The following is a 57,671-nucleotide window of genomic DNA, read 5'->3' as shown; positions in this document are numbered from 1 at the left end:
CCAACTACCCATACGGTGTACTCGGTGGCACGGCTATCCTGGGTGTTCGGCCGCTTTATACGCCACTGCGGCTGGTACCCGGATCGGGTGCTGCGGCTCTATCCCAAGGCACTCACCGGCTATAACGACGCCTTGGTACACGAAAAAGTCACACTGAAAAAAGGCATTAAAACCAAAAAACTCAAAGGCGACTTGCTGCACTATACCTATCGGGATCTGGAGCATTATCTGGTGAAGTCGGCGGGTTATGCCGCCGCCTGGGCCGACCAACGCCAGCAAAGAGGCAAAAAAGGCTCACTGGCTCAGGGCCTGCTGCACGGCGTGGGCTGTTTTCTAAAAATGTATCTGCTCAAGGCCGGTTTTCTCGATGGCAAACAAGGCCTGCTGCTCAGCCTGCTGTCGGCACATTCCACCTTCGTCAAATATGCCGATCTGTGGATCAGGACAAATACTCGCGGGCCCAGGGAGTAACGGCCGCGGCAACCTCGGCCACATTCACCTGACTCATGTCTTCTACCTCGGCGTCGGCGGGGGGATGAAAGGCCAGATGGCGCCCCTCGCTGTTGAGCGGGCGCCATCGCAGCGGCGTGGCCGAACGACGTAGCGGAAAAAAGCCCACCGTCGGCACGTCCAGCGCGGCGGCAATGTGCAGCGGGCCGGTACTGCCGGCCACGAAGAGGTTGCCGCAGGCAATAAGACGACAAAAGTCCGGCAACGGTAAGTCCCCGGCCAGCACGGCGCCGTCACCCGCCAGCTCCACTACCTGACGGGCCAGAGCCTGCTCGCCGGGGCCGGCGGTCAGTACCGGCTGCGCACTCGGAAACGAGTGTCGTAACTGGCGTACCAGCTTGGCATACTGCTCGGGAGACAGATTATTGGCCGAGCCGCCGCTGCCCGCATGTACCAGCAGCCAGGGCCGGGCGGCATCGATGCCCAGCTGGCTGGCCTGCTGCAGCCTGAAGCCTGCCAGTTCTGCCTCTTCAAAACGCAGATAGGGTGGCGCCGGCTCGATGGCGGGTATGCCGTTGTGCTGCAAAAAGGCCCGCACCAGATCCAGGTTGTACTCATATTCCGGCTTGGCCGACTGGGAGCGACGCTGGGTGACCCTATGGTTATACAGCAGTTGGGCCAGCTTGGTGGCCGGCGCCCAGCGCTGCCGAACACCCGCCTGCCACATCAGTTTGGCGTTACGAAATGTGGAGAACAGACAGATAACGGCGTCGAAGTTTCCTTCTTTAAGCTGTTTCAGCAAGGTACGCTGGGCGGCGGGCTCGGCCGCCTTACCCGGGTCCAAAATGACCCGGTCGATGCTGGGGCACAGTTCAGCCAGCGGCTGGGTATAACCCGGCACCAGGGCGGTAATGTCACAGTCGAGCGATGCCCGCAGCATGGCCAGTGCTGGCCAGGCCAGCATAAAGTCGCCGATTTTATCGTTGCGCACCACCAATACCCGTTTCATCTCGCTCTCCCGCTGACTGTTATGCTGCGGTATTCTACCCTAAACCGTCTGACTTTCGTTTTGTTAATAAGGAACCTACATGAGCATCAGGGTCATTTATCCCGGTACCTTCGATCCCATTACCAACGGCCATCTGGATTTGATCGAGCGCGCCTCACAGCTGTTCAACGAGGTGATTGTCGGGGTGGCATTCAGCCCCAGCAAACGACCCATGTTCGAGCTGGAAGAACGAGTGGCCCTGGTGCAGGAGGTCACGCGCAGCCTGGGCAACGTCAAGGTGGTGGGATTTTCCGGCCTGCTGGTGGATTTTGCCAAGACGCACCAGGCCAACGTGCTGATCCGGGGCCTGCGGGCGGTGTCCGACTTCGAGTACGAATTTCAGCTCGCCAACATGAACCGGCGTCTGATGCCGGAGCTGGAAAGCGTCTTTCTCACCCCGGCGGAAGAGAATTCTTTTATCTCTTCCACCCTGGTGAAGGAAGTGGCCATTCACGGCGGCGATATCAGCCAGTTTGTGCCGGCGGCCGTGGCCGAGGCCATCGCCCAAAAGCTGGCGTAAACTCTGTGAGGGGTGAGGCGAAAGGGGAGAAGTATAAAATCCTCACTCCTCACTCCTCACCCCTTACCCCTTACGTTTCAGGCTGGCACAGCGGGCAGAACACAGTACTGCGACCGCCCATCCGTATCTCCCGCAGCTCGGCGCCGCAATTCCCGCAAGGCTGGCCGGCCTTGCCATACACCTGCAGCTCCTGCACGAAATAACCGGGCTTGCCGTCGCTGCCGGTAAAGTCTTTCAGTGTGGTACCGCCTTGGCCTATCGCTCGGGCCAGCACGCTCTTTATCTCGGCCGCCAGCAGCAAATAGCGATCACGGTCGATCTCGCCGGCCGGGTGTCGGGGATGAATGCCGGCAGTAAACAGCGATTCGTTGGCGTAGATGTTGCCGACCCCCACCACCACATGGTTATCCATGATGAACTGCTTGATGGCGGTTTTACGCTTGCGGCTACGCTGGTACAGGTAGTCACCGTCAAAGACATCGGTCAGTGGCTCCGGTCCCAGTTTAACCAGCAGTGCATGCTGCTCTGCCGGCTCCCGGGTCCACAGCAAACAGCCGAAACGGCGCGGATCGTTGAGTCGCAGCAGCTTGCCGTTGCCCAGCTCTATGTCCACGTGATCGTGCTTGCCCGCCGGCGTGCCGTGAGGCAGCACCCGCAGGTTGCCGGACATGCCCAGATGCAGGATCGCGGTGCCCCAGTCGGTCTCCAGTAGCAGATACTTGGCCCGGCGTCGAATGCCGGTAATGGTCAGCCCCACCAGTTCCTGAATTTCGGCCGGTATCGGCCAGCGCAGGCTGGCATTACGCACCACCACCCGCATCACCGTCTCGCCCAGCATAAAGGGCGAAATCCCCTGGCGACTGACTTCCACTTCCGGTAACTCTGGCATTTACACTCTCCTCATCGGCTCCGCGTTATTATACCCCCAGCTTGCGGGCATAAAAAAACCCGGCCGGAGCCGGGTTTTTTGAGAACACAAAATCTTACTTGATTTTGCCTTCTTTGTAGATCACATGCTGACGAACAACGGGATCAAACTTTTTGATTTCCATTTTCTCGGGCATGTTGCGCTTGTTCTTGGTAGTGGTGTAGAAGTGACCAGTACCAGCGCTGGAGTTCAGGCGGATCTTCTCGCGAATACCTTTAGCCATTGGTTATCTCCTTAAACCTTTTCGCCACGGGCGCGCAGGTCAGCTAAGACACTGTCGATACCCTTTTTGTCGATAATACGCATACCCTTGGTGGTGATACGCAGTTTTACAAAACGCTTCTCGCTTTCAACCCAGAAACGATGAGTTTGCAGGTTGGGCAGGAAACGACGCTTGGTAGCGTTGTTGGCGTGAGAGCGGTTGTTACCAACAGCTGGCCGCTTACCAGTTACTTGGCATACTTTAGACATGTCAGTCTTCTCCAAAACTTACTTTTGCTCGAGCAATTAATCACCCCGTTGGCCGTCTATCGGGGCAAAATAAGGCGGCAATTTATACAGCATACCGAGCTCAAGATCAACAAAAAGCCAAACGCCCGGCATTAAAGCCAGCCACGTTCGGCAAAAGAAACGGTTTCGCCATCACCGACAACCAGATGATCCAGCACGCGGATATCCAGCAAGCCCAAAGCGGACTGAATACGTTCGGTGATCATGCGATCGGCCCGGCTGGGCTCGGCTACCCCGGATGGATGATTATGCACCAAAATCACCGCAGCAGCACCCCGTTTGAGCGCCAGCGAGACGATTTCCCGCGGATACACCGCCGCCGCATCCAGGGTGCCAGTAAACAATTCATGAAATTCGATCACCCTATGCTGGTTATCGAGCAACAGCAGCGCAAACACTTCCCGCTCCCTGTCCCTGAGCCGAGCCTGCAAAAACTGCCGGGTCAGCTCCGGGCTGGTCAGCGCATGCTCGCGTACCAGTTTTTGATCCAGAAAACGTCGCATCAGCTCCAGGCTGGCCTGCAGTTGCACAAACTTGGCCTGGCCCAGACCGGGGCCTTCGCAAAAACGCTGTTGATCCGCCAGCAACAGCTGACGCAAGGAGCCAAACTGGCGGATCAGGGTATGAGCCAGGGTCACCGCATCCATGCCCTTGGCACCGGTACGCAAAAAAATCGCCAGCAGCTCCGCATCCGACAGGCTGTGCGGCCCCCGACTCAATAATTTTTCCCGCGGGCGCTCTCCCGGCGGCCAGTCCTTGATGCTCATTGCTCTCTCCTTGCCCCATGCCCTGCTTGTCCCGTTAAAGCCTAGTTCAGCCCCCTCCTGCCGCCGCACAATTCGCTCATTTATGGTAATCTTGCCGCCCTGTCAGCCTGTGGAATAGAGTGATGCCATTAACGGGAAAACGTATTTTAATTGGCCTCAGCGGCGGTATTGCGGCCTATAAAAGCGCCGAGCTGGTGCGCCGACTCAAGGAGCGCCAAGCCGAAGTGCGGGTGGTCATGACCGAATCGGCCAAGTCGTTTATTACGCCGCTCACCCTGCAGGCGGTGTCGGGCGAGCCGGTATCCGATGCCCTGCTCGATCCGGCGGCCGAAGCCGGCATGGGCCATATAGAACTGGCCAAATGGGCCGATTTGGTGCTGATCGCGCCCGCCAGTGCCAACACTCTTGGCCGGCTGGCTGCCGGTCTGGCCGACGATCTGCTCACCACCCTGTGTCTGGCCACACCGGCACCGCTGGCGGTGGCCCCGGCCATGAACCAGCAGATGTATCGTCACCCGGCCACCCAAGACAACCTGGCCACCCTGGCTCGACGTCACACCCTGATATGGGGTCCGGCTCAGGGCGCCCAGGCCTGTGGCGATGTCGGCCCGGGTCGCATGCTGGAGCCGATGGCGCTGGTTGAGCTGATAGAGCAGCACTTTGCGCCGGCATATCAGCCAAAGACGCAGCCATTGGCCGGTATCAAACTGATGCTGACCGCCGGCCCCACCCGCGAGGCGCTGGATCCGGTGCGGTTTATCTCCAACCACAGCTCCGGCAAGATGGGCTTCGCCCTGGCCCAGGCCGCCGCCGAACTGGGCGCCGAGGTGACCCTGGTCAGCGGCCCGGTGTCATTGGCGACCCCGGCAGGCGTGCAGCGGATTGATGTGGAGAGCGCGGCCCAGATGCACGCCGCGGTGATGGCCGGTATCGACGCCCAGCAGATTTTTATCGCCTGCGCCGCCGTCGCCGACTACGCCCCCAAAACGGTGGCCAGCCATAAAATAAAGAAGACCGCTGCCGATACCATGGTCATCGAACTGACCAGAAATCCGGATATCGTCGCCAATGTGGCCGCGTTGCCGAACAAACCGTTTACCGTGGGATTTGCCGCCGAAACCCGGGATGTGGAAAAATACGCCCGGGACAAGCTCAGCCGTAAAAAGCTGGATATGATTGCGGCCAACAATGTGGCCATGGCCGGCCAGGGCTTTAACAGCGATGACAACGCGCTAACCGTCTTCTGGCCCACGGGGCAGACCGATTTACCTCTGGCCGGTAAAACCGAACTGGCCGGACACCTTCTCACCTTAATTGCAGAAAAATATCATGACACCCATTGAGCTGAAAATTCTCGACCCCCGCGTGGGCACCGACTTCCCGCTGCCCGCCTACGCCACACCAGGCTCTGCCGGGCTGGATCTGCGCGCCTGCCTGGATGCACCGCTCGAGCTGGCACCGGGAGAAACCCAACTGCTGCCCACCGGCATCGCCATTCATATCGGCGATCCCGGCCTGTGTGCCACCATACTGCCTCGTTCCGGCCTGGGCCATAAGCACGGCATCGTATTGGGCAATCTGGTGGGGCTGATCGACTCTGACTACCAGGGACAGTTGATGGTATCCTGCTGGAACCGTGGTACTGAACACTTTACCGTTCAGCCGGGTGAGCGCATCGCGCAACTGATGATCCTGCCGGTCGTGCAGGCTCAATTTACGCTCGTTGACGAGTTTGACCAAAGCGAACGGGGAGAAGGCGGTTTTGGCTCTTCCGGTCGCCACTAACCGAGTTGAGTTCGCCCATGGCCAATATTCAAAATAAAAAAAATCGTCGGGAACAGATACTGCAGTCGCTGGCCCACATGCTGGAAACCAGCCCGGGACAACGCATCACCACCGCCAAGCTGGCGGCCGAGGTCGGCGTGTCGGAGGCGGCGCTGTACCGCCATTTTCCGAGCAAGGCCCGCATGTTCGAGGGACTCATCGACTTTATCGAGGAGACCCTGTTTTCGCGCATCAACCTGATCCTGCAGGATGAAAAAGACAGCACCCTGCGTCTGCGTTACATCATGCAGCTGGTGCTGGGTTTTTGCGAGCGTAATCCGGGCATTACCCGGCTGTTGAACGGAGATGCCCTGCAAGGCGAACACGAGCGGCTGCTGGCCCGTATCAACCAGCTGTTCGAACGACTGGAAACCCAACTCAAGCAGGTGATGCGCGAACGTCGCCTGTATGAAGGTGAAGGCTTCGCCGAAGATGAAAAGGTACTGGCCAACCTGCTGCTGGCGTATGTAGAAGGACGTATCAACCAGTACGTACGCAGCCAGTTCCGTACCAAACCGACCCAGCACTTCGACAGTCACTGGCAGTTGTTGCAGCCGCAACTGGCATCAATGGCTGTCTGATCCCTGTAGCGCGTTAAGCACTCGCGCTGCCCGCTGCAACACCCAGAGGTAAACTGATGGACACAGAGATTCTCAACGCCGATCTACTGAACCAGGCTCATAGCTGGATCAGCAACAATCAGGAGCTACTGATCAAGTATGCGGTCAACATTACCGCCGCTCTGCTGACCCTGATCATCGGTTTTATGGCCGTCGGCATGCTCACCGGCGGCATGAACCGGGTGATGAAGGCACGCAAGGTAGACAACACCATCTCCGATTTTGTCACCAGCATGCTCAAGTACGGCCTGCTGGCCTTCGTGATCATCGCCGCCCTCGGTCGGGTCGGCGTGCAAACCGCCTCTTTCGTGGCCATTGTGGGTGCCGCCGGTCTGGCCGTGGGCCTGGCATTGCAGGGCTCGCTGTCCAACTTTGCCGCCGGCGTGCTGCTGATCGGCTTTCGTTTCTTCAAGGCCGGTGATTACGTGGAAGCGGGCGGCACCGCCGGTACCGTGCACTCGGTACAGATCTTCACCACCATACTGATGACCCCGGACAACCGCATGATAGTGGTGCCCAACTCCAAGATTCTGAACGACAACATCATCAACTATTCCAAGGAAAAGACCCGCAGGCTCGATCTGGTGATTGGTGTGTCTTACAGTGCCGATCTGAAGCTGACCAAAGAGGTGCTGACTCGCATCATCGGCGAAGACCCCCGGGTACTGAAAGAGCCCGACTGTCGCATCGCGGTCAGCGAGCTGGGCGCCTCGTCGGTCGATTTCGTGGTACGCCCCTGGGTCAAGGCCGAAGACTACTGGAACCTGAAGTTCGATCTGCTGGAGAAAATCAAGAACGAGCTGGACGCCAACAACATCGGCATCCCCTTCCCGCAGATGGACGTGCACCTGTTCAAGCAAGACACCGCCTGAACGTCGCATTTACCCACAAAAAAGCCGCTTTCAGCGGCTTTTTTATTTCATGCTCCATACTGTGCAATCCGACATAGGCAGTTCCATCGCCGGTTCAGGAGGGCAAAGGGAGCGACTTCTCGACCGATCAAATGCCATGGATGGCATTTGTCGAGCGTCACAAGGAGGTGCTTGAAGCGTGTTGAGAAGCCGTCGCTTTGGCCGACGCTCACCGCACGTTCAGCCAGCCTTGTCAGATTCCGTACTGTTCCCGGTAGGCTCGCACCCGTTCCAGATGCTCGCTCATACCCGGCTGCTCGGCGAGGTATTCAATCAGATCGGCCAGGGTAATGATGGCGGTCACCTCGGCGTTATAGTCCCGCTCTACCTCCTGAATAGCCGACAGCTCGCCCTTGCCTTTTTCCTGACGATCCAGGGCAATCAGCACTCCGGCCAGTTCGGCGCCGTTGGCCTGAATGATGTCCATCGACTCGCGAATGGCGGTACCGGCGGTGATCACGTCGTCCACCAGCATGATACGGCCGGCCAGCGGGCTGCCCACCAGGTTGCCGCCTTCGCCGTGATCCTTGGCTTCCTTGCGGTTGAAGCAATAAGGCACATCCTGATCGTGTACTTCGGCCAGCTGTACCGCGGTGGCACTGGCGATGGGAATGCCCTTGTAGGCCGGGCCAAACAGCACATCGTACTGGGTATTCGCGTCCACCAGGGCAGCGGCATAAAAACGCCCCAGACGAGCCAGATCACGGCCGCTGTTGAACAGGCCGGCATTGAAGAAATAAGGGCTCTTGCGCCCGGACTTCAGGGTGAACTCGCCAAATTTAAGTACCTCTTTGGCCATGGCAAATTCGATAAAATCACGCTGATAGGCTTTCATTTCTTGTTCCACTCCACATTTTAAGCTTGGTAACAGGGCTGATTGTAAAGCTGCAGAAGGCTGCCGGGAACAGATGTCAGGATCCGAGTAAGCAGACCATCGACGCCAGGGACGGCGTCGTTGAGCCTACATGGATGTATTTACGGCGTGTCTGCGTTCGGACCTGATATCTGTTTTGTGCCAGGATTCAAATCGCCCGACGCTGGTGCCCCACCAGCTCGTCAATGGACTTGCTGGCCAGTGCCAGCATGGCCAGCAGCTGCTCGTGGCTGAAGGGTTCGCCTTCGGCGGTGCCCTGCACTTCGATCATGTTGCCTTCGGCGGTCATCACCACGTTCATATCGGTTTCGGCGGTGGCGTCTTCGGTGTATTCCAGATCCGATACCGCCTGACCATCGACCATGCCCACCGAAATGGCGGCCACCAGGGTCTTGAGCGGGTTGCTGGTGATCATGCCCTGCTCCTGCATCCAGGTCAGCGCATGCGCCATGGCCACACAGGCACCGGTAATGGCGGCGGTGCGGGTGCCACCGTCGGCCTGGATCACATCGCAATCCACGGTAATGGTGAACTCACCCAGCTTGTTCAGATCCATGGCGGCACGCAACGAACGACCGATAAGGCGCTGAATTTCCATGGTGCGACCGCCCTGCTTGCCCTTGGCCGCCTCACGGTGCATGCGGCTGTGGGTAGAACGCGGCAGCATGCCGTATTCCGCCGTCACCCAGCCCTGGCCCTTGCCACGCAAAAAGCGCGGCACGCCCTTTTCTACCGAGGCGGTACACAGCACCTTGGTATGACCGAATTCCACCAGCACCGAGCCTTCGGCATGACGGGTATAATTGGAAGTGATGGTAACGGGTCGCATTTCATCGACCGCGCGTCCGCAGGCTCGTGTAGACATGGCATTCTCCAGTAGGAATAAAATCGCGCCGCCCGGCGGGCGAAACGCCGCCATTATAAAGAAACTGGCCGGCCATTGCATGCGGCCGGCCATTGGCGGAAACCGCGGCCTGTGTCAGACTTGACCGATTAACCTGCAACACACAATGGGAATCACATGATCCACAGCATGACCGCCTACGCCCGGCAGGAATTCAAACAGGACTGGGGCACCGCCGTATGGGAAATCCGTTCGGTCAACCAGCGTTATCTGGAAACCTATACCCGGCTGCCCGAGCAGTTCCGCAGCCTGGAGCCGCTGGTGCGCGAAAAGCTGCGCGCCCGCCTGCAACGGGGCAAGGTGGAATGCGGCCTGCGTTTCGAGAGCAACCTGGCCAACCAGGGTCAGCTGCAAATGAACAAGCCGCTGGCCGAACAGTTGATCGAAGGCGCCACCTGGGTAATGGAAACAGCCGGCCAGGGCAGCCTGAACCCGGTCGATATTCTGCGCTGGCCGGGCGTGATGGAAGCCCAGGCCCAGGATATGGATGCCCTTAGCAACCAACTGATGGCAAGCCTCGACAAGGTGATCGACGACTTCCTCGCCGCCCGCGCCAGCGAAGGCGACAAGCTGAAAGAGCTGATCGAGCAGCGCCTCGCCGGTATCGAGCAGGAAGTCACCAAGGTCAAGACCGAGATGCCCGCCATCATGGCCTGGCAGCGCCAGCGCCTGCAGGACCGCTTCGAAGAAGCCAAAATCGAACTGGAGCCCCAGCGCCTGGAGCAGGAAATGGTGCTGCTGGCCCAGAAGGTCGACGTGGCCGAAGAGCTGGACCGCCTGGTCACCCACATCGGCGAGACCCGCAAGATCCTCAAGAAAGGCGGCGCCTGTGGCCGCCGACTGGACTTCATGATGCAGGAGTTCAACCGCGAGTCCAACACCCTGGGCTCCAAGTCGATCAGCACCGACATCACCAACTCGGCGGTCGAACTCAAGGTGCTGATTGAGCAGATGCGCGAGCAGATCCAGAACATCGAATAAGCCTGCCGCTTATCTCATGACACAGCCCCCGCAATGGCGGGGGCAAACCAACCGAGTAAGCCGGTGGGATTTTAGCTAGTCCAGCCAGCACAACACGACAGCTTCTCGCTCCAACCCCTTATTCTCCTACATTCAGTTAGCTCTTCAGAGCTATATCTTCACTAGCGACACTTGGGGTTATGTTCCACATGCCAGAAGTAGCACTTCAAGGCACAAGAATGGCTTTGTTCTGAATAGCCTCAATCAGAACACTATGGCAAGATAACTTTCTGTTTCGTCTCGCGCTGGCCATTTCATGAATCAACCGGATCTTTCCTATAACGTACTCGATTGCTGGCACAAGATTGAATTCTTTGAATCAGCCGATATTCAGGAATTGCATCGGCGAGGCGAGGGCGTAATTTGTTATTCGCTATCCGAGCTGCAAAATAATCCTGCCTGTCTGCCCTGGCTGAATCATCAACAAATCCGCAGGGCGGGTGCCGGTTATTCTCCCACCCGCCCCTATCATTACAGCCTTTACCTGGGCATTTTCGATCGCCGCGAGATTTTTGCCGCCGCACGCGAGGCATACCCGCACTGGGCTAGGGATGACGATGAACGGCTGGATGACGAGGGTCTCACCTGCTCAATTAAATTCACTCTTGATCAGCATGGCCAGTTTGACCCTACCACGCTGGCGTGTTCCACCGTCACTTGGGCGCTGGGACAGTTACAAAGTCATAAGCTGGAGAGCATCCGGCTGGAAGCATACGAAACAGCCTGTGGAAAATTACAGGAACGCCTGCAGGAAATTGTGACGATAGCCGGCAATCTCAAATCCGAACACCGGTATCCTTCGGCACTGACCACCTTTGAGCTGCTCGAATTCCTCAAGGCAATGGGAGAATGGACAACCTTTGCCCCTCAATGCTTCGACAAACAGCCGGCGCTGCTGATCCAGCTCATCGAGCCGAATCCAAAAAATGCCGGATCTGGGCCGGCCGATTTATCAGATCAGCCACCGCGGTTGCTGGAGCAGCTATCCACCAGCATGCTGGAGAATAAAGAGCGGGGCGCAAACCGGCGTCAGCCGGGGCAGGAGTCAGTGTCTCAGACCTCAGGTGCCCCGGAGGAGGTCGCCATCCTCAACAGCTTTTACCTGCGCGACATTGAACGGGTAAAAGCCGATATAGCAGCAAATGGACTGAACAAAGACAGCCCACTGGGCCGTTATCTGAGCGAACACACGCCACACCGGCCAGATCTGCTGACAGCACAAGGCGAGTCCGTGCTGCGGGACGGGCTACGTTTATCCAGGTTGCCTGCGGGCCGCTGGCCCGGTGAAGATCACCACGCCATGAGTCTGATGCAACAGTTCGCCATCAACACCATCGCCCATGAGCTGCGCAACTGCGGCCTCTACTCGGTTAATGGCCCGCCGGGCACAGGCAAAACCACCATGCTCAGGGATCTGCTTGCCCACAATCTGGTGGAGCGAGCCGGAATACTTGCCGGCCTGACCACAGCCGCCGGTGCGTTCGGCCCCGCGTTCACCTTCAGCCATAAAGGCGGCAGCAAAACCGTAAAAGCACTCATCCCAGCCCTGACCGGCTTTGAGATGGTGGTCGCCTCCAGCAACAATACGGCGGTGGAAAATATCTCCATGGAATTGCCGCAGCTAAAAAGCCTAGGGCAGCCTTACCGCCAGAGCGCTTATCTCAAGCCAGTGGCCCGAAAGCTGGCGGCGGAACATTGCTATCCGAACAATAAACTCGCCCGGATAAAGCCGCTATCGGCCGAAGATGACTGCTGGGGATTAATTGCCGCCACTCTTGGCAAATCGGCCAACCGCAGCCGCTTTGGCAATCAGGTCTTCTTTAAAACCATCGATAACCTGGACGCCCCGCCGGCAGCAAAGCACTATCGCACCCTGGTGCCTGCTCTTAGGGATCTGGCCGCCAACGGCAACCCACAACAGCAGTTTGCCAGAGCCCAGGCGGCCTTTCGTTCGGCACGCGAACAGGTGAAAAATATTCGGGAAGAGCTGTGCCACTTGGAAGCGCTTCATGACTTAGAGGCGGAGTGTGAGACTCAGCAACGACGGCTTGATGGCCAGAAGCTGCGACTGGCCCGTCTGGAAGCCAGACTCGTCCTGTACCGCAGCAGGCTCCCTTCCCGGTGGCAGTTCAGGCGTCGCTGTCGTGGCCAGGCCATTCTGCAGGGGCTGCAACAGCGGCATGAGCTATTAACCAGACAACTGGCCGTGGCGCGCATCAAGCAGGGAGAGCGTCTGGATCGCCGGGCCGCCGAACAACGACATTGCGCACATCTCGAAAAGCGGTATGAGGATGCCATCTTTGCCGGCCCTCAGACCAAGTTTGAAGATGCGGAAGTACAGCGAAAGGCGTTTGGCCAGTGCCTGGCGTTGAATCAGGCCCGCGCCCGGCTGACAGTGGCGGCACTGGAGCTGCACCAAGCCTGGCTTGTCGCAGCTTATGCCGACAAACAGACCCGTTTTCAGGAAGCAAGCTTTGTGCTGATGGATACCATCAATGGCAAGGTTGATGATAAGGAAGCAGCCAGAGCCTTGTGGCAGCTTCTGTTCATGGTGGTGCCCTTGATTTCCTCGACTTTCGCCTCCGTGGCCAGACAATTTACCGCCCTGAATAGTGGTGACATCGGCTGGTTGTTTATCGACGAGGCGGGCCAGGCCTGCCCGCAACAAGCTGTGGGGGCCTTATGGCGGGCCCGACGAGCCGTGGTGGTGGGCGATCCATTGCAAATTGAACCGGTGTTCACCATACCACCAGCCTTTGTTGAGGCGCTGACCAGGCAAAGTCTGGGCGAAAACTGGCAACAATGGTCACCAGACCGGACTTCGGTTCAGTTGCTGGCAGACCGGAGCAATCCCTACGGCACCCGACAAATCAATCAGCAGCTCTGGCTTGGCAGTCCGCTGCGGGTGCACCGCCGTTGCGACGAGCCTATGTTTTCCATCGCCAATCGCATTGCCTATGGCAACAAGATGATACACGGTTCGGACTCTCCCCATGATCCCGCAGAGTTTATCTGGGGACCCAGCACCTGGTTCGATATCCGCGGTGAGGTGCAGGGAAGACATTTCGTACCGGAACAGGCCCGACATGTCTTGCATATGCTGGACGTCTATTTGCGCGAACATGGCGCATTTCCGGATCTCTACATCATCACCCCCTTCAGAGAAATCAAGAAAGCACTGCAGCGCTATCTGAAAGATGTCTTTACCAAACAGATAGGGCACGATGTCGTACTGCAAAAGCAGTTGCAGGAATTGCTGAGCCGCCGGATTGGCACAGTGCACACCTTCCAGGGCCGGGAAGAGAAAAATGTTTTTCTGGTGCTGGGGCTATCTCAGGAGCATTCGGGGGCGGCCAACTGGGCGAGCGGCACCCCCAACCTGCTTAACGTGGCGGTGACGCGCGCCCAAAAACGCGTTTATGTCATTGGTTGCGCCGCAACGTGGGGAGGGCTGCCCTTTTTTGCGGATGCCTGTGCCGCCTTAATGAAGGCGCCTCGGCCGCAGAACACCCGTCCAATGCCTGTACCCGCACTAAAAGAAACATGTTCGGCGTGATGACACTGCCGGCGGTCCGCCGACATGGAACAATAAACCAATAGCGGCTATGGCATACGGCATACGGCATACGGCATACGATGGTAATTCCATAGCTATCAGGGAGTTGAATGTTCATGGCCACCCCGAAAAGTCTGGTTTTTCAGTTACACCGGCACTGGGAAGTGCTGGAGTACCTGTGCCGCCTGTCCCGGGAGCTACCCGCCTTTGAGCCGGCCCGGGTGCTGGCGGTGATTGAGCGCTTTTCTTCTCCCGCAGATACCCAGGAATCGGCCCAGATATTGCGCACCCTGTGCGCGGCCGATCTGCTGCAGCCCCTCAGCCGTTCCGACGATCTGCAGCTCAACCCCGTGGTGCTGGAGTTTGTACGCGGACTTACCCGGGAACACGAGCTGGGGCTGTCGGCGGTACTCAAGGCCAGGGTTGATGCCATTCGTCAGGCGCACCAGCAACTGGCCGAGGGGATTGAGCACAAGAAAACGGATGATCTGCGTATCGGTGCGTCCCGGTTGTCGGAGCTGTTCCGCCAGATTTCCCGTCAGCTGGATCAGGACCGACATGCCATCCTGGAGCTGGCGGAACAAGCCAAATCGAGCAATGTGGCCATGCCCCTGAACCGGCGCTACCGGGCCGTGCTCGACGCCTACGATCAGTATGTGGAGCCCATGAATGAGATGATGGACAGCGGTCTGGGTGGCGCCTTTTACCCTCATCTGGAGCAGGCCACGCAAACCCTGGAGCGAGCCGAGGAATACCTGTCGGTGCAGGGGGCACTGTATACCCAGCGACTGCAACTGCGTCAGGTGGCGCAACAGGCCAAGGAGCTGCGCCGGCTGGGCCGGGTGGTGGCCCAGCAGTGCGCCAACACCCTGCTACCACTGCGGGAAGAAGCCCGCCAGCACAACCTCTTGTCCACCGCCGTGAGCGAGCTGCTGGGACAGGTGCGCAAACGCGGTGCCAAACAGGTATTGCGTGGCAGAGCCCTGCCGAGATGGCAACGAGAAAGACGCACCCGCATTCACCTGGAGGACAAGGTACGTACCCTAGTGGCCGAAGCCCGTCAGTTTGAGCCCAGAGAGCAGGCCTTTCCCGAGGCACTACCCGGTGACCCTGCCGATATCCGCGCCTGGGTGGACGAAGCCCGGTTACGCCAACTGCTGCTTCACGCCCTGCCGGTACCCGACCTGCTGCAATGGCTGCACCGGCATTATCCCGCTCTACCCGACGACGTCTTGCTGCGGCTCTATCACGATCTGGTGCGTGAACCGGACTGGCAGGCACAACTGCAGGCCGAGCCCACCCGTACCGAGCTGCATCAGGTGCGGGTCAGTTACCACCCTCACCGCCTCGGTACCCACCAAGAGGAAAACAGAACACCATGACCAACGCCATTTCGCTGCAAAGCCTGCCCCGACTGGCCGAACTATTCCGGCTGTTCAATGGTGGTCGCCACCTCAATCGGCTGGCAGAGCCCGGACTCTGGGCCGAGCTGGAGCAGCAACAGCAAGACTATGTTGCCCTGTTTGAGGCACTGGGTTACCAACTGGCCATCGATGGCCGCGGTTTTGCCTGGTTTCAAAACGAGGACATCAGCGCCACAGTCAGCAACCAGTCGCGCCAGCTGGCGCTGCTGTTTATGATTATTTTCGATACCCAAGCCGATGCCGGCCTGGCCCTGAATCGCTTTCACGAATGGCGCATTGATCGCAACCTGCTGGAAACCGCTTTTGAACAGCATCAGGAGCTGCTGACAGCGGAAGAGCTGGACGTGGATACCCTGCTGACGCTGCTCGACAAGGCCGATACCTTTGGTTTTACCCGGCGTCAGGCCGGACATTGGCAACTACTGCCGGCGGTATGCCGATATCTGGATCATTTCGAGGCACTGGCAGAGCAGGAGCGGGATCGCCACGGCGAGCTGGAACAGGACATGACCGCTGAAACACCGGCACTTCCCAATTATCACGACGAGGAGAACCGAGCATGATCCGCTACGGCTTTCAGCGCCTGGTGCTGCTGGGCAGTGCCGGCTACCGGCGCGCCGAGCTGCCGCTGGACGATGCGGTGTCGCTTATTGCCCCCAACAACACCGGCAAAACCAGCCTGATCAACGCCCTGCAGTTTCTGTTGATCATCGATCAGCGGCGCATGGATTTTGGCTCTCACGATTGGCTCAAAACCCGCCGCTTCTATTTCCCCGACAACAATGCCTACATTTTGCTGGAAGTGGCACTGCCACAAAACGGCACCGTGGTGCTCGGCTGCGTGGGCAAGGGCGTCAGCCACGAATACGAGTATTTTGCCTACCAGGGTGAGCTGAATGTCGACGACTTCCGCGATGATAACGGCAACCTGGTGCCCCAGCCCAGACTCATCAACCACCTGGCCGGCAAGAGCCGCTCTCTTTACCGCTATGAAGCGAGCGAATTCGCCCGCCTTATCTACGGCGGTCAACTGAGCCGACGCGGTGGTGAGCCCGACTTTACCGTGTTCAAAATGGAGCACGCCAGCGATGCCAAAGTGTTTCAACTGGTGCTGACCCGTACCCTGCGGCTGGACAAACTCACCTCGGCCAACGTCAAGGCCTACCTGTTGCAAATCTTTCGCCGGGATCTGCCCGACGCCAGCATCGACTTTAAACAGGAATGGGACAAGGCCTTTCACGAAGTCAACGCCGAACGCGCCCAGTACCTGGCGGCGGAGCGACAACTGGCACGTATTCATGAATTGGAGCAAGCCTATGAAGCCCGCCTGGTTTTGCGAGGCAAGATAGCGGACTGGCGGGAGCGTATTAACGACGGCCTGTCCCGTTGGCAGCAGCATTATCAACAACAGCAACAGCGAATTGACAACCAAATCGAAGAAGTTAGTACCCACCAGCGTCGGCAAACCGAAGTCGACCGCAAGCGTGTTGAAACCCGTATTGAGATTAAAGGCCAGTTGGCCAACTTGCAGCAGGAAGACGAACAACAGCGGGAGCTGTCGCAGCGCTTTGCCCTGATTGGTGAGCGCAGCCTGCTGAAGGCGCAGCTGGCCGAAGCACGCGCCACACTGGAGCAGATCGCCTCTCTGCTGCTGCAAACCAGCACCCGCACACCGGAACTGATAGAGCAGGATCTACAACGCCTTACGCAACGACTGAACAACCTGAAAAAACAACAGGCCAACCTCGACAGCAATCTCTACCTTCACCTTGAAGCATTGCTTTCGGCCGACGAGCTGGCGCGGCTGAACCGGGTGTTAAGCAGCCAGACCATGGTGCTGGGCACCCATGCTTTTACCCTTGATCCGCAACAACTGCGCGCCGCTTTGGCGAACACGTCCGATAACCGGCTGGCGCTGGCCGGCCTCGAGCTTGAACTGAACGATCTCACCCCCCAGTATCACCAGCTGACGCCGGCGGAGCTGGATAAACAGATCCAGGATGCCGAACACCAGAATGCCAGCCTGCAACAGCAATTGAGCACCGCCCGCTCCACGGAGCAAACGCAACGGCGCAAGCAGGAGCTGGAGCAGGAACGCCGGCAGCTGGAACAGGATCTGGCCGACTTCGATCGGTTGCAACAACTGCAGCAACAGGCGCCGGAACGGCTGACCCACCAGCAGCACCTTCAGTCCGAACTGGTTCGGGTCGAACACGAACTGGCTCACGCCCAGGAGCAGGCCGAGCAACTGCGCGCCCGGCTGACAGAACTCGGCGAGCAGCGCAGAACTCTGGAAAGTTCACACCAGACAATCTCCCGGTTGCGTGACAACCGGGCTGATGCCGCCGACGAGTTCGACTATCTGACGGAACAGCCCCATCACCCCTGGCTGGGTGAAAACGACTGGCCACTGGAAATCCTGGCCGAGCGGCTGCGGGAATATCAGGGTGACTGCCGCCAGCTGCAGCGGTACGACAGCGAGCTGCGAACCGGACTCAACGAACTGCATTCCGCCGGCCTGACAAAATATCAATACAGCGACAGCCAGGACGTCGAGCTCAAGCGCATTATCGATTTCAGCCATCAGTTGCCCCAGGAGCGGGAAGCGCTGGAGAAAAAAGCCCGCAGCGCCGTGGTCAACGTGACCGCCAGCCTGCGGGAGCTACGCGACGGACTCTGGGCCTTTCAAGGCAAAATGCGCGAGTTTAACCGGCTGATCGGTCACCGCCAGCTGTCGGATCTAAACACCTTTCGCATTGAAGCCGAAGATGAGACCCAACTGGTCGAGGCCATCGACACCCTTATCGGCAAGGCCGAACAGGTTAATACCGGCGACAGTTTTGACCTGTTCAACCAGGCCAGTGTGCTGGATGACCAGCCGCTGGATGCGGCCAAGCAAATCCTGATTGATGAAGGCAACGCTCGCCAGGGACTGAAGGTGGCGGATCTGTTTCGGCTGGTGTTCGTGGTCGGCAAGGTGGATCAGGCACCGGAATCCTTTGAAGACATCGACAGCGCAGCCTCCAACGGTACCGTACTGATGGCCAAACTGGTGACAGGCCTGGCCATGCTGCACCTGATGCAGGACAAACGTCACCGGCTGCACGCCATCTGCTATCTGGACGAAGCCCTGGCTCTGGATGGCCGCAATCAGGCCAGTCTGATCGCCACCGCCCACGAGTTTGGTTTCGCCCTGATTTTTGCCTCACCTGCTCCCCTGACTACGGTGCGTTACTGCGTCCCCATTCATCACCACCAGGGAGCCAACCATATCAGCCGCGATAGCTGGCAGATCCTGGAGCCGATCGATGCACCCAGCGAGACCACCCCATGAGCCATGTCCTGCGCTTGGCCCTGACACGGTTGCTGGAAGCGGAAGACGGACGACTGTCCGCCTCTCAATTCACTCATGCCCAGCGGCTGGCGTTGGATAACTGCCGCTCACGCACCGGTGCCCTCTGCCTGCAACGCAGTGGCCGGGGTAGTGTTTATTGCCTGACCGACCGTGTCGTTATTGAGCAGCACCTGCGTCGGCTGGCGCCATTGGACGATAAACAGGCAACCACCTCCCTGCCCCGGCGGGCCGCCCACATTGGCCACACTCGCTCAAGCAAGGGTGGCCGGCATAACCATGAATGGGATTATTTGCTGCTACGGAGCAACAACCCTGTTAGCTGGCACAACGATGATGGCGAGGCACTGGATCTGCAGGCGGCCACGCGGCAACAAGGAGCCGCCGTCCTTCGCATTGGCTCCGGAGAAGATACCGGCTGGCATACTACAGGAACGCTGTGGCTACTGGAAAACCAGGCCCTGTTCGACCGTCTGGACTGGCTGCCCGCAGGCCAGGCAGCCTCAGTGCTCTGGTACAGCGGCCAGTTGCGCCACAGCCTGGTGCACTGGCTGGCACAGCGACCACGAGCCGGATCGGTGATATTGTTCCCCGACTACGACGGCGTGGGCCTGCACAATTACACCCGGCTGAAAAAGCAGTTGGGGGATGAGTGCCACTTCTGGCTGATGCCGGGCTGGCAACAAAAACTGACCCGTTATGGCAATAATGAGCTATGGCAAAAAACGGCCCGGGAATTCAACGCCGCCCTGCCAGCGCTGGCTCCGTTGTTTGCGGCCGAACCGGTACTTAAACAACTCGTTATCGCCATGCAAACTCAAGGACTGGCGCTGGAGCAGGAAGCGGTGTGGCTGCCAGTTGAAGAGTGATCAGCCCCGAGCCTGCTATCGTGGTGTACCTCGCCGGTCACGTCATTGCCGAAAGGCCGGCGCGAATGTTCAGGCCTTAATCGGCACCCGCCTGGCGCTATGGGTCTGCGGCACGGCATTTGCCACCGACAGCATAGGGCTGGGCAGCCGTTTCGCATACCCCGATATAGGGATGAATTAAACCGGGTGCGCGGGTTATCCAGAGGCCGCTAAAACCGGTAATTGCCACCTCTGCAAATTCCATCACGGTTGAAGCAGCCCTTTATTTTCCTGTCGAACGTTATCCAGTCGCTGAGCAACAAGACTAATGGGCCTGCTGTTCACACCCAGCTCTCTGGCGACAGATGAAAATGAGGCAATGACCTCCACGATTTCCGCTATGGCTTGCCGTGCCTGTTGCCAGCAGCCAAACCCGGCATGGTCGCCAGTTTCTGAATGGCCTTGAGCGAAGGCCGTTTACCAAAGCCGCAGAATGCCGTGGCGTGCTCGGCAAAGGGATGGTGGCTGAAAGTAACATCGTAAAACCGTGCCGGCGCCCACTGGCCGTTATCGTCCTGGTTGCAGGCGAACTGGTTCGTCGGGACACGCCGCTTCAGCCTCACCAAACACCCTGTGAATGTTTGCCGTCGGCTTAAATAACGGATGCCATGCACTACGGCGTGTCGTGTCATGGATAACGCGGGAAAATGACCTTCTCCCCGTTTGTCTGCCGCCTTCCGCCGTATTACAGTAACCTCCGACCTTTTCCAGACAGTACCAGAGTAGCGACCCATGCACTTCACCTTCAACGATATCCAGCAGATGGCCGACCCCGCTGCCTTCAAGCGGGGCGAAGCCTACTTCCGCCAGAACAAGGTGAAGTTTGCCAATCTGGACGAGGTGCATGAGCAGATCATTGCCGAGGTACGGGGCACCGAGCCTTATCCCTATGAGGTGTTCCTGTTCTGGGAAGGCGATACGCTGACCTCGGACTGCAGTTGCCCGGTGGGGTACAACTGCAAACACGGGGTGGCGGCGGGATTGCAGTGGCTGAACGAGCAACAACCGGAGGAAGAAACATCCACCGATGCGACCGACATCGGCCTGGACCAGTGGCTGAACATCTTGTCCGCCGAGACCGAATACCAGCTCGATGAGCCGGTGTTGACGCCGGGTCGACATTATCTGCTGTACCGGCTGGAGCGACACCGGGGCGAGCATCAACTGTTGCTGTACAAGGCCTATCTCAAAAAGAAAGGTGGCTGGAACCAGCACCAGCGATATTTCCCTCCCCATCATGCCGGCTGGAACACACCGAGTTTTTATTTGCCGGAAGACAGCAGCATTCTACAACGACTGCAAGCACAGCAAACGACCGACGGCCTGCCGCTAACAGGGACAGAAGGCGCACTGGTGCTGAACCAGTTGCTGCTCAGCCAGCGTTTGGAGCTGGCAGAAAACCGCCCGGTGCAGGCGGCGCCGCGGCGAACATTGAGCTGGCAGTGGCAACAAGCGGACTCGGAACACCGCCTGATCGCCGAGCTGGAAGGCGTAACCAACTGGGAGCCCATCGCGGTTACCCCACCCTGCTATCTGGATCGGGACAATGCCACTATCGGCGAGATTGCCACTCCCCTGAGCGGCTTCCAGCTTGCCCATTTATACGCCATGCCGCCGGTCCCTCGCGAGCAGATGGCCATCACCGCCGCCCATCTGCGCCGGGCGTTTACGCCTGCGCAGCTGCCGCTGACCAAAGAGCCCACTCTGCTCAAGGAAAACACGCCCATACCGCATCTGACGTTGACGCCGACCCAAGGGATTAACGGAGTACCAGTACCCGGGGCGCAACTGCATTTCGACTATGGGCCCATTGCGCTACCCCCGCTCTACCACGGCTTTAATACCGAGCCATTACTACAGGAGCACGACGGACAGGCCTATCTGATCGAACGCCATGAAACCGCCGAGCAAGAGTACGCTTGCCAACTACAGGACCTGGGCCTCTGGCCAAGCGCCGCGTTAAACGACATAGGGCTAAAAGACACCTGGATGCCGAATACCAACGACGCCGCTCGGGCACTGCGGCAATGGCAGGCCTTGCTGGAGCAGGACTTTCCCGAACTGGAACGTCAGGGCTGGCGCATCAGCAAGGCGCCGGATTACCGGTTCGAGATACACGACGCCCGCTTCAATATCGAGCTGCAAGACAACCACAACAGCTGGTTCGACTTCTCGCTCGGGCTGCAGCTGGGCGAGACCAAACTCGACACCATGGAGGTGATCGGCGCCTGGCTGCAGGCCGACATGCCGGCTGAGCTGCTGCTGCCGATCGGCGACGACTGGCTGCGGGTGGACACCCAGCCGTTATGGACCATACGCGATTTGCTGATGGAGCTGTTCGACCAGAAACTACTCGACCGCCCCGTCACCCTGCCCGCCTTTCAGGCGGCGCAACTGCAGGGTCTGGAGCTGGACGATCGCCAGGCGCCACTGACCAGCGCCATGATGGCGCAGCTGCAGGACTTCACCGGCCTGCAACCGGTGCCGGTACCGGTCGGACTGAAGGCCGAGTTGCGTCCCTATCAACAGCAGGGGCTGGACTGGCTGGGCTTTCTGCACCGTTATGGCCTTGGCGGCATCCTCGCCGACGACATGGGCCTGGGCAAGACGTTGCAAGCCCTGGCGCTAATCCAGCACCTCAAGGAAACCGACCAATTGCAGCAACCGGCCATGATACTGGCGCCCACCAGCCTGGTCGGTAACTGGCAACATGAGGCCGCGCGTTTTACCCCGCAGCTCAGGGTGCTGATTATCCACGGTCCCCAGCGCCATGCGGCCTTCGAGCAGATAGCCGAGCACGATCTGGTGATCACCACCTATCCGCTGCTGCTGCGGGACGGCGAACACTACGCCCCGCACCACTTCAGTGTGCTGGTGCTGGACGAAGCCCAGGCCATCAAGAACCCCATCACCAAGGTCGCCCAGCGGGTGCGCGAGCTCAAGGGCGGCCTGCATTTGTGCCTGAGCGGTACGCCGCTGGAAAATCACCTCGGCGAGCTGTGGGCACTGATGGACTTCGTGCTGCCCGGCCTGCTGGGTGGTCGCAGCCGCTTCAACCGCAGCTATCGCCAGCCCATTGAAAACGACGGCAACCGGCAGCGCCAACAAGAGCTGGGCCAACGACTGGCACCTTTTATGCTGCGCCGCACCAAGGCCGAGGTGGTGAAAGAGTTGCCGGAAAAAACCGAGATTATTCAGTACGTGGAATTGCAGGGCAAACAGCGGGCGCTGTACGAAAGCATTCGGGTCAGCATGGAAAAGCGGCTGCGCACCCTGGTTGCGCAGAAGGGCATGGCCCGCAGCCATATCGAATTTCTCGATGCGCTGCTCAAGTTACGTCAGGCCTGTATCGACCCACGATTGGTCAAGCTGGAAAAAGCCGCCGATATCAAAGAGCATGCCAAGCTGGACTGGCTGGCGGATGCCATTCCTCGGTTACTGGAGGAAGGCCGTCATATTCTGGTGTTTTCCCAGTTTACCGAGGTGCTGAGCCTGATCGAAGCCGAGCTCCAGCAGCAGAATATCGGCTACAGCAAGCTCACCGGCAAGACCCGTAACCGCCAGCAGGCCATCGATCGCTTTCAGCAGGGTGACGCACGGGTATTCTTGATCAGCCTCAAGGCGGGTGGCAGCGGCCTGAACCTGACGGCGGCAGACGTGGTTATTCATGTAGATCCCTGGTGGAATCCGGCGGTAGAAAATCAGGCTACCGACCGGGCCCATCGGATCGGGCAGGACAAGCCGGTGTTCGTGTACAAGCTGGTGGCCGCCGATACGGTGGAAGAGCGTATTCAACAGATGCAGCAACAAAAACAGGCGCTGGCCGATGCCCTGTTCAGTGATGCCGGCAGCGCCGGCCTGCCCTCGGACTCAGATAGCCTGCTGGCACTGCTGAGCTAAATAGCGAACAAACCCTCCCTTTGCGTTGTATCTCGGCGTTTTGCCGATGATGTGTCAAAGGGGAGGGAGTAACCAATCGGACTAAACACATGATCTATTTGGTCGTAGTGTAAACATCGGACAAAGGGCCCGCTCCCCCGACTCGCCGTGAATCCCTCCCTGGAGGCTCAGCCGCGCCATCTGACCGCCAGGGACGGCGGGAATGCCGGAACGGCAGGAGCATTTTTCGGCCTTGCCGCGGATGGTCGGCTGAGCAGATCCCTTTATCCTCCCGTCGGCAGCGGAGTGATCTGTCAGCGGTGCTCACCGACGACTCTGAGCCCGAAAAGAGGCGGCTGGGATAGCTTCAGCCGACCATCACATGACAGGACGTCATGTGATGAGCGTCGCAGGGATGCGGTTTAGCGTGTCGGAAGAGGCTACCCAGTTGCCTCTGAGCATATTTTATGGGCTGACAGAGTTGTGACTGAGACAGCCTCACAATAGATTATCCCATGCCATAACCGGCCTGATGCAGGGCCCGGCGAAAATTCTGTTCTCGGCGGGGCTCAATCAACAAGCGGTTATCGCCCGCCGCCTGACACAAGCCGGCGGTAAGAGGATGGGTGGCGATGGCGGTCGCCGTCTGCTCGTCCCGACAGTGCAACAACAGCACTGTGCCTGCCGGCGTCACCGCCCGGGCATTGGCTTCGCAGCCGGCCAGCAGCTGCTCGCTATCTTCCGGCAGATAAGGCTGAGGATCGCGCTTGGCAATAAAGTCGCGCAACGGCGTCAGGCTGCCGCCGTTTTCCAGCAGGGTCAGCATTTTCTCCACCGACAACTGCCAGCCCTGCTCGTTCAGGCCATCCGCATAGCCTTCTATCAGCAACAGCTCGGCCTCACTCGGCGGTTGGTTGAACTGCAGTCGGTAACCTTTTTGCATGGTCAGGGCCGTTTGCCGGCTGGCCGACGGATCCTCATAGTCCTTGCTCAGTCCCAGACAATAGGCACCCAGCGCATTCAGCCGCACATAAAGCAGGCCATCGTACCGGCTCAGGCATTCGAGGTCATCGGCACCCCACATGAAGTCGTAGTCCGGCTCCGGCTGCTGGGGCGGCGCCAGCACCACATCTATCAGCCCCAGGGTGGCGGCGTATTCCAGCAGCACACAGCGCAAATATCGCCCCTGCAACACCTCCCACTCGGCATGGTAGAGAGTGCCGTAATGACGCTCGTAAATATAAAAGGCGCTGACATCCTCGGTGATCTCGAACTCATGGCCGCCGGTCAGCATGAAACGGGAAAAGGCCGGATAGGATACCCAGCCGCCGGCCGGACTTTCGGTCAGGGCCGCCGCTATCGCATGCCGGCGATCCGGCACCGGCGTCAGGGTCTGTGCGCCCTTGCCGGTCTGTCCCTTGATAATATCGATGCGGGAAAATTCGTCCAGCACCTGACTATCCAGCCAGTCCAGCCACAATTGCCTCAGGGTCCGATACAGCGGGGCCGACAGTTGCTTAAGCCCCTCGGCAGTCAGCACCAGCCGGCCGGCTTTTCGCTGTACCCAGCGAGAGGCCTGCAACAGCATGATCCAGCCAAAGGCCTTGATATGAGCCACTCCCGGGGCGTCTTCGCAGGGGTCGTCCGGGTAATATTCCTCCAACCGGCTCGAGAGCTTTTGCAGCAGCGCCTTGCCCGGCAGGCCGGTTTTGTCACTGACCTTGAGCTCGCCCTCCTGCAGCAATACCAGCATCAATCGCAACTCTCTTGCCGCCGCTCGCTCCCGTTCGACTATCACCGTATGGTCGGGCAACGGGGTTGGCAGATCACAGGGTGACAATACCGCCACCTCCGGAGGTGACACCAGTGATTTGAGCCGCTGCTGCAGCCAGTCCGGAATGCGCTGACCACTCAGGTAGCGCCCCGGCGGATAGAAAAACCACCCCAGTTTGTACTGCTCGGCCGGGGTGTGGTAGTAGTGATAACGCTTGGTAAACCAGGCCGGCACTGAGTCAAATTCGGCTTTAAAGCGGCGCTCATCAAACCAGCCGTCGCTGCCGTAAAGGCTGGTGCGCACCGCTTGCTGCTCCAGCGGTGACAGCGACTGCCAAACCAGTGCCAGCCCACTGCCGGACAGCCAGGTCTTGATGGCACTGATCAGCTCCGCCTTGCGGGTCGGTGCCGTGCCGGCGGCCGGACAGGATTTGAAACGGGGCTTGAGTTGATCCACGGTCAGCAAATTCAGAATATCCAGAAAAGCCTGATCATGATTGTTGGCTGGCACGAAGAACTCCTTTAAGTGGGGTTATGTCATCTTTGTTGACCGTCAGAGGTCGGTCTGCAGGCCGGACATGCTAGAATAAACCGTTTTTTAACGCCACGACTTGCTACAGGAGCTCCCGTGAAGGCGCACATACTGCTGAGCAGCCGGCAATGCCAACCTGGCCCGGTTGATCGAGCAGATAATGCAGAATATTCGGGAGAACCAGATCAGCGGGGTTTACGACATGACAGGCCCGGGCGTGTTCAATCAGGTGCTGGATTACCAAAAGGTGCCCACCACCTTCTATCGCACCACCTGCAATCAGGGCAGCTTTACCAACGAGCATTTTCAGTACATCGACAAGCCTCAGGGCAAGTGGACCAAGGAGCAGCACAAGGTCGATGTGGTTCGGAAAAATCCGCCGGAAAGCTGAAAAAGGGACATCTCATCCTGCCGGCAGACCATACAGACAGGTGCACGCTCTCGCTCAGCAAGGCCAGACGATGGCAATCTCCATCGGCGGCACAGGATCATCTGCCAGGCCAATCATTTCATGGTAAGGGGAGTGCTGCACCAGTACGGCACTGGCTACCTCCAGGCCCGCCAGTTGCTGCTTGATATGCTCGATGCTGCGAAACACCAGGGGCCGGCCATTATCGCCGGCCAACAAGTCGGTATTACCGGCTTGCGTCAGTTCAACCAGATACATGCACATGTCGTGTGACTGAATCGCCAGCCGTTCCACTTTCGGCTGTTCGCTCAGCAGATGGGTCAGAGTGATCATCCTGTCTTCCTCTCGTATCATTAAAAGTGCGTATCGATTCATTCTGACCGGCCTGTTGGTCGTCTTCATTCAGCAGCACAGCTCGACCTGCCCGAATAATTACTCGGTTTTTACGAAGTTTTTATCAGGTAAAAACTGATAGAGCCGAAGCGGCCTGCTGATCATAATGCAATTTGCGTGGAGGGCACTTCCGCAGCAAGCTATAGTTACCTTTGACTGGTCGTTGTATTTACAACGGCCATTTTTTTATCCGCCGTCTTCTGGTAAGCTTTGCCGCCCTTGGTTCCAGCCCCATGCTCGGCGCTGGCAGATAACCCCAGAACGGGCACGACATTATGGCGCACATCGGTACCTTATTTATTATTTCTTCCCCCAGCGGCGCAGGCAAATCCAGCCTGATCAAGGCGCTGTTGGAACGCCCCAGCGCCGACGGCAAGCTGCAGGTTTCCGTCTCTCATACCACCAGAGCCATGCGCCCGGGTGAAGTTGACGGGGTTCACTATCACTTTGTGGATCAATCTCAGTTCAAGACGCTGATAGACCGTGGTGCCTTTTACGAGTGGGCCGAAGTGTTCGGCAACTACTATGGCACCTCGCGCGAGTGGATCGATGCCCAGCTGGCAAAAGGTATCGATATTCTGCTGGATATCGACTGGCAGGGCGCTCGCCAGATCCGCGCCCAATCGCCCAGCGCCAAATCCATCTTTATTCTGCCGCCGAGTCGGGAAGAGCTGGAACGCCGGCTGAACGCTCGCCAGCAGGACAGTGCCGCTGTCATCAAGGGCCGCATGGACAAGGCGGTATCGGAAATGTCCCACTACAGCGAATACGACTATCTGCTGGTCAACGATACCTTCGAGCATGCGTTGAACCAACTCAGTTCCATTATCGAAGCCGAGCGTGCCAATACCGGCAAGCAGGCGATACGTTTCCAGGACTTGCTTTCCGGACTACTGGCGGAATAAGCTAAGATCCATTAGAATTTTGCACCTTTTTTAATCATTGGAGTCCATTATGGCACGCGTTACTGTTGAAGATGCTGTTGAGCAGGTAGGCAACCGTTTTGATCTGGTTCTGGTTGCTTCCCGTCGCGCCCGCCAACTGGCCACCCAGGGCAAGGATCCGCTGGTCGCGGTAGAAAACGACAAGCCGACCGTGGTTGCCCTGCGCGAAATCGAACAAGGCCTGGTTAACCATGCGGTGATGGATGTACAGGATCGCCAGGAACAGCAGGAAATGGAAGCGGCCGAGCTGGCTGCCGTTGCCGCCATCGCCGAAGGCCGCATCTAAACCCGGTGTGTCCTCCGGCTTGTGCCGGCCGGCCCGTTCCGCCCGGAGCGGGCCAGACCTCTGAATTGCGTATTAACGGCATCGACCGTCGGGGTATCACTTGTATCTATTTGAATCTCTCAAAGAGCTTGCCACCAGTTATCTGCCGGCCGAGCAGGTAGAGCAACTCAAGGTTGCCTACGTGGTGGCTCGGGACGCCCATCAGGGGCAGGCCCGATCCAGCGGCGAACCCTATATTACCCACCCGGTCGCGGTGGCACGTATTCTGGGAGAGATGCACCTCGATCACGAAACCCTGATGGCCGCCTTGCTGCACGATGTCATCGAAGATACCCCGGTCACCAAAACCATGCTTGAACAACAGTTCGGCCCGGCGGTGGCCGATCTCGTTGAAGGCGTGTCCAAACTCGACAAGCTCAAGTTTCGGGATCGCAAGGAAGCCCAGACCGAAAACTTCCGCAAAATGGTGCTAGCCATGACCCAGGATATTCGGGTCATCCTGATCAAGCTCGCCGACCGCACCCATAACATGCGTACCCTGGGCGCCCTGCGTCCGGACAAACGCCGCCGTATCGCCCGGGAAACCCTGGAAATTTATGCCCCCATCGCCAATCGGCTGGGCATTCACAGCATCAAGAACGAACTGGAAGAGCTGGGGCTCGAAGCACTCTACCCCATGCGTACTAGGGTGCTGCGCGAATCGGTACGCCGGGCCCGCGGCAACCGCCGCGAGATCATTCAGTCGATTCTGGAAGAAGTCAGCGGCCGGCTGGAAGATGCCCGCATCGACACCCAGGTCAAGGGCCGGGAAAAGAACCTGTTTTCCATCTACCACAAGATGGTGAAGAAAGAGCTGCAGTTCCACGAAGTCATGGATATCTATGCCTTTCGAGTTATCGTGAAAGACATCGATACCTGCTATCGGGTGCTGGGCCAGATGCACACCCTGTACAAGCCGCGCCCGGGCCGCTTCAAGGACTACATCGCCATTCCCAAAACCAACGGTTATCAGTCGCTACATACCTCGCTGGTGGGGCCACATGGCGTGCCGGTGGAAGTACAGATCCGTACCGAATACATGGATCAGATGGCCGATAAAGGGGTGGCCGCGCACTGGGCCTACAAGCAGGACAGCGAACGCTCCGATACCACCGCTCAGGTGCGCGCCCAGCGCTGGATGCAAAGCCTGCTCGAACTGCAGCAGAGCGCCGGCTCTTCGTTTGAATTTATCGAAGGGGTCAAAACCGACCTGTTTCCGGATGAAATCTATGTGTTCACCCCGGAAGGGCGCATTCTGGAGCTGCCTTCGGGCGCCACCCCGGTCGACTTCGCCTACGCGGTGCACACCGACATCGGCCATGCCTGCGTTGGCTCCCGGGTTGACCGCCAGCCGTTTCCGCTCAGCCAGCCGCTGCACTCGGGCCAGACCATCGAAATCATCACCGCCCCCAGCGCCCGCCCCAATGCGGCCTGGCTCAACTTCGTGGTCACTGCGCGCGCCCGCACCAAAATTCGTCAGTTCCTGAAGAACCTGCGTACCGAAGAGTCGGAGCTATTGGGCAAACGGCTGCTCAACCACGCCCTGGGTGCCAAGAACCTGGAAGACATTCCGGCCGAGCGCATCGAGCAGGTACTGAAAGACACCAGGCATGGCTCCATCAAGAGTCTGCTGGCGGACATCGGCCTGGGTAATGCCATGAGCGTGGTGGTGGCGCGCCGGCTATTGAGCCAACCGGACGAAGTACCGGCAGAACGTACCAAATCCATGAAGAAGATGCCGATTCGTGGCGCCGACGACATGCTGCTCAATTTTGCCAACTGCTGTCGTCCCATTCCCGGTGACCCCATCGTCGCCCATATCAGCCCCGGCCGCGGCCTGGTGGTGCATCTGGAGTCATGCAAGAACATCCGTGGCTACAGCAAGGAGCCGGACAAGTATCTGCCGGTGCAGTGGGACATGGAGCAGGACTTCGATTTCGAGTTCAAAACCGAAATCGGCATCGAGATCATCAACCATCAGGGTGCCCTGGCCGAGCTGGCCAATGTGATTGCCGCCACCGGCGCCAACATTCACAGCATCGCCACCGAAGAAAAGGATGGCCGGGTCTACGTGGTCGAGTTGCTGATCACCACCAAGAGCCGCATTCATCTGGCCAACATCATGCGCAAGATCCGGGTTACGCCCAACGTGCTCAAGGTCTATCGCCTGCGCAAGTAAATACGGTGAAGAGTGAGGGGAAAGGAATTAACCCCCCCCTCACGCCTCACGCCTCACGCCTCACGCCTCACGCCTCACGCCTCACGCCTGGCATTGTGTAATCCCTCCCTCTTTCACGCTACACTGCCAGTCATCTTGTTTAATAGCGAACCGCTCGGAGCCTTCTATGCTCGCTCGCCTGTTCCTGATCGGGATTTGCCTGCTTATGAATACCGCCGCCGCCATTGCCCTCCCCCGCCTGACCACCGAAGCCGAACTCGGCGAGCTCGGTCAGTCCGGGCTGAATGCCTTCTGGCAACAACAGGCGAAACAGGGGCAGTTCGCCACGACCGACGGCCTGGAATTACCCTACGCCAGCCTGAGCCGTCCCGAGCATCAGAAAGCCATCATACTGGTCAACGGCCGCACCGAAAGCTATCTCAAGTATCAGGAGCTGGCGCGGGATCTATTCAACAACGGTTATAACGTCTACCTCTACGATCATCGCGGTCAGGGCCTGGCCCCCCGACAGCTCAAGGATCCGCTGATGGGGTACGTGGCAGACTTTGACGATTACGTACAGGATCTGGAGCAGTTCGTGCAGCAGGTGGTGCTGATGGAGCCGGTGAACAGCCTCTACCTGCTGTCCCACTCCATGGGCGGCACCATCTCGGCGCTGTGGCTGAGCGAAACCCGGGTCCGGCTGCAGGCGGCGACGCTATCGTCACCCATGATGGGGATTTATCTCGGGCCTCTGCCGCGCTGGCTGGCCGACGGCCTGATTGCCACGCTCGATACCGGCTGTCGCTGGCTGGGTCGGGAGGCCTGCTATGCGCCCGGCCAGGGCGGCGGTTATGTAGAGGTGCCCTTCGAAGACAATGAGCTGACCCACAGCGAACTGCGTTATCGGCTGTTTCGCGATCTGTACCGGCAACAGCCCGAATTACAGCTGGGCGGCGCCAGCCTGAACTGGCTGCAACAGGCACTCAAGGCCGGCGACCGCACCATAGCCCGGGCCAGCCGCATTGCCACTCCCCTGTTGGTGTTGCAGGCCGGTAACGATGTGGTGGTGGACAACCGCGCCCAGAATCGCTTTTGCCAGGCCCTCGCCCATTGCGAGGGTGGGGCCCCCAAGGTCATCAAGAAGGCATCCCACGAGCTGTTTATCGAACGGGATCGTCAGCGCCAGCAAGCACTGGAAGCCGCGCTGTCGTTCTTCGAGCAATACCCCTGAAGTGATGGGGATGACTCACCACTCATACCATCGAAAGTATGGCCTGCCACTCGGCCTCGCTCACCGGCATCACCGACAGCCGGCTGCCTTTTTGCACCAATGGCAGCCCGCTTAACGCCGGATTGGCCTTGAGTGCGGCCAGCGGCACCAGCGGCAGTTTGCGCTCAAAGCCAAGCTCCACCGCATACCAGCGGGGTTGTTCCGGATTGGATTTATCATCGAAGTAGGGGCTGGTCGGGTCGAAGGCGAACGGGTCGGGAAAACCGGCGCGCTCCACCTTGCCGATGCCGGCGATGCCTACCCGTTTACAGCTGGAATGATAAATGAAGACCCGATCCCCCACCTGCACCCGATCACGCAGAAAATTACGGGCCTGATAGTTGCGCACCCCTTCCCAGACGGTGTTGGCACGGGCCAAATCATCGATGGAAAAGGTATCGGGCTCGGTCTTGAACAGCCAGTAGGCCATGGTATCCCCTCTTGTTTATTTTGTGATGCCAGGCTGGCAGCCGCCAGCCGGCTATGGCAACCTTGTTTGACCGCGATGATACATACTCACTTCATAGATAGTCACTTTGATATCCAGTCACTTTGCACGGAGAAATACGCGATGTACAAACCCTGGTGGCTTGCTCTGGCACTGTTGCTGAGTGCCTGTGGCGGCACTCCCGAGATGCCGGTACCCCAACCCACTGCTGTGCCGGAGGTCGAGGCCGAGCCTCAGCCCTTCGAAAATGAAGTGATCAGCGTTCCGGTCAGCCCGGTACAAACCCTGCCGAGCGACTGGTGAGCATGGAAAAATACATCGGCATCATGTCCGGTACCAGCCTGGACGGCATCGATGCAGTACTGGTAGCCACCGACGGCGAGCGGGTCACGCTGCTGGCGCGCACCGGCAGCCCCTTCGAGCCCGGCCTGCGCCGGCGGTTGCTGGCCCTGGCCGGGGGCGACGCCGTCACGGCCCGACAATGGGGCGAGCTGGACGCCGAGCTCGGCCAGGCCTATGCCGCCGTCACCCTGCAATTGCTGCATGAGTCGGGCCACAGCGCCGAACACATCCGAGCCATCGGCTGCCACGGTCAGACGGTCTGGCATCAACCCGCCGGGCCTCTGCCGTTTTCGCTGCAACTGGGCGACGGCAACCGGCTGGCGGCCGACACCGGTATCATCGCCATCAACGACTTTCGCCGCAAAGACATGGCCCTGGGTGGCCAGGGCGCCCCCCTGGTGCCCGCCTTTCATCAGCGGGTACTGGGTGGCGTGGATCATGTGCGCATCCTGGTCAACATCGGCGGCATCGCCAACATCACGGTGCTGGCACCGGACCAGCCGGTGCTCGGCTTTGATGTCGGCCCCGGCAACATGCTGATGGATCTCTGGGCTCGCCGCCATCTCGGCCAGCCGTATGATAACAACGCCGCCTTCGCCCTGCAGGGCCGGGTCGATACCGCGCTGCTGAACCGGCTGCTGGCCGAACCCTGGCTGGCCCTGCCCGCCCCCAAGAGCACCGGCCGCGAGCTGTTCAGCGAAGCCTGGCTGAATGCCCGACTACCCGTAGAGATAAAACCGGCCGACGTGCAGGCGACGCTGGCCGAATTTACCGCCACCGCCATCGCCAACGAGGTCGATAAATGGCCGGCGGGCGAACTGCTGGTGTGCGGCGGCGGCGGCCATAACCCGCTGCTGATGCAACGGCTGGCCGCCCTGCTGCCAAACTGGCGGGTCGATACCAGCAACAGCGCCGGCGTGGATATGGACGCCATGGAAGCCATGGCCTTTGCCTGGCTGGCCCACCAGACGATGCACAACCTGCCGGGCAATCTGCCGGAGGTCACCGGTGCCCGCCGCCCCGCCATTCTGGGCGCTATTCATCTGCCGGGATAATCCCCTTGAGAAGCGTAAAGAACGGCATTATCTCTTGTAGGGTCGATTTCAATCGACCAGAACGGTAGCACGGCTCAAACGGCCGAATACTCTTTACACAATATATCGACCCTATGTTTCCCATATGGAGCACCGCCATGGATACCAAAGATCTGCTCAAGGCTCTGGCCCGACTCGCCTCCGAAGGCCGCAATCCCGACACCCTGCACATCGACCGGCAGTCGACCCTGGATATTCTGACCACCATCAACACTCAGGATAAACAGGTACCGGAAGCGGTTGAACGCGTTCTGCCCGCCATCGCCGCCGCCGTCGATACCATAGTGGCGGCCTTTCACCGGGGTGGCCGACTGGTTTATATGGGGGCCGGCACCAGCGGCCGCCTGGGCGTACTGGACGCGTCCGAGTGCCCACCCACCTTCAGCGTGCCAGAGGGCATGGTAGTCGGGCTGATTGCCGGTGGCCCACAGGCCATGTTTCGCGCGCAGGAAGGGGCGGAAGACAACGAACAGCTGGGCGCCCAGGATCTGCAACGGCTCGAACTGAACGCCAATGATGTGGTGGTGGGTATCGCCGCCAGCGGCCGCACCCCCTATGTACTGGGCGGGCTGCATTATGCCCGCCAGCAGGGGGCGGCAACGGTGGCGCTGGCCTGCAATGGTGATTCTCTCATCGGCCAGGCGGCCGACATCCAAATCGAGCCCGAGGTCGGTCCCGAGGTGATCACCGGCTCGACCCGGCTCAAATCCGGTACCGCCCAGAAGCTGGTGCTCAACATGCTGACCACCGCCAGCATGATCCGCCTGGGCAAGGTGTATCAGAATTTGATGGTGGATCTGAATGCCAGCAACCTGAAGCTGCAGGCCCGGGCCCAGCGCATCGTGATGCAGGCCACCGGCGTGGACGAGCAGGCCGCCGCCCTGGCACTGCAACGGGCAGACCAGCAGGTGAAACTGGCCATACTGATGCTGCTCTCCGGCCTCGACAAGGCCGAAGCCGAAGCCCGGCTAAGGCACGGCCAGGGCGTACTACGCCGGGCGCTGGAATAAGCGACCCGCCGCCGCGCGCTCAGGCCGACTCTTGTTCGACAGTGACATTGTCGGCCAACCCGACCTCAACCCGGTTGCGGCCGCCGCTTTTGGCGCGGTACATCGCATCGTCGGCACGCTTGAGCATCTCCTTGGACTGATCACCGGGCTGAATGGCCGCCACCCCGAAGCTGCAGGTACGGTGGCCAATCACCGGAAAGTGAGCCTGTTCGATGTACCGACGCAGGCTCTCGGCCAGCTGACGCGCCCCCTCCAACCCGGTATTAGGGCAAATGATCAGAAACTCCTCGCCACCCCAGCGGCCCGGACAGTCGCTGAGCCGGGTGTTCAGGCGCATCAGATCGGCAAGCTGGCGCAACACCTGGTCGCCCACCTGATGACCACAGCTATCGTTGACCTGCTTGAAGTGATCCACATCCAGCATCACAATCGCAAAACCGGTACCGTAACGCTCGTAGCGGTGAATTTCCTGGATCATCAGCGCTTCAAGACGGCCACGGTTGGCCAGGCCGGTCAGCACATCGGTGGTGGATAGCCGCTCAAGCTCACGGTTCTTGCGCTCCAGCACGGCCTGGTGCTCAACCTGCCCGGTGATATCCACCACGATCCCGATATAGCGCGCCTCGCTGGCGTCCGGATCATCATAGCGCCGCGCTACGCAACGGAACCAGCGCACCTGGTTATCATCGTTAAGCACGCGCCCTTCGCAGTACCAATCCGGGTGCTGGCGGGCCATGGTTTCCTGCCAGCTGCTTAGCACCGATTCAAGATCGTCCGGGTGCAGCATGTCGGTCCAGCCAAATCCGCGCAGCTTATCGGCAGAGGCGCCAAGCATGTCGCAGAAATACCGGTTGGAATAAATATTCCGGCCGCTCGCATCCGACTCGAAAATCCCCATGGGGGAGAACTCGGACAGCGCCCGAAAACGTGCTTCACTGCTGCGCAGCGCCTCTTCCGACTGTTTGCGTTCGGTCAGGTCGGCAATATTGATGGCGACACTCTCGATGTGGCCATCGTCTCCGGTAATGGGATGACCGGTCATGCGGCAGAAACGCCGTCCCGCCCCCTTGAACTCAATCCAGCCTTCGGTAACAAACGGCGTTCCCTTCAGCGCCGTATCCAGGTTGCCCTTCATCCGGCTATTGAACAGCTCGTCGCCATACAGCTCCCACCAGGCATGCCCTTCTATCTCGTCGCGCTCCCGGTGGTGGTAATCGAGGTAACGGCGATTGACCTGCTGATAGCAATAATGGGTATCCACCAGTGCCATCAGCTCGTCGGCGGCGTTAACGATTTCACGATACCGATACAGGCGCGCTTCGAATTCGCGCTGCTCGGTCACGTCGTGACTGATCGCAAAGTAGCTGACCACTCGGCCGTCCACATCGCGCACCGGCGTAACCATCGCCTGCTCGACCCGTTCGCTGCCATCACGCATGCGGTTGATGAACTCGCCCTGCCACGTCTGTTCGAGCTTCAGCTCGCGCTGCAGGGCCTGATAGGTGGCCGCCGGCGTCTGGCCCGACGACAGCATGTTCGGTTTCTGACCCAGCACCTCTTCGCTGCTGTAACCGCTGCGCATCAGAAAGACGCGGTTCACATAAATGATGCGACGGTCGAGATCGGTAATCATGATCGGCGACGGCACCTGCTCGATAGCCTGATACAGCCGGACCAGATCGTTGGCGGCCTGGCGCTCGCGGGCGCGACTGTTCCGCCAGTGCTGCAGAAACGCCAGCGACAACAGCAGCACCACGCCCAGGCCCGCACCGGCAAATAAGGCACGAAACGTCCAGCCGGCCAGCACCCGTTCCCGCTCAATCGCCGCAAAGGCTCTGATCGGTTGCTGGCCCAGCTGGCGAATCGCAAACAGATACTGCTCGCCAAAAACAAGACGCGTACCGTAGGCACTGAACAGATCGAGTTCAAGCTGTTGATCCAGTTGCCGCAGCACCTGCAGCTTCTGCTGCTCAAAGCTGGAGCCGGTCACCATCAGGGGGCGGTTGCGGTTATCGAGCAACATCAGGTGTTGCCCGCCGTAGCCATCGCCACTTTCCAGCTCGGAGTCGATGCGTTCCGGGTCTACCATGGCCAGCAAGACACCGATCAGCTGGCCCTCGGGGCCCCTCACCAGCTCGGCCACCCCCAGACGCCCGTTTTCGATTCCCGTAAACGACTGGCTGCCGGCCTTCAGGCCGTCGATGACCCAGCCCGGCGCCAGATGCCGCACCCCGAGCGTCTGGCCGGCGCTGGCGGCAACCCGGCCATCGGGATGATAAAGCGTCAGGCTGTCCAGCGCCGACGTTTCCAGCAGCGAGCCCAATAACAAGCGCCGCAGATCGGTCTGCGCGTCGAGGGGTTGCGAACGGGATTCCAGCGTATGACGGGTGTCGTGTAGCACATGATCGGCCGAGACGAAGGCGATATCCACCGCGCTGCCGAAGGCCCGCAGTTGCGTCTGCAGACGCTCACCGGCACTTTGCAGCGAGTAGCGGTAATCCTGATACAAGCCCCAGGCGAGCATGACCGTCATCACCAGCAGCAGTGCCACCGTGCCCGGAAAAATGGATCGCGCCAGTCGGTTATCCTGCTGACTGCTCTGTACCGACAAATGAAACGGCTGGGACGTCATCGCTGGTCAACCACCTGTTGAGCTCGTTCGACCAGCAACGGGTCGATCCCTATTTCATGCACCAGCGCCGGCTGTTGCTTGCCGGCAATATGGCGCCATTGCGCCAGCACCTTTTCATCCGGCTTGACGATCTCGACCCCGCGCTCCAGCAGCACCTTGCGCGCTTCGCGCTGTGCCCTGGCCGCCGCCTCGCGCTGCGCATCGACCACCTGATCCCAGGTGTCCCGCACCAGTTGGCGCAACTCCTCGGACAACCCATTCCAAAACCGGGCATTGATCATCGGCACATACTGGGCAAAATACTCCATATCCTCGAAGCCGAAGCGAATGCCTTTGCTCCAGAGGGCCGCGCTGCGCACGGTTTCATGGGTGGTAAGCATACCCTGCACCTGCCCGCGCTCCAGTGCATTGGGCAGATCGGGCCAGGCAATCAGCACCGGCTCGGCCTTGAACGCCTCCAGCCGGCCCCGGTTGGCGGCGCCGCCGGGAATGCGAACCCGCAGACCGGCCAGATCGGCGTGGCGGCTCACATGCGCGTCGGTAAAATAAAGATGGGCATGGCCCAGATCCAGCCAGCGTCCGAGCACCCTGACGCCCAGATCCGACTCGATTCGCCGGCTCACCATGTGACCAATCTCGCCATCGCGCACCGCGTAGTGCTGCTCGGCCGCACGGCCGTAGAACAACGGCAGCATGTAAAGGCCCACATCGGGCACATAGCGATCCAGTTGCCACATGCCCGGCACCACCATTTCGACCTTGCCGCCGGTCAGCGCCGCAATCGCGTCGCGGTCGCGAAACAGCCGGGCACTATGATGAAAACGAACCTCGAGCCGCCCGTCACTGGCACGTTCGAGCTGCCGGGCAAAGCGGGCAATAGCCTGGGTCTGAACATGTTCGGCGGTATTTTCGGTCGAGATCCGCAGCACCTGGGGGAGCGACGCTTGCGCCCGGGCGAGACCATTGCCGCCCAGCAGAGTCAGCATAGCCGCCAGCACGGCAAACCATCGTCGAGAGTTGATGAATATTTCCTTCATTGCCACTTGTCTTCCTGATAAGGCCGGGTTCGAGTCGATGAAAAGGCTCAATTATTCGCCACCCCGGCAGTATATCCGAGGCCTCTTTGCAAATCATTGATTTAGCTCGTAGTTAGGGTCTTTTTTGCGAAAATGTGGTCTTGCAGAATAGTCCTGCAGCGCAGGCCGGAAGGGATCCATGAGGATCTTTCCTGAATGGCCGGTGCTCCGGCCCGGCAGCATGGGCACGAGACGGTCACTCGATGGAATCGTCCTCTTCACGAGCCAGGCGCGCGCGCAGTTTTTCCTCCCGCCGGCGATACCAGTGGGCCTTGAACGCCGTCCACCAGTCGGCAGACAACTCGCCACCATGGGCTTCCAGTATGGCGATCACCCGATCCAGGGTCAGCACGGCAGCATCGTAGTCGATATCCAGCCAGTGCTTGCGCACCACCACCTTGGCCACGCCGGGCTCGGCGGCAAACACCTCGGCCAGCAGCTCTATCTGCAGCTGATTGAGGTGATCAAGTTTCAGATGTCGCTTGACCAGCGCCACCTCGGCCTGTCCCTCGTTGGGTAATGTGCTCATATAGCTCCCCTTCTCATAAACCCGTTGGCCGTGCCGACGGTCTGGCCTGAGCCCGGAGTAAACGGTTAACCGGGACACCCCGCTCGGCCTTGCATCCTGGTTACCAAGACCGAGTCAAGCGCAAGCCCTGTTCAAAAGCAAGCACCGGAGCGTTGCAAAGGCCCATTCGCTGCGTCACCATACAGAGTAACCACAATGTGGAAACCACTTCCATAGTTCATTATCGAGAGGTCATCATGGACACCACCGTTACCCTCAAGGCTACCGCCACCCAGGCCGCCGTTACCCTGCCCGCCATCGGTCAGGGTTCCTGGTACATGGGCGAAGGTCTGGCTCCCCGTCGCGATGAAGTGCGCGCCCTGCAGCAAGGGCTGGATCTGGGGCTTCGGCTGATCGATACCGCCGAAATGTATGCAGACGGCGGTGCCGAAGAAGTGGTGGGCGAGGCGCTCAAAGGGCGGCGGGAACAGGCGTTTCTGGTGTCCAAGGTGTATCCCTGGAATGCGGGCAAGCGCAGCGCCATTCAGGCCTGTGAAGACAGCCTGCAGCGACTGGGCACCGATTATCTGGATATGTATCTGCTGCACTGGCCCGGCAGCATTCCGTTGGAAGAAACCTTGCACGCCTTCGAGCAACTGCAGGCCTCCGGCAAGATAAAGCGTTTCGGGGTGTCCAACTTCGACATCGACGAACTGCAGCAATGGCATCGGCTGAGCGGTGACGACAGCGCCGTCAATCAGGTGCTGTATCACCTGGGCTCTCGGGGCATAGAGCATTCGCTGCGCCCCTGGCAACGCCAGCAGAACATGCCGGTCATGGCCTACTGCCCGCTGGCTCAGGGCGGCCGCCTGCGTCGTGAGCTGTTCGGTCACCCCGAACTGCAGGCCCTTGCCGCCGAACTAAAGGTTACGGTGCCCCAGCTGCTGCTGGCCTGGGCCATTCGCCCGGTCGACGGTCAACGCGACGTGATCGCCATTCCCAAGGCGGTGCAGCCGGAGCACGTACGCCAGAACGCCGAGGCCCTGAACCTGGTGTTGAGTAACGAAGCGTTGGCCCGACTGGATGCCGCCTTTCCGGCTCCCGGCCGCAAGACAGCGCTGGATATTGTTTAAACTACCTGGCCGGCGCACCAGCCGGCACTCCAGGCCCACTGGAAGTTGTAGCCTCCCAACCAACCGGTCACATCCACCACCTCGCCGATAAAATAGAGGTTGGGCACCTTGCTGGCCATCATGGTCTTGGATGAGAGTTCATTGGTATCCACGCCGCCCAGGGTCACCTCGGCGGTGCGGTAGCCCTCGGTGCCGCCGGGTTTCAATGGCCAGGCGGACAACAACTGCTCGATGGCCGCCAGCTCTTTGGGCACATACTGCTTTAGCGGCTTGTTGGTGATGCCTTCCCGCTCCAGCAGCGTTTCTACCAGCCGTTTGGGCAGGTAACGGCTCAGCCAGGTTTTAAGTTCCTGATTGGGGCTGTCGGCCACGCCCTGAGTCAGCCGACCGGCGGGCAGCAGCTCGAACTGCACCTGTTCGCCCGCCTGCCAGTAAGACGAAATCTGCAGCACCGAGGGGCCGGACACGCCGCGATGGGTAAACAGCAGGCTTTCGGCGAAACGGGTGCCGTCTTCACTTTCGGCCACCACCGGCAGCGACACCCCGGCCAGCGGCTCCAGGGTAGCCTTGTCTTCCGGCTGCAGGGTAAAAGGCACCAGACCGGCACGGGTAGGCAGCACCTTGAGCCCGAACTGCTCCGCCAGCTTGTAACCAAAGGGCGAGGCACCAATCTTGGGCATCGACAGGCCGCCGCTGGCCACCACCAGTGACTGACAGCTCACTTCCTCGGTGGCCGTGGCCACCATAAAACCGTCGCCCAGTCGGTCGACGTTGAGAACGTCGGCGCGCAGCCGTATGGTTACCCCGGCGTCTTCACACTCTTTTACCAGCATATCGACGATGTTCTGCGCAGAATCATCGCAGAACAGCTGGCCCAGGGTCTTTTCGTGATAGGCGATGCCGTGTTTTTCTACCAGCGCGATGAAGTCCCACTGGGTATAGCGCGCCAGCGCCGACTTGACGAAATGCGGGTTGCCACACAAGTAGGCGGACGGCTCCACGAAATAATTGGTGAAGTTGCAGCGCCCGCCGCCCGACATCAGTATTTTGCGACCGATGCGCTTGCCGTGATCCAGCAGCAGTACCTTGCGGCCCCGCTTGCCCGCCTCGGCGGCACACATCAGACCGGCGGCACCGGCACCGATCACAATTACATCCCAGGCTTTCATGGCACTCACACTCTCGCTGACAACAAAGGCGCTATTCTAGCGATCGCACCGCCGCTCGGCTATGCCGACACCGGCGACAGGGTTATAATTCGCGCCATGAGTATTCTCGCCGCACAATTTCAACAGCTGAGCGCCCTGCTGCACCGTACCCGCGGTGACTGGCAACTTGCCCCCTTCGCCTGCAAGGCGCTGCCCTGGCCCGAGCTGGCACCGGCGCTGATGGCGCCAAATGAAGCCCAACTCGACGCCCTGGACGAAGACGACACCGCCGCCCTGGCCTTTTTGGCGCCATTCCGGCCCGACATGGTGGCGGCTCATGATTTTCAGTTACCCGAGCTGAAACGGGCAGCCGACTACGCCACTCCGCGTTGGAGCAACGGCATTCCCGGCCGAAAATGGGCGCAAATCAGGGATTTTGCCGCCAATATCACCACAGAACACCCCATACTGGAATGGTGTGCCGGCAAGGGCCACCTGGGTCGCCTGCTGGCCCAGCAAGATACACAACCGGTGACCAGCCTGGAATGGAATGCCGATTTATGCCGCCAGGGCGAGCAACTCGCCGGGCAGCTGACGCTCGACCATCACTTTGTGTGTGCCGATGCCCTGAGCGCCGATGCCGCCCAGTGGTTTCGGCCCGAACAACAGGCGCTGGCATTGCACGCCTGCGGCGAACTGCATTTGCGTTTTCTGCGCCATGCCGCCGCCGCCGGCACGCGCCGGCTGGCGCTGTCACCCTGTTGCTATCACCTGATCGACGGTGAGCATTACCGCCCGCTGTCGGCCGCCGGCCGGCAGCAAAACTTGCAGCTGGATCGCCAGAGCCTGCGGCTGCCGTTGCAGCAACAGGTCACCGGGGGCGAACGGGTGCGCCGCCTGCGCCACATCGAGCTGACCTGGCGGCTGGCGTTCGACGAACTGCAACAGAGCCTGACCGGCAGCCTCGATTATCTACCGCTGCCGGCCTTTCCCAAACGGCTGCTGAGTGGCGATTTTGCCGACTTTGCCCGCTGGGCCTGTGAGCAGAAGTCGCTGCCGGTGCCGGACAGCATCGACGGCGAGCACTGGCTGCAACGGGCCGATAGCCGCCGTCTGCTGGTGAAACGCATCGAGCTGGTGCGCCACCGGTACCGTTATCTGCTGGAGCTGTGGTTGCTGCTGGATCGCGCCCTGTACCTCGAAGAGCAGGGCTATCGCGTGAGCCTCGGCACCTTTACCGACCGGCTCAATACCCCGCGCCGCTATCTGCTGCAAGCCAATAAAACATAACAGGACCTTTCACCCCGCCCGCAGGGCGAAGTCGTGAAACGGACAGGAGAGCCCGTGAAAACATCATTGCGCATCATTCCCCCCAGCGCCTTCGACCTGGTGATGATGGTGTTATCCATCATCTCGGTGGTGGCCATAGTGCTGTACCAGTTTGGCCCTTTCGATGAGACAGAAAAAGAGCTGCTGCTCTATGTAGATACGTCCATCTGCATGATTTTACTCAGTCATTTTTTCTATGGCTTGCTGGTCGCACCCAACAAGCGGCGCTTTTTAAGCACGCACTGGATCGACTTTATCGCCTCGATTCCGGCGATTGACGTGTTGCGCTATGGGCGGATTTTTCAGGTACTGCGGGTGTTGCGCATGCTGCGGGTGGCCAATCAGGTGATTCGCCATCTGTGGAAGAACAGCGAAAGCACGGTACTGGCCTCCATGCTGCTGGTCCTGGTGGTGGTACTGGGGGGCAGCGCCATCGCCATTCTGATGGCCGAAGCCGGCGCGCCCGGCTCCAATATCGACACCGCCGAAGACGCCATCTGGTGGGCCCTGGTCACCATTTCCACCGTCGGCTACGGCGACCACTATCCGGTCACCACCGCCGGGAGAGTGATCTCCGCTATCGTCATTTTTACCGGGGTGTCGCTGTTCGCCGGTATCTCGGGCCTGGTTGCCTCCACCCTGTTGAATCCCAAAACAGGACAGCAGCTGGAAACCTCGGAGCGGCATATCCAGGCCGGTGAAGCACATAACCAGGAAGAGCTGACACAGCGCCTGAACGCGTTGCAGGGCGAGGTGGCCTCGCTCAGAGCGGAAATCGGTGCGCTCAAATCATTGCTGCAGGGCAAAGAACCCTGACGGCCACACAATATCCGTCAATCCCGAGCGGGTTCTGCTTGTATCCTGACCAATATCTGGCCTATGCTGCTGAACAGCTGGGGGCTTGCAGAAGTTCCATACAGCTCACGGTTTATCGGCTAATGGATTGATAGACTTATAAAAAAGGAGAGGTGCAATGACAGAACCCTATCAGTATAAACACATACTGGCTGCCGTTGACATGAGCGAAAGCAATCGCAAGGTCATCGCCAAGGCAGTAGACAGAGCTCGGGCCAACAACGCCAAATTGTCAGTCATTCATGTGGATGTGGATCTCAAGGATCTCTATACCGAGATGATCGACATCGATATCGACAACATTCAGGATCAGGTGGTCGCCGACGCCAAGCAGCGCCTGGAAGATTACCTGGCCGGCATCGACTACCCCATCGAGAAAAAGCTGGTCATCTGCGGCGATCTGGCGCTGAAAGTGAACGAAGCGGTCGATCAGCATCAGGTTGATTTGCTGATTTGCGGCCACGAGCAAAGCTTCTGGAGCCTGCTCACTTCCTCGGCGCGTCAGCTGATGAACACGGTCCCCTGTGATCTGCTGGTGGTCCCCCTGCCCAAAAACTGATGTTCAGGGCGACTGGCACAGCCGGTCGCCCACTTCCTCCAGTAATTGCCTCAACCAGATCAGCGCCGGGTCAAACTCGGTCAGCGGATGCTGCGCCAATACATAGGTACTGCGTAAAGACTCGCTCAGCCGATGTTGCTGCAACGGGTAATAGTGACAAAAATCCCGCGCTATCAGCTCCGGCACCATGGCCAGATATCGGCCGGTCGCCAGCAACTTGGGCAGGGCCTCGAAGCTCGGCACCCACACGGCAATATGCCGCTCCAGTCCCTTTTTCTTCAGCCAGCTTTCAATCAGGGTCTGATTGTGCCCCCAGGTCGAGGTGGACACATGACTCCAGCCCACCAGCAACTCGGCAGAAAGCCGCTCGGGCAACTCGCTGGTCAGGGCCGACAGGCACATCATGGGGTTGTCGAACCAGGGCTCGACCAGCAGCCGGGGTGACAGGTGATCGCCATCGGCGAAGGCCACCACCAGATCCAGGCCGCCGCGAGACAGGCTGTCTTCATAATCGGAATGTACCAGTTCGGTTACCGCCAGGCGGCAAGCCGGCGCCCGTTGATGCAGCAACTCCACCAGCAGCGGCACGGCGCCGTGCTCGATGGACGACGGCACCGCCAGCCGAAAGGTACGCCGGGACAAAGCCGGATCAAACCCCGCCGACTGCCGTACCCCCTGCTCCAGCAGCAGCAGGGCCTGGCGCACCGGCGCCGCCAGCGCCTGGGCCCTTTGCGTCGGCCGCATTTCCTTGCGGGTCATCACGAACAGCGGGTCGTCCAGCGTCTGCCGCAACCGGGCCAGGGCATGACTGACCGTCGACTGGGACAGGTTCAGCTGCTCGGCGGCCCGGGTAACGTTGCGGCTTTGCATCAGCACGTCGAACACCCGCAACAGGTTCAGATCCAGCCGTTGGTACAGATTATCCATCGATATTCACCATGGCTTTATGATGATAATTCATTTTTGACATAAGTGATCAGACCATAGAATAGCGCCCTCAAACAAGTTTATCGTCGGCGTGGTGAAGCAATTCATCCGACAGCCGGGTCGAACAAGGTTCTGGGCATGGTGGCATCATGGGGGGTACTGCCTGTCTATCGTCGTTGACGGATTATTCGAGGTAATCCGACAATGGCGGTACAAACGGAATATTCAAGACCGGGCGGCGTGGGTAACCACGCTGACAACCTATTGTGGGCAAGCGCCCGACAGTTCTGCGTGTGGTGTTAAACCACCTTGTTTAGGGACGTCATTCTCTCCTTTATGACAAACCTGATGTTGGTCCCGGGCCGGTGCATTGCGCCGGCTTTTTTTATGGGCCGCATTCTGGATTATCCCTGCACTTTACGCCATTATGGCGCCCCGTTCTGACCAATATCGAAGTTTTCATCATGCCTTATCTGATGTCCGTAACCCTGTTGTGGGCCTTCTCTTTCAGCCTGATCGGTGTTTATCTGGCCGCTAGTGTCGATAGCTATTTTTCCGTACTCAGCCGCATTGGCATGGCGACCCTGCTGTTTATGCCGCTGATGTCCTGGCGCCAGCCACCGCGCCTGGCCCTGGGACTGATGGCCTGCGGCGCCCTGCAACTGGGGCTCATGTATCTGTTTTACTACCAGTCGTTTCTGCTGCTCACGGTGCCGGAAGTGCTGATCTTTACCGTACTCACCCCGATTTACGTCACCCTTATCTACGACCTGCTGCATCGGCGCTTCAACCCCGGTTACCTGCTGACCGCCGCGCTGGCGGTCATCGGCGCCCTGGTCATTCGCTTCGACGGCCTCACCGACCGCTATCTGCTCGGCTTTGCGGTGGTACAGGGTGCCAACCTCTGTTTTGCCCTGGGGCAGGTAGGCTACAAGGTACTGATGGAGCGCTATCCCGCCCACCCGCCCCAGCACAAGCTGTTCGGCTATTTCTATCTGGGCGCGCTGGCGGTGGTAGTGCCCGCCTGGTTGCTGTTGGGCGGAGACAGGTATCCCGCCACCCATCTGCAATGGGGCATACTGCTGTGGCTGGGCTTCGGTGCCTCCGGCCTGGGCTATTTTCTGTGGAACAAGGGCGCCACTCTGGTCAATGCCGGCGCCCTGGCCATCATGAACAACGCCCTGGTACCCGCCGGTCTGCTGGTCAACCTGTTGATCTGGAACCGGGATGCCGACCTGCTGCGCCTCGGCCTGGGCGGACTCATACTTGTCGCATCGCTCTGGCTTAACGAGGCCTGGATCAAACCGGCCACTGCCGCCCGGGCCGGATGACGCCGGGCTCACAAAATCGATATTTGCTGCTTTTCGGCATGGCTTTCCGCCCCAGTCTCCTTACACTGGGTTCCAGGAAACCGTGCCAGGAGATAAGAGATGTTCAAAGCTCTGCTACTAGAAGAATCAGGTAAAGACACCCTCGCCAGCCTGCAGCGGCTCAACGAAAGTCAGCTCACCGCCGGTGACGTGCTGGTCAAGGTCGATTATTCCACCCTCAACTACAAAGATGCCATGGCCATTACCGGCAAGGGCAAAATAGTCCGCCAGTGGCCCATGGTGCCGGGCATCGACTACGCCGGAACCGTGCTGGCCTCGGACCACCCGGATCACCGCATCGGTGATGAAGTCATTCTCACCGGCTGGGGCGTGGGCGAAAAGCATTGGGGCGGCCTGGCAGAAAAAGCCTGTGCCAAGGGCGACTGGCTGGTGCCCATGCCCGCCGGCATGACCGCCAAGCGCGCCATGGCCATCGGCACCGCCGGCTTTACCGCCATGCTCGGTCTGATGGCACTGGAGCGGGCCGGCATAACCCCGGATCAGGGCCCGGTACTGGTTACCGGCGCCAGCGGTGGCCTGGGCTCGGTGGCGGTGCGGCTGCTGGCCAAGGCCGGTTTTGAGGTGCATGCCGAAACCAGCCGGCTGCAGCATAAAGAATGGCTGCTGTCTCTGGGCGCCAGCCAGGTTATCGATCGCACCGAGCTCGACAAGGAGCCGGCGGCGCTTGAATCCCAGCAGTGGGCCGGCGCCATCGATGCCGTCGGTGGCCGCACCCTGGCCCGTATTCTCAGCCAGACCAAGATGAACGGCGTGGTGGTGTCCTGTGGCCTGGCCGGCGGCGTGGCACTCAACACCACCGTCATGCCCTTTATTCTGCGCGGGGTGCAGCTGCAGGGTATCGATTCGGTTTATGTCTCCAAAGAAAAACGCATCGAAGCCTGGCAACGACTGCAAGACAGCCTGCCGCTGGACTTTGAAGAACAGGCCGAGGTTTATCCGCTGGAGCACGCCGCCGAGGCCGCCCGGGATCTGCTGGCCGGCAAACTCAAGGGCCGGGTACTGATTCAGCCTTAAGCCGTAACCGAATACCGCCGACGCGTCATGCGCGTCGGCGGTCTGGACGTTTTGCCCACACCTTCCCCAATATGCTTCCTCATTAATACGCCGTCTTTTTCCTTCCCCAAACATGTTATAAGATAACAAAACCATTCTCTGTGGACGCAACCATGACCACTCCCGTTATCACCCATCTCGTCATGGGGTTTCTCGGCACCGGCAAAACCACCCTGCTGCGCCACCTGCTGGCCAACAAACCGGAGCAGGAACGCTGGGCCATTCTGGTCAACGAATTCGGGGAAGTCGGCATCGACGGTGCCCTGCTCACCGATCAGGGCGCCATGATCAAGGAAGTGCCCGGCGGCTGCCTGTGCTGCGTGTCCGGCCTGCCCTTTCAGATAGGGCTCAACGCCCTGCTGCACAAGGCCAAACCGGACCGGCTGTTCATCGAGCCCAGCGGCCTGGGCCATCCCAGCCGTATTCTGGACACCCTGACCGCCGAGCATTATCAGGATGTGCTGCAACTGGGCGCCACCTTCTGTGTGGTCGACCCGCGCCAATGGACCGATGCACGCTATCAGGAGCACGACACCTACCGGGATCAGCTGGCGCTGGCCGACATCATAGTGGCCAACAAGACCGAACTGTGCGAGCCGGCACAGCTTGACGCCCTGCGCCAGGACATAGCACAACAGCAGCCACCCCAGCAGCTGGTGGCGGTGACTCAGGGACAGCTGGATCAGCAGTGGCTGCAGCAGACGCATCACGCCGAGCGCAAGGCCGCCAGCCCCCAGGCTCACGCCGGCAATGTCGCTCGTCCGCTGATTGCCGACTCGGGCCCCCGGCTCAGCCGCAGCCAACCCTGGCGCCGTTACAGCAACCACGGGCAGGAGCATTATTCGATTGGCTGGCGTTTTCTCGACGAGGTCTGTTTCGACTTGCAGGCAGTGGAAAGCTTCTGTCGCGAGCTGAAGGTGGCCCGATTGAAGGCGGTATTGCGGGTAGAAGACGGCTGGCGCGCCTTTAACAAGGTGGATGATCAGCTCAGCGTCTATCGCATCGCGTCGCAGAAAGAAGGCCGTCTGGAGCTGATCGATCCCGACCCGCTGATGGCGCACCCGCTGCATAAACAACTGATGCAAACGGTACTGTCACTGCCCTCATCATAAAACTGTCATGATTTTGTCTTAATCTGCGGACCACAAGGATACATTAGGGTCTGACCAATGAAGGTGTCGCTGTTTTCGTTATTGTCTTCGTTATTGCTGATCATGCTGGCGCTGGTACTGGCCGGCGCCTTTTATCTGGGAGACCAGCGATTGCAACAGGGCGAGCAGAGCCGGGCCGGGCTGGAGCAGCTGCGCCGGGATGCCAACATCGACCTGTATCGCACCATTTCCGCCTACCTTGAGCAAGGCGACACCAGCCTGATGACCACCGCCGAGCAGCAACTGCAAAGCATGGCCGAGGCCCTGACCTCCTACCCCGAGGCCGAGTCGGCCAAACAGACAGTGCAAGACCTGCAGCGACAGTTGAGCCACGATTTTCGTGCGGCAGGCAAGCTGTCCGGCAACAGCCAGCAGTTGCTGCAGCATGCAGAGCAGGAACTGGCCGACCAGCTCAGGGCGCTGGCCCGCTACGCCGATATAGACCGGCCTCTCGCAGACCGTTATCGTACCCTTGTCGCCGAGATGCTGGCCGCTCTGCCCCGGCTTATTCACCTGCGTCAGGGTTATATCGCCGGCAAGGGATCCAGTATCAAGGCTTCTCTGGATTTTCAGCTCGCCGAGCTGAACAAACTGGCCGCCGAACTGCAGGCCCTGCCGCTGCTGGGCATCTATCAGCAACAGGAAGTCGACGAATTCGCCCTGCGCCAACCCAAACCGGTAGAAGTGGGTGAAGCCCCCAAACGCGAAGTATTGAGCCTGCTGCGTCGCTACCCCAAGGAGCTTGCCAATACCGGCGGCAACCTGGCGCTGCGCAGCCAGGCTTCGGCCGCCCTCACCGCCGGGCTGACCACCATTGAACAACAGCTGGACCAGCTGGTGGAGCAACAGGAAAGCGCGCGACAGGCCGACTACAAGCAGCTGGTGCTGCTGCTGATCGGTTTGTGTGCCGCCCTGCTGTTGTTTGCCCTGCTCAGCTATCTGTTTCAACGCCAACTGGTGGTTAAACGGCTGCACCAGTTACGCAATGCCTTTGGTCAGCTGCTGCAGAACGGCCAGCTCGCCACCCTGGCCGTCACCCACCCCAACAGCGAGCTGGGCCAGATCGCCACCAGCTTCAATGGCCTGATCGACCAGCTGCAACGCCAGCAACAGAGCCGGGCCGAACAGCTGGGCCATGTATCGGCGGCGCTGGAGCAGATGGTGGAAGAAGTGCTGGATATTCAGCAGCATACCCAGACCACCGACAACACCATGAATGGCAGCGTCAACATGGTCAACGAGCTCAACCACCTGGCCCAGCAGATGCGCCAGGCCACCGACGATATCGCCCTCACCGCCCGCGACAACCTGCAGGCCATGGGCGTCAGCCGGGAAAAAGTGGAGCAACTGGTACACACCGCCGAACAAAGCCAGCAAGCGGCCCTGACCGGCCAGCAGGCACTGAGCAGCCTGAACGACTCGGTCAACGATGCCTCCGCCATTATCGGGGTCATTCAACAGATTGCCGAGCAGACCAATCTGCTGGCACTGAATGCGGCCATCGAGGCGGCGCGGGCGGGAGAGCACGGTCGTGGCTTTGCGGTGGTGGCCGATGAGGTACGCAAGCTGTCCGGCAGCACTCAGGGATCGCTGACCGAAATCGGCAACATCATGGAACGGCTGCGGCTGGCCAGCAACGAGCTCAACCAGACCATCAGCAAGATGATGGGGGCCGCCGAGGCCCAGCATGGTCAGGCACAAACCTTGATGGAAGTGACCGAACAGGTCAGGGCGACCTCGCAGGCCACCACCTCGATGGCCGAACAGGGTGCCGGCCATGCCGACAGTCAGGCCGCCGAGCTGAGCCGCTTTATGGCCTTGATGGATGATCTCAAACTGCAATCAACCCAGGTGTCGGAACGGGCCGGACAGGTAGTACAACGTATTAGGGGCCAGGCCGGCACCATTACCGAGATGCTGCAATAAGGTCAGCGACGCAGACGTATCAGCAGATCGTAGAGCCCGTCGGAGACCGACTGTAGTCCTTCCATGCTGGAGGAGGCTTCATCTGCCCGCGCCAGGCTGGAACGAGACAATACCGAAATGTTGTTTAACTGCACATTGATATCGCCGGCAACATGGGCCTGCTCGCCAACGGCGGTGGCCATCTGACTGGACATATTGGCAATGGTGCCTACCGCCGCCGAAATACCCGACAGCATATTTTCCGTTTCCATCACCCGGGCCAGGCCGGCCTCGGCGTCTTCCCGGCCATGTTCCGCCGCCTGCACCGAGGTGACGGCCTGCTGCTTGAAGGCATCGAGTATCTGGTGTATTTCGCTGGTTGAATGCTGTGTGCGCTGCGCCAACTGCCTGACTTCATCGGCCACCACCGCAAAGCCTCGGCCGTGCTCACCGGCTCGCGCCGCTTCAATGGCCGCATTCAGTGCCAGTAAATTGGTTTGCCCGGCAATCTGTTCAATCATCATAGCAACCTGGGCAATACGCCCGGTCTGCTCGGAAAGCTGAAGCACAGAGCCTCTGATGTCTTCTACCGTCTGCCTGAGCTGCTCGATGGACTTGCGGGTGGTCAGCGCCACCTCCCGCCCCTGTATTGCCAGCTCGTTGGACGTTTCCGCCTGCCGTGCCGTCTCCTGCACATGCCCGGACACATCGTTGATGGTGGTGGTCATCTGGTGCATGGCGGTGGCCACCATTTCGGTTTCCTGCTGCTGACGCTGAATGCCCGACGTCGCCTGCCGAGACAAACCCAGCCCGGCTTCAGACTGATGGGTAACCTGACGGGCCGCATCTTCAACCCGGGTTACAACGGCATTGAGTCTGGCCTTTTCACTACAAATACCCACCTTGATTCTGCCCAGCAACCCACTGTCCCTGGTGTAGGTGGTCACCGCCAGTTCATGGCGAAAGGCATCGCCCAGCAAGGCATCAATCTGCTGCATGATACGTCGATGTCCGAGGTTGCAGACCAAGGCATAGACCGCTATCGACAGTGACAGCCAGGCCAGTGAACCGGTCACATGACCCATGCCAAACACTATGCCGGCTCCGCCCACTCCCACCAGCCATGGCAGGCTCTGCAACGCCATGCTGCCAACCCGACTCATGTCCCGGACCTTGTGGCCGTGAGTATAAAACTGCTCGGCCCGGGCAATATCTTCCCGGTTGGGGCAGGAGCGTACCGATTCAAAACCAATGACATTGCCGCTTTCGGTAATGGCCGTCACGTAGGCATCAACCCAGTAGTAATCACCATTTTTACAACGGTTCTTGACCATGCCCATCCAGGGCTTGCCGGCCTTGAGGTGCTCCCACATGATTCTGAATGCCAGCGGCGGCATATCGGGGTGGCGAACAATATTGTGCGGTTGTCCGATCAGTTCTTCCCGGCTGTATCCACTCACGGCAACAAAAGCATCATTGCAGTGCAATATATTGCCTTGTATATCGGTTGAGGAAATCAGTTTTTCCGTGCTCGGAAATGTTCTTTCGGTCTGGGTAACAGGAACATTTTTTCTCATTATTATTGCATCCTTGCGATTATTATCCCCCTTCAGCTTTAGCGCGATCACCCTATTCGGCAAGTCGACAAGCGTTAAATAATTGTTACTCGCTACGTACGACAGCACACCCCAACATCAAGCGAAAAATATTCCCTCTGAAAATTTGTAAAACATAAAGTAATTAACGATTAAAACGACATAAAACATATTAAAAATGGCATTTGAGATTTAAAAAGATAATCACAGAAAAGACCCACGCGGAAGTCATCCGTTTACCTGACAACGTCTATAACTCGCCAGCGATTACTGCACCGTAATCGGGATCTTGAGAAACAACCGGCCCTGTTCGTCTGCCGGCGGCATTTGTCCGGCACGAATGTTGATTTGAATGGCCGGCAGAATTAGCCGGGGCATGCCCAGGGTGGCATCCCGTTCGGTGCGCATGTGCACAAAAGCGGCTTCGTCGATGCCGTCACGCACGTGAATGTTATGCTGGCGCTGCTCGGCCACCCTGGTGTGATAACGGTGCTCCCGGCCTTCCTTGGGGTAGTCGTGGCAAATATAGATGGCGGTGTCGTCCGGCAGCGCCAGTAACTGCCGAACAGAGCCATACAACTGGCTGGCACTGCCACCGGGAAAGTCGCAACGGGCCGTACCGAGGTCGGGCATGAACAGGGTGTCGCCCACAAACACCGCCTGCTCGTTCACCACATAGCTGAGATCCGCCGGGGTATGGCCGGGGGTATGCATCACCCGAATTTGCAGCTCGCCAACCTCGAAGCAGTCACCGTCGGCAAACAGATGGTCGAACTGGCTGCCGTCGGCCACAAACGTCGGCTCAAGCGCAAACCGCTGGCGAAACACCGCTTGCACCGCGGTTATGTGCTCGCCAATCGCCACCTTTGCGCCCAGTTGCTGGCGCAGAAAAGGCGCCGCCGACAGATGATCCGCATGGGCGTGGGTTTCCAGAATCCAGGGCACGCTCAGCTGTTGTTCGCGCACAAAGTCCACCAGCTGCCGGGCCGAGGTGGTGCGGGTACGGCCGGAGGCATAGTCGAAGTCCAGTACCGGGTCGATAATCACCGCCTGCCCACCCGAGTGGTCATACACCACGTAACTGAAGGTGTCGCTGTCGTGGTCGAGAAATGCCTTAACCTGTGGTGCCTGATGTTGCGTCATAACCCTGCTCTCCAGAAGTAATCCATTTAAATTAGAATAATCTAAATTAAAGGTTATCGCATTAATTCCAATCTAAATAAAAATATGATCTATTTCAAAGCTGGACACGAGAGGAAACAGAGTCACCTCCCACGACACGCCACTGGGCTAGCCATCTTTGCTGGGGAATGGCTGCGAATATTCACTGGATATTTGGTCCATTACCCAACAAAGATATTCGGCAGCAAGCTGCCCCATGGGGGTTCGTGAAATGCCATCCTTGGCATTTCACGGTCGTGGGAGCCGATCTCTGTTCCCTCTTCTTAAGCACCGAGTTCTCTGCAGGGCGCTCCCACAGGCGACGCCGCAGCAGAGGGGCGAATGAAGGGTTCCACTCCAGCGACCATCACATGACAGGACGTCATGTGCTGAGCGTCGCAGGGATGCGGTTCAGCGTGTCGGTGGAGTAGAGCTTTCGTTCGACCTTTACAGGACAGCTAAACAGATCAGTTAGTTTTACAGATTGGTATATTTCTGCACAAACTCTGGCACAGGTCTGTGGGGTATTGGCAGCTGGTCGGCAAAAAGAGGGACATTTGAATGAAACCGCGAACACGCGGGGCGGTGTACGCCGCCCCGGCGGGGGTTACAGTGCCTGTTTAACGTAAAGATCGAAGCGGTTGTTTTTGGTTTCAATCTGGGCCGAGGGTTTCACCTCGTTGAGAAAGCCGGCGTAGCCGGGTCGCTTCACCACCACCCGCGCCCGCGCCAGTTGCAGCGCCAGCGGCAACAGCGCATCGGCGTCTTCGTCCGGGCCCACCAGCGAATGAAACACCCGCATCTCTTTCTTGACCAGCGCCGCCTTTTTCTTGTGCGGAAACATGGGGTCCAGATACACCACGTCCGGCTGCTGTTTTATGTCGGCCAGGGTCTGGCCGAAGGGCAGCAGTGTCAGCCGCTCACCAATCCAGTCACCGATTTCCGGATCCTGCGCCGCCCGGCGCAGGCCGTCGGCCAGCAGCGCATGCACCACCGGATGACGCTCGCACAGAATAACCTTGCAGCCCAGTGACGCCAGCACGAAGGCATCTCGCCCCAGGCCGGCGGTGCCGTCTACCACGGTGGGCATGTGCCCATGCTTGAGGCCCACGGCTTTGGCGATGCTCTGGCCCCGGCCGCCGCCAAACTTGCGCCGGTGCGCGACCGCCCCTTCGGCCAGATCCACATACACACCGCCCAGCTTGGGTTCGTCCAGCTTGCGCAGTTCCAGCCGCCCCTCGGTCAGTACCAGGGCGAAGGGCGCGGCGGCGGCCACGCCCTGCATGGCCAACGTCAGTTGGTCGGCTTGCTGCTGCAGCTCGGGGTCTTCCAGCACCACACTCAGGGGGATCAGATCATCACTCATCGATAGTTACCATTAAAAACGGCTGGCACAGGGCCAGCCGTCGAGTCTCATCAAACCGGGTAAAGGCATGTTCGGCGCCTCTCAGGCCCGGTCATTATGACCGGGCTGACTGCATTGAACAAATGACGCCGTGCCTCAGGCGGTAATGCCCGAGTGCCGCAACAGGGCATCGATTTTCGGCTCCCGGCCACGGAACTGCTTGAACAGTTCCATCGGCTCCTTGGAACCACCCTGCTCCAGAATGGCATGCAGGAAGTCGCGCCCGGTTTTGGCCGAGAACACCCCTTCTTCTTCAAACCGGGAGAAGGCGTCGCTCGACAGCACTTCGGCCCACTTGTAGCTGTAATAACCCGCCGCATAGCCGCCGGCAAAGATATGGGCGAAGCTGTGCTGAAAGCGGTTGAACGCCGGTGGCGGCAGTACCGATACGGTTTTGCGTACCTCGTTCAGAATCTGCTGCACCCGGCCCGGCGTGGCGCCGTTGGAGGCCATGTGCAGGCGGAAGTCGAACAGGGCGAATTCCAGCTGGCGCAGCATCATCAGCGCCGAATGGAAGTTGCGACCCGCCAGCATGCGCTCCAGCAAGTCGGCCGGCAGCGGTTCACCGGTTTCATGATGGCCGGAAATAAACGCCAGCGCCTCGGGCTGCCAGCACCAGTTTTCCAGGAACTGGCTGGGCAGCTCGACCGCATCCCAGGCTACGCCATTGATGCCCGCCACCCCGGCCACGTCGACCTTGGTCAGCATGTGATGAATGCCGTGACCAAATTCGTGGAACAGGGTCTCGACTTCGTTGTGGGTAAAGAGCGCCGGCGTATCGCCCACCGGGCCGTTGAAGTTGCAGGTGAGATAGGCCACCGGTTTTTGCAGGCTGCCGTCTTCGCGGTAGCGGCGACCGATGCAGTCGTCCATCCAGGCACCACCGCGCTTGTTGGCGCGGGCGTACAGGTCCAGATAGAAGCTGCCGCGCAGTTCGCCTTCTTCATCATAGATGTCGAAGAAGCGCACATCCGGGTGCCATACCTCTACCCCGAAGCGCTCGACCACCTTGACCCCGAACAGGCGCTTAACGGTCTCGAACAGGCCGTGTACCACCTTGTGCTCGGGGAAGTAAGGGCGCAGTTCTTCATCGGAAATGGTGTATTTGTGCTGCTTGAGCTTTTCGCCGTAATAGGTGACGTCCCAGGCGTTAAGCTGCTCTATGCCGTGGTGCTCGCGGGCAAACTCGGTCAGCTCGGCCAGATCGGCCTGTCCCTGGGGGTAGCTGCGCTCGGCCAGCTGGTTGAGGAAGTCCAGCACCTGCTGTTCGTTCTCGGCCATCTTGGTGGTCAGCGACAGCTGGGCGTAATTTTCATAACCCAGCAGCTCGGCCAGCTCCTGCTTGAGCGCCAGAATCTCTTCAATGGTGGCGGTGTTGTCGAACTCGCCGGCATTGGGGCCCTGATCCGAGGCCCGGGTGCAGTAGGCGCGGTACAGCTCTTCACGCAGGGCCGCATCGTCGGCATACATCATCACCGGCAGATAAGACGGAATGTCGAGGGTAAACACCCAGCCGTCCAGCTCGCGGGCTTCGGCCTGCGCCTTGGCGGCGGCCAGCGCCGACTCGGGCAGGCCGGCCAGCTGGTTTTTATCGGTAATCTGTTTGGTCCAGGCCTGGGTGGCGTCCAGCACCCGGTTGGAGAAGCCGGATGCCAGATCCGACAGCCGGGTTTTGATGGCGCCAAAGCGTTGTTTTTGCGACGCTTCCAGCGCAATACCGGACAGACGGAAGTCACGCAGGGTGTTATCCACTTCCTTCTGCTGGGCCAGGCTCAGTTTCTTGAAACTGTCGCGCTCCGCCAGGCTTTGATAGGCCTCGAACAACCCCTCGTGCTGACCCATCCAGGTGTGGTACTCGGACAGCAGCGGCAGACAGGACTCATAGGCCTGACGCAGCTCATCGCTGTTCAGTACGCTGTTGAGATGGCTGACCGGTGACCAGATGCGGCCGAGGCGATCATTCACCTCTTCCAGCGGCGCGACCAGGTTGTCCCAGGTGAAGGCGTCATCGCAGGCCAGCACGGTTTCGACCCGCTTCTTGCTGTCCGCAATGGCGTGCTCTAATGCCGGCTTTACCTGTTCCGGTTTGATCTGGCTGAACGGCGGCAGGCCGTCCATGGTCAGTAGCGGGTTGGTCATGTGCTGTACCTCTTATTGTTTTGGCCACCGCCTTGCCTGCGGGCAAGGGTGGGAATACCCCTAACATGGTGATAATGACGACAATGTTCAAGCTTTTCATGCGCCAAGCGCCCTGTAGCGCATCGGAATGGCTATTTACTGACCGCCTTATTCACTAAAACTTGGTGTACAATCGGCCGACAGCGTTAATTGACCCCCACTTATTCCAGGGAGCAGACATATGGCACAGCATTTCGACTATATCGCCATCGGTGGCGGCAGCGGCGGCATCGCCTCCGCCAACCGCGCCGCCATGCACGGTAAAAAAGTAGCCTTGATTGAAGCCAAAGACCTGGGCGGCACCTGCGTCAACGTCGGCTGCGTACCCAAAAAAGTCATGTGGCACGGCGCCCAGATTGCCGATGCGGTCAAGCTTTATGCCGCCGATTACGGCTTTGATGTCGAACTGAAGGGCCACGACTGGTCGAAACTGGTTGAAAGCCGCCAGGCCTATATCGGCCGTATTCACCAGTCTTACGACCGGGTGCTGGGCAACAACAACATCACGGTAATCAAGGGCTTCGGCCGCTTCAAGGATGCCCATACCCTTGAGGTGAACGGCGAAGAAGTCACCGCCGATCACATTCTTATCGCCACCGGTGGCGAGCCGATCATTCCGCACATTCCCGGTGCCGAATACGGCATCGACTCCAACGGTTTCTTCGAGCTGAACGAGCAGCCCAAGCGGGTAGCGGTAGTCGGTGCCGGCTACATAGCGGTAGAACTGGCCGGAGTAATGAACGCCCTGGGTTCCGAAACCCATCTGCTGGTGCGCAAACACGCTCCGCTGCGCAACTTCGACCCGCTGCTCACCGACACCCTGGTGGAAGTGATGGCCAGCGAAGGTCCGCACCTGCACACTCATTCCGTGCCCAAGAGCGTGGAAAAACAGAGTGACGGCAGCCTGACCCTGCATCTGGACAACGGCGAGCAGCTCAATGTGGACTGCCTGATCTGGGCCATCGGCCGTCGTCCGCTAACCCAGAGCCTGAACCTGGAAGCCGCCGGTATCTCGGTCGATCAGCACGGCTACATCAAGGTCGACGAATACCAGAACACCACCGCCAACGGCGTGTATGCGGTGGGTGACAACATCGGCTATGTAGAGCTGACCCCGGTGGCGGTAAAGGCCGGTCGCCAGCTGTCGGAGCGGCTGTTCAACAACAAGCCCGACGCCAAAATGGACTATGACCTGATCCCCACCGTGGTATTCAGCCATCCGCCCATCGGCACCCTGGGGCTAACCGAACCCGAAGCGCGCGAGCAGCACGGCGACGACCAGGTGAAGGTATACACCTCGTCCTTTACCGCCATGTACACCGCCGTGACCAGCCACCGCCAGCCCTGCAAGATGAAGCTGGTGTGTGTGGGTGACAACGAGAAGGTGGTAGGCATTCACGGCATCGGCTTCGGCATGGACGAAATTCTGCAAGGCTTTGCCGTGGCGGTGAAAATGGGCGCCACCAAAG

At 59.5% G+C, this 57,671-nt stretch carries 49 protein-coding genes (2 of these 49 only partly in view); 30 read left to right on the top strand and 19 right to left on the bottom strand.

The window, feature by feature from the left end; translation table 11 throughout:
- On the top strand, positions 1–471 hold the 3' portion of the coding sequence (locus ABD827_RS08755; protein WP_344964155.1) for a glycosyltransferase family 2 protein. The gene continues 309 nt to the left of window position 1, outside the view; the window shows 471 of its 780 coding nt (coding positions 310–780); its start codon lies off the left edge, out of view; it ends in the stop codon at positions 469–471.
- Here ABD827_RS08755 and ABD827_RS08750 read toward each other — a convergent pair.
- Complete coding sequence (locus ABD827_RS08750) at positions 440–1,459, bottom strand: glycosyltransferase family 9 protein (protein ID WP_344964153.1); 1,020 nt, start codon at positions 1,457–1,459, stop codon at positions 440–442. The genes ABD827_RS08755 and ABD827_RS08750 overlap by 32 nt on opposite strands.
- Before the next feature lie 79 nt (positions 1,460–1,538).
- Between ABD827_RS08750 and coaD the strand changes: the two genes are divergently transcribed.
- Positions 1,539–2,018 carry a pantetheine-phosphate adenylyltransferase gene (coaD, locus tag ABD827_RS08745; RefSeq protein ID WP_344964151.1) on the top strand — a complete coding sequence of 160 codons (480 nt, stop codon included), beginning with the start codon at positions 1,539–1,541 and terminating at the stop codon, positions 2,016–2,018.
- Between the two features lie 70 nt (positions 2,019–2,088).
- On the opposite strand, the gene mutM is transcribed toward coaD, so the two are convergent.
- From mutM to radC, 4 genes are all read right to left on the bottom strand, one after another.
- Complete coding sequence (gene mutM / locus ABD827_RS08740) at positions 2,089–2,907, bottom strand: bifunctional DNA-formamidopyrimidine glycosylase/DNA-(apurinic or apyrimidinic site) lyase (protein ID WP_344964148.1); 819 nt, start codon at positions 2,905–2,907, stop codon at positions 2,089–2,091.
- 94 nt (positions 2,908–3,001) lie between these two features.
- On the bottom strand, positions 3,002–3,169 hold the full coding sequence (gene rpmG / locus ABD827_RS08735) for a 50S ribosomal protein L33 (protein ID WP_071472289.1): 168 nt from the start codon (positions 3,167–3,169) through the stop codon (positions 3,002–3,004).
- An 11-nt stretch (positions 3,170–3,180) separates the two neighbouring features.
- Positions 3,181–3,417: a 50S ribosomal protein L28 gene (gene rpmB / locus ABD827_RS08730; RefSeq protein WP_014291125.1), complete on the bottom strand. Its 237-nt coding sequence runs from the start codon at positions 3,415–3,417 to the stop codon at positions 3,181–3,183.
- Between the two features lie 131 nt (positions 3,418–3,548).
- Positions 3,549–4,223 carry a RadC family protein gene (radC, locus tag ABD827_RS08725; RefSeq protein ID WP_344964145.1) on the bottom strand — a complete coding sequence of 225 codons (675 nt, stop codon included), beginning with the start codon at positions 4,221–4,223 and terminating at the stop codon, positions 3,549–3,551.
- A gap of 122 nt (positions 4,224–4,345) precedes the next feature.
- Here radC and coaBC point away from each other — a divergent pair, with 122 nt between their 5' ends.
- The 4 genes from coaBC to mscS are packed head-to-tail and all read left to right on the top strand — an operon-like array spanning position 4,346 to position 7,539.
- Entirely contained in the window at positions 4,346–5,566 is a 1,221-nt protein-coding gene (gene coaBC / locus ABD827_RS08720; protein ID WP_344964143.1) for a bifunctional phosphopantothenoylcysteine decarboxylase/phosphopantothenate--cysteine ligase CoaBC, read from the top strand.
- A complete protein-coding gene (gene dut / locus ABD827_RS08715) occupies positions 5,550–6,008 on the top strand; it encodes a dUTP diphosphatase (protein ID WP_344964268.1) in 459 nt (152 codons plus the stop codon). Before coaBC ends, dut begins: the two co-directional genes overlap by 17 nt.
- Positions 6,009–6,025: 17 nt before the next feature.
- Positions 6,026–6,628: a nucleoid occlusion factor SlmA gene (gene slmA, locus ABD827_RS08710; protein WP_298721594.1), complete on the top strand. Its 603-nt coding sequence runs from the start codon at positions 6,026–6,028 to the stop codon at positions 6,626–6,628.
- 56 nt (positions 6,629–6,684) lie between these two features.
- Positions 6,685–7,539 (top strand): small-conductance mechanosensitive channel MscS, encoded by an 855-nt coding sequence (gene mscS, locus ABD827_RS08705; protein ID WP_344964141.1) that lies wholly within the window; start codon positions 6,685–6,687, stop codon positions 7,537–7,539.
- A gap of 232 nt (positions 7,540–7,771) precedes the next feature.
- Here mscS and pyrE read toward each other — a convergent pair whose 3' ends face one another.
- Positions 7,772–8,413 carry an orotate phosphoribosyltransferase gene (pyrE, locus tag ABD827_RS08700; RefSeq protein ID WP_344964138.1) on the bottom strand — a complete coding sequence of 214 codons (642 nt, stop codon included), beginning with the start codon at positions 8,411–8,413 and terminating at the stop codon, positions 7,772–7,774.
- Positions 8,414–8,600: 187 nt separating this feature from the next.
- Positions 8,601–9,317 carry a ribonuclease PH gene (gene rph / locus ABD827_RS08695; RefSeq protein WP_344964136.1) on the bottom strand — a complete coding sequence of 239 codons (717 nt, stop codon included), beginning with the start codon at positions 9,315–9,317 and terminating at the stop codon, positions 8,601–8,603.
- Positions 9,318–9,473: 156 nt separating this feature from the next.
- Here rph and ABD827_RS08690 point away from each other — a divergent pair, with 156 nt between their 5' ends.
- From ABD827_RS08690 to ABD827_RS08660, 7 genes are all read left to right on the top strand, one after another.
- On the top strand, positions 9,474–10,337 hold the full coding sequence (locus ABD827_RS08690) for a YicC/YloC family endoribonuclease (RefSeq protein ID WP_344964135.1): 864 nt from the start codon (positions 9,474–9,476) through the stop codon (positions 10,335–10,337).
- Between the two features lie 295 nt (positions 10,338–10,632).
- Positions 10,633–13,932 (top strand): DEAD/DEAH box helicase, encoded by a 3,300-nt coding sequence (locus tag ABD827_RS08685; RefSeq protein WP_344964133.1) that lies wholly within the window; start codon positions 10,633–10,635, stop codon positions 13,930–13,932.
- Positions 13,933–14,048: 116 nt separating this feature from the next.
- On the top strand, positions 14,049–15,314 hold the full coding sequence (locus ABD827_RS08680; protein ID WP_344964131.1) for a hypothetical protein: 1,266 nt from the start codon (positions 14,049–14,051) through the stop codon (positions 15,312–15,314).
- On the top strand, positions 15,311–15,919 hold the full coding sequence (locus tag ABD827_RS08675) for a condensin complex protein MksE (protein ID WP_344964130.1): 609 nt from the start codon (positions 15,311–15,313) through the stop codon (positions 15,917–15,919). The genes ABD827_RS08680 and ABD827_RS08675 overlap by 4 nt, the downstream gene beginning before the upstream one ends.
- Positions 15,916–18,690 (top strand): coiled-coil domain-containing protein, encoded by a 2,775-nt coding sequence (locus ABD827_RS08670; RefSeq protein WP_344964128.1) that lies wholly within the window; start codon positions 15,916–15,918, stop codon positions 18,688–18,690. Before ABD827_RS08675 ends, ABD827_RS08670 begins: the two co-directional genes overlap by 4 nt.
- The gene (locus ABD827_RS08665) at positions 18,687–19,577 is read left to right on the top strand and encodes a DUF7281 domain-containing protein (RefSeq protein WP_344964126.1); all 891 of its coding nucleotides are present in this window, start codon (positions 18,687–18,689) and stop codon (positions 19,575–19,577) included. Before ABD827_RS08670 ends, ABD827_RS08665 begins: the two co-directional genes overlap by 4 nt.
- 771 nt (positions 19,578–20,348) lie before the next feature.
- The gene (locus ABD827_RS08660) at positions 20,349–23,516 is read left to right on the top strand and encodes a DEAD/DEAH box helicase (RefSeq protein ID WP_344964125.1); all 3,168 of its coding nucleotides are present in this window, start codon (positions 20,349–20,351) and stop codon (positions 23,514–23,516) included.
- A 487-nt stretch (positions 23,517–24,003) separates the two neighbouring features.
- Here ABD827_RS08660 and ABD827_RS08655 read toward each other — a convergent pair whose 3' ends face one another.
- Positions 24,004–25,779 carry a hypothetical protein gene (locus ABD827_RS08655; RefSeq protein WP_344964123.1) on the bottom strand — a complete coding sequence of 592 codons (1,776 nt, stop codon included), beginning with the start codon at positions 25,777–25,779 and terminating at the stop codon, positions 24,004–24,006.
- A gap of 181 nt (positions 25,780–25,960) precedes the next feature.
- On the opposite strand from ABD827_RS08655, the gene ABD827_RS08650 reads away from it, so the two are divergent.
- Positions 25,961–26,191, top strand: coding sequence for a hypothetical protein (locus ABD827_RS08650; protein WP_344964121.1), 231 nt, complete (start codon positions 25,961–25,963; stop codon positions 26,189–26,191).
- 54 nt (positions 26,192–26,245) lie between these two features.
- On the opposite strand, the gene ABD827_RS08645 is transcribed toward ABD827_RS08650, so the two are convergent.
- Complete coding sequence (locus tag ABD827_RS08645) at positions 26,246–26,542, bottom strand: DUF6482 family protein (RefSeq protein WP_298721574.1); 297 nt, start codon at positions 26,540–26,542, stop codon at positions 26,246–26,248.
- 335 nt (positions 26,543–26,877) lie between these two features.
- On the opposite strand from ABD827_RS08645, the gene gmk reads away from it, so the two are divergent.
- From gmk to ABD827_RS08625, 4 genes are all read left to right on the top strand, one after another.
- The gene (gmk, locus tag ABD827_RS08640; RefSeq protein WP_344964119.1) at positions 26,878–27,507 is read left to right on the top strand and encodes a guanylate kinase; all 630 of its coding nucleotides are present in this window, start codon (positions 26,878–26,880) and stop codon (positions 27,505–27,507) included.
- Between the two features lie 49 nt (positions 27,508–27,556).
- Positions 27,557–27,832 (top strand): DNA-directed RNA polymerase subunit omega, encoded by a 276-nt coding sequence (gene rpoZ / locus ABD827_RS08635; protein ID WP_298721568.1) that lies wholly within the window; start codon positions 27,557–27,559, stop codon positions 27,830–27,832.
- A 100-nt stretch (positions 27,833–27,932) separates the two neighbouring features.
- The gene (spoT, locus tag ABD827_RS08630) at positions 27,933–30,050 is read left to right on the top strand and encodes a bifunctional GTP diphosphokinase/guanosine-3',5'-bis pyrophosphate 3'-pyrophosphohydrolase (protein WP_298721565.1); all 2,118 of its coding nucleotides are present in this window, start codon (positions 27,933–27,935) and stop codon (positions 30,048–30,050) included.
- A gap of 166 nt (positions 30,051–30,216) precedes the next feature.
- Positions 30,217–31,263 carry an alpha/beta fold hydrolase gene (locus ABD827_RS08625; protein ID WP_425567979.1) on the top strand — a complete coding sequence of 349 codons (1,047 nt, stop codon included), beginning with the start codon at positions 30,217–30,219 and terminating at the stop codon, positions 31,261–31,263.
- A gap of 22 nt (positions 31,264–31,285) precedes the next feature.
- Here ABD827_RS08625 and ABD827_RS08620 read toward each other — a convergent pair whose 3' ends face one another.
- Entirely contained in the window at positions 31,286–31,732 is a 447-nt protein-coding gene (locus ABD827_RS08620; protein ID WP_344964114.1) for an EVE domain-containing protein, read from the bottom strand.
- Positions 31,733–31,873: 141 nt separating this feature from the next.
- Between ABD827_RS08620 and ABD827_RS08615 the strand changes: the two genes are divergently transcribed.
- From ABD827_RS08615 to murQ, 3 genes are all read left to right on the top strand, one after another.
- Positions 31,874–32,053, top strand: coding sequence for a hypothetical protein (locus ABD827_RS08615; RefSeq protein ID WP_344964112.1), 180 nt, complete (start codon positions 31,874–31,876; stop codon positions 32,051–32,053).
- Positions 32,054–32,055: 2 nt separating this feature from the next.
- A complete protein-coding gene (locus tag ABD827_RS08610) occupies positions 32,056–33,147 on the top strand; it encodes an anhydro-N-acetylmuramic acid kinase (protein WP_344964110.1) in 1,092 nt (363 codons plus the stop codon).
- Between the two features lie 137 nt (positions 33,148–33,284).
- The gene (gene murQ, locus ABD827_RS08605; RefSeq protein WP_425567978.1) at positions 33,285–34,196 is read left to right on the top strand and encodes an N-acetylmuramic acid 6-phosphate etherase; all 912 of its coding nucleotides are present in this window, start codon (positions 33,285–33,287) and stop codon (positions 34,194–34,196) included.
- A 19-nt stretch (positions 34,197–34,215) separates the two neighbouring features.
- On the opposite strand, the gene ABD827_RS08600 is transcribed toward murQ, so the two are convergent.
- From ABD827_RS08600 to ABD827_RS08590, 3 genes are all read right to left on the bottom strand, one after another.
- Positions 34,216–36,828, bottom strand: a complete 2,613-nt coding sequence (locus ABD827_RS08600) for a sensor domain-containing diguanylate cyclase (protein ID WP_344964108.1) — start codon at positions 36,826–36,828, stop codon at positions 34,216–34,218.
- Entirely contained in the window at positions 36,825–37,865 is a 1,041-nt protein-coding gene (gene dctP / locus ABD827_RS08595) for a TRAP transporter substrate-binding protein DctP (protein WP_344964106.1), read from the bottom strand. The genes ABD827_RS08600 and dctP overlap by 4 nt, the downstream gene beginning before the upstream one ends.
- A gap of 235 nt (positions 37,866–38,100) precedes the next feature.
- A complete protein-coding gene (locus ABD827_RS08590; RefSeq protein ID WP_298721541.1) occupies positions 38,101–38,433 on the bottom strand; it encodes a hypothetical protein in 333 nt (110 codons plus the stop codon).
- Positions 38,434–38,669: 236 nt separating this feature from the next.
- Here ABD827_RS08590 and ABD827_RS08585 point away from each other — a divergent pair, with 236 nt between their 5' ends.
- Entirely contained in the window at positions 38,670–39,545 is an 876-nt protein-coding gene (locus ABD827_RS08585; RefSeq protein WP_344964103.1) for an aldo/keto reductase, read from the top strand.
- Here ABD827_RS08585 and ABD827_RS08580 read toward each other — a convergent pair.
- Positions 39,542–40,714 carry a BaiN/RdsA family NAD(P)/FAD-dependent oxidoreductase gene (locus ABD827_RS08580; protein WP_344964101.1) on the bottom strand — a complete coding sequence of 391 codons (1,173 nt, stop codon included), beginning with the start codon at positions 40,712–40,714 and terminating at the stop codon, positions 39,542–39,544. The genes ABD827_RS08585 and ABD827_RS08580 overlap by 4 nt on opposite strands.
- Positions 40,715–40,810: 96 nt before the next feature.
- Between ABD827_RS08580 and ABD827_RS08575 the strand changes: the two genes are divergently transcribed.
- From ABD827_RS08575 to ABD827_RS08565, 3 genes are all read left to right on the top strand, one after another.
- A complete protein-coding gene (locus ABD827_RS08575) occupies positions 40,811–41,983 on the top strand; it encodes a methyltransferase (protein WP_344964099.1) in 1,173 nt (390 codons plus the stop codon).
- A gap of 54 nt (positions 41,984–42,037) precedes the next feature.
- Positions 42,038–42,838 carry an ion transporter gene (locus ABD827_RS08570; protein ID WP_344964097.1) on the top strand — a complete coding sequence of 267 codons (801 nt, stop codon included), beginning with the start codon at positions 42,038–42,040 and terminating at the stop codon, positions 42,836–42,838.
- Positions 42,839–42,995: 157 nt separating this feature from the next.
- Positions 42,996–43,436 carry a universal stress protein gene (locus tag ABD827_RS08565; protein WP_298721529.1) on the top strand — a complete coding sequence of 147 codons (441 nt, stop codon included), beginning with the start codon at positions 42,996–42,998 and terminating at the stop codon, positions 43,434–43,436.
- A gap of 3 nt (positions 43,437–43,439) precedes the next feature.
- Here ABD827_RS08565 and ABD827_RS08560 read toward each other — a convergent pair whose 3' ends face one another.
- Complete coding sequence (locus ABD827_RS08560) at positions 43,440–44,363, bottom strand: LysR family transcriptional regulator (protein WP_298721526.1); 924 nt, start codon at positions 44,361–44,363, stop codon at positions 43,440–43,442.
- Positions 44,364–44,827: 464 nt separating this feature from the next.
- Between ABD827_RS08560 and ABD827_RS08555 the strand changes: the two genes are divergently transcribed.
- The 4 genes from ABD827_RS08555 to ABD827_RS08540 all read left to right on the top strand — a co-directional run bounded on the left by ABD827_RS08555 (position 44,828) and on the right by ABD827_RS08540 (position 49,884).
- Positions 44,828–45,694, top strand: a complete 867-nt coding sequence (locus tag ABD827_RS08555; RefSeq protein ID WP_298721523.1) for a carboxylate/amino acid/amine transporter — start codon at positions 44,828–44,830, stop codon at positions 45,692–45,694.
- 99 nt (positions 45,695–45,793) lie between these two features.
- A complete protein-coding gene (locus ABD827_RS08550; protein ID WP_344964093.1) occupies positions 45,794–46,768 on the top strand; it encodes an MDR family oxidoreductase in 975 nt (324 codons plus the stop codon).
- 152 nt (positions 46,769–46,920) lie between these two features.
- Positions 46,921–47,919, top strand: a complete 999-nt coding sequence (locus ABD827_RS08545) for a CobW family GTP-binding protein (protein WP_344964091.1) — start codon at positions 46,921–46,923, stop codon at positions 47,917–47,919.
- 57 nt (positions 47,920–47,976) lie between these two features.
- Positions 47,977–49,884 carry a methyl-accepting chemotaxis protein gene (locus tag ABD827_RS08540; protein ID WP_344964089.1) on the top strand — a complete coding sequence of 636 codons (1,908 nt, stop codon included), beginning with the start codon at positions 47,977–47,979 and terminating at the stop codon, positions 49,882–49,884.
- 2 nt (positions 49,885–49,886) lie between these two features.
- On the opposite strand, the gene ABD827_RS08535 is transcribed toward ABD827_RS08540, so the two are convergent.
- The 4 genes from ABD827_RS08535 to prlC form a co-directional block, all read right to left on the bottom strand.
- The gene (locus ABD827_RS08535; RefSeq protein WP_344964087.1) at positions 49,887–51,440 is read right to left on the bottom strand and encodes a methyl-accepting chemotaxis protein; all 1,554 of its coding nucleotides are present in this window, start codon (positions 51,438–51,440) and stop codon (positions 49,887–49,889) included.
- A 285-nt stretch (positions 51,441–51,725) separates the two neighbouring features.
- Entirely contained in the window at positions 51,726–52,601 is an 876-nt protein-coding gene (locus ABD827_RS08530) for an MBL fold metallo-hydrolase (protein ID WP_344964085.1), read from the bottom strand.
- 625 nt (positions 52,602–53,226) lie between these two features.
- Positions 53,227–53,985 carry a class I SAM-dependent methyltransferase gene (locus ABD827_RS08525; RefSeq protein WP_344964082.1) on the bottom strand — a complete coding sequence of 253 codons (759 nt, stop codon included), beginning with the start codon at positions 53,983–53,985 and terminating at the stop codon, positions 53,227–53,229.
- Between the two features lie 135 nt (positions 53,986–54,120).
- Positions 54,121–56,163, bottom strand: coding sequence for an oligopeptidase A (gene prlC / locus ABD827_RS08520; RefSeq protein WP_344964080.1), 2,043 nt, complete (start codon positions 56,161–56,163; stop codon positions 54,121–54,123).
- A gap of 220 nt (positions 56,164–56,383) precedes the next feature.
- Here prlC and gorA point away from each other — a divergent pair, with 220 nt between their 5' ends.
- On the top strand, positions 56,384–57,671 hold the 5' portion of the coding sequence (gene gorA, locus ABD827_RS08515) for a glutathione-disulfide reductase (protein WP_344964077.1). Its footprint extends 65 nt past the window's final position; 1,288 of the gene's 1,353 nt are visible here — the first part of the coding sequence; its start codon is at positions 56,384–56,386; its stop codon lies off the right edge, out of view.

Source organism: Oceanisphaera sediminis (assembly GCF_039539745.1).
GTDB classification, from domain to species: Bacteria; Pseudomonadota; Gammaproteobacteria; order Enterobacterales; family Aeromonadaceae; genus Oceanimonas; species Oceanimonas sediminis.
Note: the sequence above shows the minus strand (reverse complement) of the source record. Positions and strands in the feature narration are given on the sequence as shown.

Coding starts and splice junctions, on each gene's coding strand:
- ABD827_RS08750 (WP_344964153.1), bottom strand. CDS start 1,459: ATGAAACGGGTATTGGTGGTGCGCAACGATAAAATCGGCGACTTTATG.
- coaD (WP_344964151.1), top strand. CDS start 1,539: ATGAGCATCAGGGTCATTTATCCCGGTACCTTCGATCCCATTACCAAC.
- mutM (WP_344964148.1), bottom strand. CDS start 2,907: ATGCCAGAGTTACCGGAAGTGGAAGTCAGTCGCCAGGGGATTTCGCCC.
- rpmG (WP_071472289.1), bottom strand. CDS start 3,169: ATGGCTAAAGGTATTCGCGAGAAGATCCGCCTGAACTCCAGCGCTGGT.
- rpmB (WP_014291125.1), bottom strand. CDS start 3,417: ATGTCTAAAGTATGCCAAGTAACTGGTAAGCGGCCAGCTGTTGGTAAC.
- radC (WP_344964145.1), bottom strand. CDS start 4,223: ATGAGCATCAAGGACTGGCCGCCGGGAGAGCGCCCGCGGGAAAAATTA.
- coaBC (WP_344964143.1), top strand. CDS start 4,346: ATGCCATTAACGGGAAAACGTATTTTAATTGGCCTCAGCGGCGGTATT.
- slmA (WP_298721594.1), top strand. CDS start 6,026: ATGGCCAATATTCAAAATAAAAAAAATCGTCGGGAACAGATACTGCAG.
- mscS (WP_344964141.1), top strand. CDS start 6,685: ATGGACACAGAGATTCTCAACGCCGATCTACTGAACCAGGCTCATAGC.
- pyrE (WP_344964138.1), bottom strand. CDS start 8,413: ATGAAAGCCTATCAGCGTGATTTTATCGAATTTGCCATGGCCAAAGAG.
- rph (WP_344964136.1), bottom strand. CDS start 9,317: ATGTCTACACGAGCCTGCGGACGCGCGGTCGATGAAATGCGACCCGTT.
- ABD827_RS08690 (WP_344964135.1), top strand. CDS start 9,474: ATGATCCACAGCATGACCGCCTACGCCCGGCAGGAATTCAAACAGGAC.
- ABD827_RS08685 (WP_344964133.1), top strand. CDS start 10,633: ATGAATCAACCGGATCTTTCCTATAACGTACTCGATTGCTGGCACAAG.
- ABD827_RS08680 (WP_344964131.1), top strand. CDS start 14,049: ATGGCCACCCCGAAAAGTCTGGTTTTTCAGTTACACCGGCACTGGGAA.
- ABD827_RS08675 (WP_344964130.1), top strand. CDS start 15,311: ATGACCAACGCCATTTCGCTGCAAAGCCTGCCCCGACTGGCCGAACTA.
- ABD827_RS08670 (WP_344964128.1), top strand. CDS start 15,916: ATGATCCGCTACGGCTTTCAGCGCCTGGTGCTGCTGGGCAGTGCCGGC.
- ABD827_RS08665 (WP_344964126.1), top strand. CDS start 18,687: ATGAGCCATGTCCTGCGCTTGGCCCTGACACGGTTGCTGGAAGCGGAA.
- ABD827_RS08660 (WP_344964125.1), top strand. CDS start 20,349: ATGCACTTCACCTTCAACGATATCCAGCAGATGGCCGACCCCGCTGCC.
- ABD827_RS08650 (WP_344964121.1), top strand. CDS start 25,961: ATGCAGAATATTCGGGAGAACCAGATCAGCGGGGTTTACGACATGACA.
- ABD827_RS08645 (WP_298721574.1), bottom strand. CDS start 26,542: ATGATCACTCTGACCCATCTGCTGAGCGAACAGCCGAAAGTGGAACGG.
- gmk (WP_344964119.1), top strand. CDS start 26,878: ATGGCGCACATCGGTACCTTATTTATTATTTCTTCCCCCAGCGGCGCA.
- rpoZ (WP_298721568.1), top strand. CDS start 27,557: ATGGCACGCGTTACTGTTGAAGATGCTGTTGAGCAGGTAGGCAACCGT.
- ABD827_RS08625 (WP_425567979.1), top strand. CDS start 30,217: ATGCTCGCTCGCCTGTTCCTGATCGGGATTTGCCTGCTTATGAATACC.
- ABD827_RS08620 (WP_344964114.1), bottom strand. CDS start 31,732: ATGGCCTACTGGCTGTTCAAGACCGAGCCCGATACCTTTTCCATCGAT.
- ABD827_RS08615 (WP_344964112.1), top strand. CDS start 31,874: ATGTACAAACCCTGGTGGCTTGCTCTGGCACTGTTGCTGAGTGCCTGT.
- ABD827_RS08610 (WP_344964110.1), top strand. CDS start 32,056: ATGGAAAAATACATCGGCATCATGTCCGGTACCAGCCTGGACGGCATC.
- murQ (WP_425567978.1), top strand. CDS start 33,285: ATGGATACCAAAGATCTGCTCAAGGCTCTGGCCCGACTCGCCTCCGAA.
- ABD827_RS08600 (WP_344964108.1), bottom strand. CDS start 36,828: ATGACGTCCCAGCCGTTTCATTTGTCGGTACAGAGCAGTCAGCAGGAT.
- dctP (WP_344964106.1), bottom strand. CDS start 37,865: ATGAAGGAAATATTCATCAACTCTCGACGATGGTTTGCCGTGCTGGCG.
- ABD827_RS08590 (WP_298721541.1), bottom strand. CDS start 38,433: ATGAGCACATTACCCAACGAGGGACAGGCCGAGGTGGCGCTGGTCAAG.
- ABD827_RS08585 (WP_344964103.1), top strand. CDS start 38,670: ATGGACACCACCGTTACCCTCAAGGCTACCGCCACCCAGGCCGCCGTT.
- ABD827_RS08580 (WP_344964101.1), bottom strand. CDS start 40,714: ATGAAAGCCTGGGATGTAATTGTGATCGGTGCCGGTGCCGCCGGTCTG.
- ABD827_RS08575 (WP_344964099.1), top strand. CDS start 40,811: ATGAGTATTCTCGCCGCACAATTTCAACAGCTGAGCGCCCTGCTGCAC.
- ABD827_RS08565 (WP_298721529.1), top strand. CDS start 42,996: ATGACAGAACCCTATCAGTATAAACACATACTGGCTGCCGTTGACATG.
- ABD827_RS08560 (WP_298721526.1), bottom strand. CDS start 44,363: ATGGATAATCTGTACCAACGGCTGGATCTGAACCTGTTGCGGGTGTTC.
- ABD827_RS08555 (WP_298721523.1), top strand. CDS start 44,828: ATGCCTTATCTGATGTCCGTAACCCTGTTGTGGGCCTTCTCTTTCAGC.
- ABD827_RS08550 (WP_344964093.1), top strand. CDS start 45,794: ATGTTCAAAGCTCTGCTACTAGAAGAATCAGGTAAAGACACCCTCGCC.
- ABD827_RS08545 (WP_344964091.1), top strand. CDS start 46,921: ATGACCACTCCCGTTATCACCCATCTCGTCATGGGGTTTCTCGGCACC.
- ABD827_RS08540 (WP_344964089.1), top strand. CDS start 47,977: ATGAAGGTGTCGCTGTTTTCGTTATTGTCTTCGTTATTGCTGATCATG.
- ABD827_RS08535 (WP_344964087.1), bottom strand. CDS start 51,440: ATGAGAAAAAATGTTCCTGTTACCCAGACCGAAAGAACATTTCCGAGC.
- ABD827_RS08530 (WP_344964085.1), bottom strand. CDS start 52,601: ATGACGCAACATCAGGCACCACAGGTTAAGGCATTTCTCGACCACGAC.
- ABD827_RS08525 (WP_344964082.1), bottom strand. CDS start 53,985: ATGAGTGATGATCTGATCCCCCTGAGTGTGGTGCTGGAAGACCCCGAG.
- prlC (WP_344964080.1), bottom strand. CDS start 56,163: ATGACCAACCCGCTACTGACCATGGACGGCCTGCCGCCGTTCAGCCAG.